The 57671-nt window shown below is 40.5% G+C and carries 53 protein-coding genes (2 of these 53 cut by a window edge); 30 read left to right on the top strand and 23 right to left on the bottom strand.

Annotation, left to right across the window (positions count from 1 at the left end; all coding sequences use genetic code 11):
- Positions 1–1293, top strand: the 3' portion of a protein-coding gene (locus tag ABDW02_RS13640; protein ID WP_343635318.1) for a C45 family peptidase. It extends 381 nt beyond the left edge of the window; only the last 1293 of its 1674 coding nucleotides appear in the window; its start codon lies beyond the left edge, outside the window; it ends in the stop codon at positions 1291–1293.
- Positions 1283–2515, top strand: a complete 1233-nt coding sequence (locus ABDW02_RS13635) for an AMP-binding protein (RefSeq protein ID WP_343635316.1) — start codon at positions 1283–1285, stop codon at positions 2513–2515. The genes ABDW02_RS13640 and ABDW02_RS13635 overlap by 11 nt, the downstream gene beginning before the upstream one ends.
- Positions 2516–2583: 68 nt before the next feature.
- On the opposite strand, the gene ABDW02_RS13630 is transcribed toward ABDW02_RS13635, so the two are convergent.
- The 4 genes from ABDW02_RS13630 to ABDW02_RS13615 form a co-directional block, all read right to left on the bottom strand.
- The gene (locus ABDW02_RS13630) at positions 2584–3804 is read right to left on the bottom strand and encodes an NAD(P)/FAD-dependent oxidoreductase (RefSeq protein WP_343635314.1); all 1221 of its coding nucleotides are present in this window, start codon (positions 3802–3804) and stop codon (positions 2584–2586) included.
- Positions 3797–5320 (bottom strand): NAD(P)/FAD-dependent oxidoreductase, encoded by a 1524-nt coding sequence (locus ABDW02_RS13625; RefSeq protein ID WP_343635312.1) that lies wholly within the window; start codon positions 5318–5320, stop codon positions 3797–3799. Before ABDW02_RS13625 ends, ABDW02_RS13630 begins: the two co-directional genes overlap by 8 nt.
- A gap of 1 nt (position 5321) precedes the next feature.
- Positions 5322–9047, bottom strand: coding sequence for a 1-acyl-sn-glycerol-3-phosphate acyltransferase (locus ABDW02_RS13620; RefSeq protein WP_343635310.1), 3726 nt, complete (start codon positions 9045–9047; stop codon positions 5322–5324).
- A 135-nt stretch (positions 9048–9182) separates the two neighbouring features.
- A complete protein-coding gene (locus ABDW02_RS13615) occupies positions 9183–10787 on the bottom strand; it encodes an NAD(P)/FAD-dependent oxidoreductase (RefSeq protein ID WP_343635308.1) in 1605 nt (534 codons plus the stop codon).
- A gap of 188 nt (positions 10788–10975) precedes the next feature.
- Between ABDW02_RS13615 and ABDW02_RS13610 the strand changes: the two genes are divergently transcribed.
- Genes ABDW02_RS13610 through ABDW02_RS13535 form a run of 16 tightly spaced genes read left to right on the top strand, consistent with a single transcriptional unit; the run spans position 10976 to position 23250 of the window.
- Positions 10976–12025 (top strand): methyltransferase, encoded by a 1050-nt coding sequence (locus tag ABDW02_RS13610; RefSeq protein ID WP_343635306.1) that lies wholly within the window; start codon positions 10976–10978, stop codon positions 12023–12025.
- Between the two features lie 23 nt (positions 12026–12048).
- Positions 12049–13578, top strand: a complete 1530-nt coding sequence (locus ABDW02_RS13605; protein WP_343635304.1) for an aromatic amino acid ammonia-lyase — start codon at positions 12049–12051, stop codon at positions 13576–13578.
- Positions 13575–14306, top strand: coding sequence for a 3-oxoacyl-ACP reductase FabG (gene fabG / locus ABDW02_RS13600; protein WP_343635302.1), 732 nt, complete (start codon positions 13575–13577; stop codon positions 14304–14306). Before ABDW02_RS13605 ends, fabG begins: the two co-directional genes overlap by 4 nt.
- A gap of 1 nt (position 14307) precedes the next feature.
- Positions 14308–15531 (top strand): beta-ketoacyl-[acyl-carrier-protein] synthase family protein, encoded by a 1224-nt coding sequence (locus ABDW02_RS13595; protein ID WP_343635300.1) that lies wholly within the window; start codon positions 14308–14310, stop codon positions 15529–15531.
- Positions 15532–15543: 12 nt separating this feature from the next.
- Positions 15544–15789 (top strand): acyl carrier protein, encoded by a 246-nt coding sequence (locus ABDW02_RS13590; RefSeq protein WP_294670832.1) that lies wholly within the window; start codon positions 15544–15546, stop codon positions 15787–15789.
- Between the two features lie 6 nt (positions 15790–15795).
- Positions 15796–16668 (top strand): lipid A biosynthesis acyltransferase, encoded by an 873-nt coding sequence (locus tag ABDW02_RS13585; RefSeq protein ID WP_343635297.1) that lies wholly within the window; start codon positions 15796–15798, stop codon positions 16666–16668.
- Positions 16658–17077, top strand: a complete 420-nt coding sequence (locus tag ABDW02_RS13580) for a hypothetical protein (RefSeq protein WP_343635295.1) — start codon at positions 16658–16660, stop codon at positions 17075–17077. Before ABDW02_RS13585 ends, ABDW02_RS13580 begins: the two co-directional genes overlap by 11 nt.
- Complete coding sequence (locus tag ABDW02_RS13575; RefSeq protein ID WP_343635292.1) at positions 17074–17502, top strand: thioesterase family protein; 429 nt, start codon at positions 17074–17076, stop codon at positions 17500–17502. Before ABDW02_RS13580 ends, ABDW02_RS13575 begins: the two co-directional genes overlap by 4 nt.
- On the top strand, positions 17495–18565 hold the full coding sequence (locus tag ABDW02_RS13570; protein WP_343635290.1) for a beta-ketoacyl synthase N-terminal-like domain-containing protein: 1071 nt from the start codon (positions 17495–17497) through the stop codon (positions 18563–18565). The genes ABDW02_RS13575 and ABDW02_RS13570 overlap by 8 nt, the downstream gene beginning before the upstream one ends.
- Entirely contained in the window at positions 18562–19170 is a 609-nt protein-coding gene (locus tag ABDW02_RS13565; RefSeq protein ID WP_343635288.1) for a 3-oxoacyl-ACP synthase, read from the top strand. Before ABDW02_RS13570 ends, ABDW02_RS13565 begins: the two co-directional genes overlap by 4 nt.
- On the top strand, positions 19163–19417 hold the full coding sequence (locus ABDW02_RS13560) for a phosphopantetheine-binding protein (RefSeq protein WP_343635286.1): 255 nt from the start codon (positions 19163–19165) through the stop codon (positions 19415–19417). The genes ABDW02_RS13565 and ABDW02_RS13560 overlap by 8 nt, the downstream gene beginning before the upstream one ends.
- Positions 19418–20593: a beta-ketoacyl-[acyl-carrier-protein] synthase family protein gene (locus ABDW02_RS13555; RefSeq protein WP_343635284.1), complete on the top strand. Its 1176-nt coding sequence runs from the start codon at positions 19418–19420 to the stop codon at positions 20591–20593.
- Between the two features lies 1 nt (position 20594).
- Positions 20595–21521 (top strand): beta-ketoacyl synthase chain length factor, encoded by a 927-nt coding sequence (locus tag ABDW02_RS13550; protein ID WP_343635282.1) that lies wholly within the window; start codon positions 20595–20597, stop codon positions 21519–21521.
- On the top strand, positions 21505–22275 hold the full coding sequence (locus ABDW02_RS13545) for a polysaccharide deacetylase family protein (protein ID WP_343635280.1): 771 nt from the start codon (positions 21505–21507) through the stop codon (positions 22273–22275). The genes ABDW02_RS13550 and ABDW02_RS13545 overlap by 17 nt, the downstream gene beginning before the upstream one ends.
- Positions 22259–22885 carry an outer membrane lipoprotein carrier protein LolA gene (locus ABDW02_RS13540; protein WP_343635278.1) on the top strand — a complete coding sequence of 209 codons (627 nt, stop codon included), beginning with the start codon at positions 22259–22261 and terminating at the stop codon, positions 22883–22885. Before ABDW02_RS13545 ends, ABDW02_RS13540 begins: the two co-directional genes overlap by 17 nt.
- On the top strand, positions 22885–23250 hold the full coding sequence (locus ABDW02_RS13535; protein ID WP_343635276.1) for a hypothetical protein: 366 nt from the start codon (positions 22885–22887) through the stop codon (positions 23248–23250). Before ABDW02_RS13540 ends, ABDW02_RS13535 begins: the two co-directional genes overlap by 1 nt.
- Before the next feature lie 316 nt (positions 23251–23566).
- On the opposite strand, the gene ABDW02_RS13530 is transcribed toward ABDW02_RS13535, so the two are convergent.
- Positions 23567–24733 carry a DUF2062 domain-containing protein gene (locus tag ABDW02_RS13530; protein ID WP_343635274.1) on the bottom strand — a complete coding sequence of 389 codons (1167 nt, stop codon included), beginning with the start codon at positions 24731–24733 and terminating at the stop codon, positions 23567–23569.
- Between the two features lie 154 nt (positions 24734–24887).
- On the opposite strand from ABDW02_RS13530, the gene ABDW02_RS13525 reads away from it, so the two are divergent.
- From ABDW02_RS13525 to ABDW02_RS13485, 9 genes are read left to right on the top strand one after another with little or no spacing between them, the layout of a single operon-like run.
- Positions 24888–25799 (top strand): hypothetical protein, encoded by a 912-nt coding sequence (locus tag ABDW02_RS13525; RefSeq protein ID WP_343635272.1) that lies wholly within the window; start codon positions 24888–24890, stop codon positions 25797–25799.
- Between the two features lie 2 nt (positions 25800–25801).
- Entirely contained in the window at positions 25802–26950 is a 1149-nt protein-coding gene (locus ABDW02_RS13520) for a beta-ketoacyl-ACP synthase III (protein WP_343635270.1), read from the top strand.
- Positions 26951–27349: a hypothetical protein gene (locus ABDW02_RS13515; RefSeq protein ID WP_343635268.1), complete on the top strand. Its 399-nt coding sequence runs from the start codon at positions 26951–26953 to the stop codon at positions 27347–27349.
- On the top strand, positions 27349–28356 hold the full coding sequence (locus ABDW02_RS13510; RefSeq protein ID WP_343635266.1) for a BtrH N-terminal domain-containing protein: 1008 nt from the start codon (positions 27349–27351) through the stop codon (positions 28354–28356). Before ABDW02_RS13515 ends, ABDW02_RS13510 begins: the two co-directional genes overlap by 1 nt.
- A gap of 4 nt (positions 28357–28360) precedes the next feature.
- Positions 28361–29104: an ABC transporter ATP-binding protein gene (locus tag ABDW02_RS13505; RefSeq protein WP_343635264.1), complete on the top strand. Its 744-nt coding sequence runs from the start codon at positions 28361–28363 to the stop codon at positions 29102–29104.
- Positions 29104–30381 (top strand): ABC-2 transporter permease, encoded by a 1278-nt coding sequence (locus ABDW02_RS13500; protein ID WP_343635262.1) that lies wholly within the window; start codon positions 29104–29106, stop codon positions 30379–30381. Before ABDW02_RS13505 ends, ABDW02_RS13500 begins: the two co-directional genes overlap by 1 nt.
- Positions 30382–30384: 3 nt before the next feature.
- Positions 30385–30654, top strand: coding sequence for a phosphopantetheine-binding protein (locus ABDW02_RS13495; RefSeq protein ID WP_343635260.1), 270 nt, complete (start codon positions 30385–30387; stop codon positions 30652–30654).
- Between the two features lie 5 nt (positions 30655–30659).
- Positions 30660–31859 carry a beta-ketoacyl-[acyl-carrier-protein] synthase family protein gene (locus tag ABDW02_RS13490; protein ID WP_343635258.1) on the top strand — a complete coding sequence of 400 codons (1200 nt, stop codon included), beginning with the start codon at positions 30660–30662 and terminating at the stop codon, positions 31857–31859.
- Entirely contained in the window at positions 31850–32887 is a 1038-nt protein-coding gene (locus tag ABDW02_RS13485; protein WP_343635256.1) for a beta-ketoacyl synthase chain length factor, read from the top strand. The genes ABDW02_RS13490 and ABDW02_RS13485 overlap by 10 nt, the downstream gene beginning before the upstream one ends.
- A gap of 125 nt (positions 32888–33012) precedes the next feature.
- On the opposite strand, the gene ABDW02_RS13480 is transcribed toward ABDW02_RS13485, so the two are convergent.
- The 4 genes from ABDW02_RS13480 to hemA all read right to left on the bottom strand — a co-directional run bounded on the left by ABDW02_RS13480 (position 33013) and on the right by hemA (position 36629).
- Positions 33013–33672, bottom strand: a complete 660-nt coding sequence (locus tag ABDW02_RS13480) for a sterol desaturase family protein (protein WP_343635254.1) — start codon at positions 33670–33672, stop codon at positions 33013–33015.
- A 145-nt stretch (positions 33673–33817) separates the two neighbouring features.
- Positions 33818–34375, bottom strand: a complete 558-nt coding sequence (locus ABDW02_RS13475; protein WP_343635252.1) for a uroporphyrinogen-III synthase — start codon at positions 34373–34375, stop codon at positions 33818–33820.
- 103 nt (positions 34376–34478) lie between these two features.
- Positions 34479–35393, bottom strand: coding sequence for a hydroxymethylbilane synthase (gene hemC / locus ABDW02_RS13470; RefSeq protein ID WP_343635250.1), 915 nt, complete (start codon positions 35391–35393; stop codon positions 34479–34481).
- Between the two features lie 9 nt (positions 35394–35402).
- The gene (hemA, locus tag ABDW02_RS13465; RefSeq protein WP_343635249.1) at positions 35403–36629 is read right to left on the bottom strand and encodes a glutamyl-tRNA reductase; all 1227 of its coding nucleotides are present in this window, start codon (positions 36627–36629) and stop codon (positions 35403–35405) included.
- A 386-nt stretch (positions 36630–37015) separates the two neighbouring features.
- Between hemA and ABDW02_RS13460 the strand changes: the two genes are divergently transcribed.
- The gene (locus tag ABDW02_RS13460; RefSeq protein WP_343635247.1) at positions 37016–38323 is read left to right on the top strand and encodes a hypothetical protein; all 1308 of its coding nucleotides are present in this window, start codon (positions 37016–37018) and stop codon (positions 38321–38323) included.
- A 47-nt stretch (positions 38324–38370) separates the two neighbouring features.
- Here the strand turns inward: ABDW02_RS13460 and ABDW02_RS13455 are convergent, their stop codons facing one another.
- From ABDW02_RS13455 to ABDW02_RS13440, 4 genes are all read right to left on the bottom strand, one after another.
- Positions 38371–38706 carry a helix-turn-helix domain-containing protein gene (locus ABDW02_RS13455; RefSeq protein ID WP_343635245.1) on the bottom strand — a complete coding sequence of 112 codons (336 nt, stop codon included), beginning with the start codon at positions 38704–38706 and terminating at the stop codon, positions 38371–38373.
- Between the two features lie 181 nt (positions 38707–38887).
- Positions 38888–39283, bottom strand: coding sequence for a hypothetical protein (locus ABDW02_RS13450; protein WP_343635243.1), 396 nt, complete (start codon positions 39281–39283; stop codon positions 38888–38890).
- A 47-nt stretch (positions 39284–39330) separates the two neighbouring features.
- On the bottom strand, positions 39331–39621 hold the full coding sequence (locus tag ABDW02_RS13445) for a hypothetical protein (protein WP_343635241.1): 291 nt from the start codon (positions 39619–39621) through the stop codon (positions 39331–39333).
- 6 nt (positions 39622–39627) lie between these two features.
- Entirely contained in the window at positions 39628–40293 is a 666-nt protein-coding gene (locus ABDW02_RS13440) for a hypothetical protein (RefSeq protein ID WP_343635239.1), read from the bottom strand.
- Positions 40294–40583: 290 nt separating this feature from the next.
- Here ABDW02_RS13440 and ABDW02_RS13435 point away from each other — a divergent pair, with 290 nt between their 5' ends.
- The gene (locus ABDW02_RS13435; RefSeq protein ID WP_343635237.1) at positions 40584–41567 is read left to right on the top strand and encodes a hypothetical protein; all 984 of its coding nucleotides are present in this window, start codon (positions 40584–40586) and stop codon (positions 41565–41567) included.
- Positions 41560–42108, top strand: coding sequence for a hypothetical protein (locus ABDW02_RS13430; RefSeq protein WP_343635235.1), 549 nt, complete (start codon positions 41560–41562; stop codon positions 42106–42108). The genes ABDW02_RS13435 and ABDW02_RS13430 overlap by 8 nt, the downstream gene beginning before the upstream one ends.
- Positions 42109–42129: 21 nt before the next feature.
- Here ABDW02_RS13430 and ABDW02_RS13425 read toward each other — a convergent pair whose 3' ends face one another.
- From ABDW02_RS13425 to ABDW02_RS13380, 10 genes are all read right to left on the bottom strand, one after another.
- Positions 42130–44970, bottom strand: coding sequence for a type I restriction endonuclease subunit R (locus tag ABDW02_RS13425; RefSeq protein WP_343635233.1), 2841 nt, complete (start codon positions 44968–44970; stop codon positions 42130–42132).
- 1 nt (position 44971) lies between these two features.
- Positions 44972–45592, bottom strand: a complete 621-nt coding sequence (locus tag ABDW02_RS13420; protein ID WP_343635231.1) for a hypothetical protein — start codon at positions 45590–45592, stop codon at positions 44972–44974.
- A complete protein-coding gene (locus ABDW02_RS13415; protein ID WP_343635229.1) occupies positions 45592–46842 on the bottom strand; it encodes a restriction endonuclease subunit S in 1251 nt (416 codons plus the stop codon). The genes ABDW02_RS13420 and ABDW02_RS13415 overlap by 1 nt, the downstream gene beginning before the upstream one ends.
- A gap of 2 nt (positions 46843–46844) precedes the next feature.
- Entirely contained in the window at positions 46845–48437 is a 1593-nt protein-coding gene (locus tag ABDW02_RS13410; protein WP_343635227.1) for a type I restriction-modification system subunit M, read from the bottom strand.
- Positions 48438–48608: 171 nt separating this feature from the next.
- Positions 48609–49892 carry a restriction endonuclease gene (locus ABDW02_RS13405; RefSeq protein ID WP_343635225.1) on the bottom strand — a complete coding sequence of 428 codons (1284 nt, stop codon included), beginning with the start codon at positions 49890–49892 and terminating at the stop codon, positions 48609–48611.
- Complete coding sequence (locus tag ABDW02_RS13400; protein ID WP_343635223.1) at positions 49889–51751, bottom strand: AAA family ATPase; 1863 nt, start codon at positions 51749–51751, stop codon at positions 49889–49891. Before ABDW02_RS13400 ends, ABDW02_RS13405 begins: the two co-directional genes overlap by 4 nt.
- A 12-nt stretch (positions 51752–51763) precedes the next feature.
- Positions 51764–52315, bottom strand: a complete 552-nt coding sequence (locus ABDW02_RS13395) for a hypothetical protein (RefSeq protein ID WP_343635221.1) — start codon at positions 52313–52315, stop codon at positions 51764–51766.
- Positions 52308–53774 carry a DNA recombination protein RmuC gene (rmuC, locus tag ABDW02_RS13390; RefSeq protein ID WP_343635219.1) on the bottom strand — a complete coding sequence of 489 codons (1467 nt, stop codon included), beginning with the start codon at positions 53772–53774 and terminating at the stop codon, positions 52308–52310. The genes ABDW02_RS13395 and rmuC overlap by 8 nt, the downstream gene beginning before the upstream one ends.
- A gap of 2 nt (positions 53775–53776) precedes the next feature.
- On the bottom strand, positions 53777–55702 hold the full coding sequence (locus tag ABDW02_RS13385) for a UvrD-helicase domain-containing protein (RefSeq protein ID WP_343635217.1): 1926 nt from the start codon (positions 55700–55702) through the stop codon (positions 53777–53779).
- Positions 55684–57671, bottom strand: the 3' portion of a protein-coding gene (locus ABDW02_RS13380) for an ATP-dependent endonuclease (RefSeq protein WP_343635215.1). It continues 106 nt past the right edge of the window; 1988 of the gene's 2094 nt are visible here — the last part of the coding sequence; its start codon lies off the right edge, out of view; the stop codon is at positions 55684–55686. The genes ABDW02_RS13385 and ABDW02_RS13380 overlap by 19 nt, the downstream gene beginning before the upstream one ends.

The raw sequence follows: 57671 nt of genomic DNA, 5'->3' as shown, positions 1-57671 counted from the left end.
AACAGCGATTTACCGGAAAATATTCCGCTGGAGAACCAGCAGGAGATTTACGGAATTTCACTGGCTTTTTCGGACCGTTACGATTACATTTCTTCTAAATACACACGCATCCTGAATTATCATGCTGCACACGATATTGGGCACGCATTGAATGATTACAGCGTTGTGGGTTGTACTTCTTTCGTGGTAAAAGGCCAAAAAAGTGCGAATCGGGAATTACTGGTGGGCCGGAATTTCGATTTCTATGTAGGTGATGATTTTGCGAAGAACAAACTGGTGATTTTTGTCAATCCGAGCAAAGGATATAAGTTTACTTCCTATTCCTGGGCAGGATTTACGGGAGTAGCTTCCGGGATGAATGAAAAAGGACTGACGGTTACGATCAATGCTTCCAAATCCGATTTGCCAACGAGCTCCAAAATGCCGATTTCCCTGCTTGCACGCGAGATTCTTCAGTATGCGAAAAATACCGACGAAGCAGTAGCCATCGCTAAAAAGCGGCATACGTTTGTATCCGAAACACTCATGGTTTCTTCTGCAGAAGACGGAAAGGCTATTTTGATTGAAAAATCTCCCAAAAAACTGGGCGTTTACGAAAGTAAAACCGATGTTTTGGTGTGCGCAAACCATTACCAGTCGGATGTTTTCAAAAAAGACCAGGCAAACGTAAAGAATCTTGCCAACAGCGATTCCAAATACCGGTTTGAACGCATGCAGCAATTGCTGAGTAAGCCGTCTGCATTAAATAAGAACACCGCTGCCACAATCCTTAGAGATCAGTATAGTTTTGGAAGCGATACGCTCGGAATGGGAAATCCTAGAGCGATCAATCAGTTGCAAGCGCACCACGCTGTAGTGATGCAGCCGGAAAGCAGGATGTACTATATTTCCAGTTCGGATTACCAATTGGGGCCGTTCCTGGGGTATGACCTGAAAAAGACATTCCAAACCAAACATATTCAACTGACAGACACCATTGCCCCGGATCCGTTCCTGACTTCCGGTGCGTACCGTAAATTCAAAGCATTCAAGACCGTTAAACAGGATATTTCCGCTTACCTGATGTTTGATAAACCGCTGGATCTTTCTCCGAAAGAAATCGATCAGTTCATTGCAAACAATTCGGAGTCTTATGTCACGTATGAGCAATTAGGAAAGTACTTCCAGAAGAAAAAACAGTACCAAAAAGCCATAAATTCGTACCAAATTGCGTTGACAAAACACGTTGCTGCACCGCAGATTGAAGAAGAATTGCGAAGTTTGATCAAAGAATGCCGGAAAAATGGAAAATAGCAAGATCTCAGAGCAAGTAGTTAACACAATTCGTTATGCAGTCAATCATGCTCCGTTTTATCAAAGGCATTTTTCGAACAGTGCATTGAATTGGGAAGATTTCCGGTCACTTCCATTCACCACCAAAGAAGATTTATCGCAAAACAACCGCGATTTCCTGTGTGTTCCTGCAAGCCAGGTGGCAGAATATGTAACTACTTCCGGCACTTCCGGGAAACCGGTTACGATCTACCTCACCAAAAAAGATTTGGTACGCCTGGCAAAAAATGAAAAGGAATCCTTTGAACTGACCGGTGCGAAAGCAGGAGATCTCTTTCAGCTGATGACCACGATCGACAAGCAATTCATGGCCGGACTCGCATATTATTTAGGCGTTCAGGAACTGAATGCAGGAATGATCCGCATTGGTCCGGGAGTGCCGGCGTTGCAATGGAATTCCATCCTGGAAAACAAACCTACGATCCTGATTGCCGTTCCCAGTTTTTTGATAAACCTCATCGACTATGCGAAGCAAAACGGCATTGACATGAATCAAACTTCTGTGCGTGCCGCCATTTGTATCGGAGAACCGATCCGCGAGGACGATTTATCGGAAAACGTATTGGCCAGACGCATTCACGCTGACTGGAATATCGAACTGTTTTCTACGTATGCATCTACGGAAATGGGCGCTGCTTTTACCGAATGTACTTCCCACCAGGGCGGACATTTGAATGAAGACCTGATTTACCTGGAAGTACTGGACGAAGAAGGACAGGAAGTTCCAAGCGGTGAAAAAGGGGAAATTGTGATTACGACCCTGGGAACTGAGGGAACTCCGCTTATCCGCTACAAAACCGGCGATGTTGCCCGTGTATACCGGGAAACGTGCAGCTGCGGCAGAACGTCTCCGCGTATCGGACCTATTTTAGGTCGTAAGAACCAAATGATCAAATTCAAGGGAACAACTATTTTCCCTCCTTCCATATACGAGATTTTCGACAGTAGATCGGAAGTGAGCTGCTACAAAATTGAAGTCGCAAAAGACTACCTGGGTCACGATACGATTACCATTCTGTTGGAAAACCGGATCGAACATCATCCGGTGATGAACCAGATTATAGAAGATTGCAAGGCGAAATTGCGCGTGGTTCCTCATTTTGTGTTCCTGGAAACAGATTACCTGAGAAGCCAAGTGTTTAAGAACCACATGCGGAAACCTGAAAAAATCGTTTTCAAATAACTAATAAATCTGTGGGAAATAAAAAGGGACGCGATGTAGCGCGTCCCTGCCGATATTTACATCGTTGATTACATTTTCACAATGTGTGCTACTGCATTTACCAGCGTAGCGTGCTTTTTCACGAACGGATTGGTTTCATCCCAAACGTAGCCCGCCAATACGGAACAGATTTGTTTCCGGATCGTTTCGTCTATTTTCTCGCTGAAGAAAATTTCTCCCAATGTTCCTTCGTACCACGCCAATACATACGTACGGAATACATCGATTCCCTTCTTCAACACGACGCTGTAGTCATTCTCCCAGTCCACTTGTCCGCCGTTCAATTGCTTCGCAACAAGCGTAGCGGCTTTGTACCCGGAAGAAATCGCCAATGTTACTCCTGAACTGAAGATCGGGTCCAGGAATTCGGTACTGTTTCCGCACAGTACATATCCTTCTCCGTAAACCTGTTTCACAGAAACTGCATAGTTCACGATCAGGCGTGGCTCGAACATGAATTCAACACCGTCGTAACGACCGTTCAAACCAGGAAATTCAGCTACTTTTTGCTTGAACAGCTTTCCGCCATCTGCATAACATTCCTCGATAAACTCTTTGTTTCCTACAATTCCAACAGATGCTGTTCCATCCGAAAAAGGAATGGACCAGATCCATGCAGTATTGTCATTGAATGCGTGAACGAAGATATTTCTACCGTCTTCAGGAGTTCTTCTGGTATCGTCCAAATGCGCGAAAACTGCTCCACGCGGCGGAGTTGCAACCGGAACTTCGAGGTCGAACATTTGAGGAAGTACGCGGCCATAGCCACTGGCATCCATTACAAAACGACAATGAACTTCATGGATATCGCCATTTTTATCGCGGTAAGTAACTACTTGTTTCGTTGCAGATGTTTTCACATCCGTAACTTCGGCCTGGAATTCCACTTCCGCACCTTGTTTTTCCACTTCTTTGATCAATGCGTGGTCAAAATCAGCGCGTTTTACCTGGAATGTATACGACCATCCTTTCGAAAACTGGTTTTCAAACAGGAAATCACAACGTTCTCCATCGTGGTAGAAGCACGCTCCTGTTTTCACCTGAAATTTCAACGCTTCAACCGCAGGAAGAAGATTCAGCTCGTCCAGGTAATCCATACTGTGAGGCAATAAGCTTTCACCGATTACAAATCTCGGGAATTGCATTTTTTCCAAAACCAAAACCTTTAAACCCTCTTTGATTAATTTAGAGGAAGCCACAGAACCCGCTGGACCTGCGCCAATTACAACAACATCAACTTCTTTAGTCATACATTTTGATTTTTTCTATTACTTGCTTATTGTTTACAAAATTAAAAGATGTTACAAGAGCGCCAATGGTCGCGCCCAAAATTCCGTGAAAAATAATGTTCTGGCCTGTCAGGAACAAATTGGGAATGTGCGTTTTAGTATTGATCTGCGTCTTGTGGGTATGTTTGAAATCCTTCTGGATTCCGTACATGGAACCATCCGGGGTGGAAACATAATCCCGGTACGTAACCGGTGTGGAGGAATAAGTATTTTTTACTTTCTCACGAATTCCCGGGAAACGTTCCTCCAGGCGCTTCAACACACGTTCTTCACACATTTTTTTAAAGGCTTCGTACGTTTCTTCGCGCGTTCCTTCCTTTACAACGGTGCGAACAGAGTTCTCCCAGGCTTTAAACTCGTTAAAATCGAGGTAACACATCACCGAAATGGATTCTGCATAGTCTTTCGTGTTTTTCGAAACCTGCGCGGACGTAAAAGTCATTTGTGGCCAGGATTCCGAAAAGTGGAATTCTTCGTTCCAGATATTATCGGTGTAATAATCGTAATAATTCGAGTTGAAATACGGCAGCGTATTTTCGTGCAGCGACAAATAGATCATGAACGAAGCAATCGTATTCGGCAGCGCATTTACGCGGTTCGCATAAGCCGTTTTGAAGCGTTCTCTGCCTAAAAGATGAATCGTTTCTTTCGGATGCAGGTTGGAAATGACAAAATCACAGGGAAACTGACTTCCATCGGAACAAACCAGTGATTCGATCGTTCCTGATTCGCTGAAATTTGCTCCTGTCACTTCCTTTCGTCTCAGCACTTCGCCCCCGTGCTCCGCAATCTTCTTCATCAGCAATTTCGCGATCTGTGAGCCGCCGTTCACAAAGCGGTAACTTCCTTTGATGAAACTGTTCAGGATGAGCGCAACGACGTAAAACGGGGTCACTCCTTTCAAACCGGCATACAAAGGACCGGAGCCCAGAATGATTTTGATCAGGTCTTCGTTATCCGTAAAAGAAGCCAGGTGCTCCCACGCTCCTACTTCCAGTACTTCCGTATGTTCCACGTAGTTGATCTCTGATTCCAGTTCGATGTTGTAAAGCGGGAAATACGTACAATAAAGCTGTATTTCTGCTACAATCCGGTCAATATCTGCTGCATTTTCCGGAAACGTATTTTTTAGTTGCTGAGAGAAAGTTGTGTAGCCCATCCCGTGCTTCGCAGTAACTCCGTTCGATAACCGGACAATATCGAAAGCATCTTCATCCAGGCGTTTCATGTCGAGGTCGTCATAGATCTCCAGATACTTGAAAATTTTATAGAGATTCTCGCCTTTATCCAGTCCTCCCACGTAATGGACTCCGGTATCAAAAACTTTCTTATCGCGGCTGAAAACCTGCAATGAACCACCAACCTGGTGATTTTTCTCCAGAACCTGGACTTTATAGCCGTGTTTAGCCAATACCAATGCGCTTACCAAACCGCCGATACCACTACCGATCACTACTATTTTTTGTTCCGGGTTCAACTTAAAGTCTTTTAAGGATCATCAATACATTAGACGTCTTGGAAGAATGCTCGATCAATTCGAATCCGAATCCGTTCTCCTGAGCAAAACGTTCAATCTCTTTCGCAGACAGGAATGACAAATCATTCGTTGTCTTATTAAAATTAAACCATTTTGTGGAAAGCGTCTCTGTTAATTTGGTGTTTTTCAATCTATCCTGGAATTCGATGATTCCGTCACGAATGATAATCATTCCGTTTTCACCGAGTCTGGCAGTTACTTTCTGCAACAATTCCAGTTGTTCTTCCGGACGCAGGTAATGAATCACGTCATTGAAGAAATAAACGTCTGCTTCCGGCAAGTCCCATTGGCGAATATCTGCAGCCTGGAAACTCAATCCGTTTGACCGCTTGACACAATTATCGGCCACTGCAACCTTGTCTTCGTCGTAGTCCATCCCGATAATCTCGCGCGAAGGATCAAAATAATTCAGGAAAACAGACAGATAACCATAACCACAGCCCACATCCACAATGCGTTTGCGGTCGCCGATCAAGCGGTTGTAGAAATCAAAGTTCTTGCGCTCCATCATCCATTTTACACGAACGTACCATTCCAAAACCGGGCCTTTCAGCAAATAATTCTCGAGTACTTTTCGGGTATAGAAAGACGTATCCGCATATTCCCGGCGAAATTCCACCATTTCGGCACGCATCACCCGCATTGCCCGTTTGGAAAATTCACTGTAGGATTCTCTTTCCAGTGCGCGCATACGTCGCAGTGGTTTTATCAGGATCTTCCCCTGGTTGATGATCAGGTCATTCTTCGGGTTCACTTCGTGATTCCCTAAAATCAGCAAAGGCTGAACCGGAATATTCAGTTCTTTGGAAATATAAAATGCCCCTTTGTGGAAACGTTTGATCTCACCATCCGGACTTCGCGTTCCTTCCGGGAAAATGACAATGGAATATCCTTCGCTGATCCTCTTTTTGATCTCTCCCAAATTCCCGTCTGCACCTTCTTCAGCAAATAAATATCCTCCGTAGCGAATAAAAGGAGCAAAAATAGGCGAATTGTATACCCATTTCTTAACCATAATAATCGTTTTGGGATTAAGCATCAGCACCACCAGAATATCCAAAAACGAAGTGTGATTTGCGATGATGATACTTGGGTTCCTGTAATTCAAACGTTGCTTGTCTATAATTCTCTTCTCCACGTGCAGGCCGGCATACAAGGTGGATTTAGCCAATTTGGAAATGGAGAAGTTCAGGATCTCCTGTTTTTTTATGCGGCTGATCGGGGTTGGGATCAACACGAAGATCAGTAAGATATTCAGGATCAAACTTCCGAGGAAGAAGTAGAAGAACAGCAGCAAACTGTAAATGAAGTAGAAAAAGGTGATCGGCCCGCGGCCTTTTTTCTTGCGGTTCAATACAAAGAAATTGTAAATGCGTGGCTGAACATACAAGGTAATCAGCATGATCGACCCAATCCCGATAACACTGATTGCACCGATGGAATGAATTGCAGGATGCTTCGCGAAGATCAGTACACCCGTTCCGATCATCGTTGCGATCCCGGAAAGAATAATTCCCGACTGCGTGGATTTCAGCGAATTTACACCGGTCCGTGCCTGCTGGATCAATCCGTCGGTGGTGAAAATACTGAAGTCATCTCCCAAACCGAAGATGAAGGTCGCCACAATGATATTGATGAAGTTGAACGGAATATCAAACAGGCTGGCGATTCCCAGGATCCAGATCCAGCCCAGCACCATCGGGAAGAAAGCAAACAAGGTTAGTTCGATCCTTCCGTAAATGACCAAAATGGAAAAGAATACCAGTAAGGAGGAGAATAAGAACAGGTAATCGAAGTCTTGTTTCACCACATTCAGCATCGATTTTGCCATTTCTGAAATATCGAGGACAAAAATACCGTCGATCCGGTTCAATTGCTCCTTCACGAGTTCCTGCTTGTCTTTCTTCACCGTAATGGAAGTCACATAGGTATGTCTTCCCCGGTCTTCCGAAACAAATTTATTCAACCCTATTTCTGCTACCAATTCTTCTCCTTCAGCCCGATCAAAAGTCACTGATTTTGTGGCATTGAAAAAAGGCTGGAAACCGGCCGCATTCAAACCGTACTGCGGTGCAAGTTCATTGATTTGCGCTTCTACCTGCTGATTTTTCTTCCAGAACTGAAGCCAGCGTTCTTCGGTTTCTTTCAAGGTTCTTTCCGAAGGCAAATAAGGAGCCAAGGAAACAAATTCCGAAATACCATAGTGTTCCTTCGTAGACACAAATTTTTGATAGACCGCATCGTTTTGAGAACGCGCGGCCTCCATGGTTGGAGCAGATGAAAATACAAACAGTTTCTTGTCCGTATTCGGGTTGATGCCTGTGTAGAATTTTTCTTTCTGTTTTAACCCGGAAGTATGGAATGAAAGGTTGTTCATGTCCGAATCAAAATTCACATTGGTTGAGTGATACAAAAACACCAAAGAAACCAAAGTGATCAGCAAAAACGAGACTCTTACAAATGTTTTATTTAGTTTGAAATTAAATTTATAGTTTTCCTTGTCTTTGATCCGGATATTCAGACTTTCGATGAGGACCGGCAGGAAAAGCAAGGTAAAGAGTACCGAACCGGAAAGCGTGCAAAGTGCAATCAGACCAAAATTCTGAAGAACCACCGAATTGGTAAAGAGCAGGGCTCCCAGGGCTGCAATGGTGGTAAAACTTCCCAACATCATCGGTGAACTGATTTCTTTCACTGTTTTTACCACACTTCCCAAGTGCTTCAAATGTGTAAAGAAATGGAAGGAATAATCCAACACAATTCCAAGTAGCACTGAAGATGTTGCCAATGAGATTGCCGATATTTCCGGATGCAGATAACCGACCAATCCGGCACCGCTCAGGATTCCGAAGAACCCGGGAAGCAGGAAATAGAATGGAGCCAGAATGCTTCTGTAATAAAGGATCAACAACAATAAAATCGCCGAAACACTGATGATGGAAGTCAGGAATGAATCAGACTTCACTTGTTTGGCGTTTGCAACAGCAATCTGGAACGTTCCGAAGTAGTCAAAATTCAGTCCTTTCTCCTTTGCCTTTGTTTGCTTGAATTTCTCCAGGCGATCTGCGAATTTCTCCAGTTTTTTCGTGTCTTTCTGGTTCAGGTCAATGGTTCCGAAGAAAAAAGCATACTGCTCGTCCCGGGAATACACCACGCCGTCTTTCACCACATAGTTGCTGGAGTCGGTATTCGGGTTCAGTTGTTTCAATTGCCCGTAGAACAATCCCAACGGATCATTCGCTGCCAGTTTGCTGACGAAAAATGCATTGGGTCCGGTCAGTAAATGAGCTGTTCGCTGAAGGCCCCTTTTGATCGAATCTTTTTCGAGTTTTCCCTGGATTTCGTTGTAATCAGCGCTTGTAAGATTGCGTACCGAACTTTTTTGAAGAAAGGCAATCAATGCACCTTCATCCACGCTCTTTACAACTTCAATATCTTTTAATTCATCGGGGAATTGCTTTTCGAGATCCGCCTTCAGGTTTTCCAGTTTCTCCAGGGTGACTTCCTCGTCTTCCTGCGCTTTGATGGAAAAAACAACCTGTTTATTGAGCTTGTTCTTTTGAACGATGTCATTGAATTTCTTAAACTCCTTTCCTTGCGGGAAAATGGCATACAAATCTTCGTTAATCTTCAGTTTGGAAACACCAACACCCAAAAACGCAAGCACGAGTACAAAACTTCCCCAGAAAGCAAGTCTTTTTTTAAGAAAAAATTCAACAATTCGAGCGCAAATTTGACCGATCATTCGTGTTAGTTTCGGAGATTAGGAGAAATAATTAGGCGGCAAAGCTACAAAAATATCTCATGATGTGAGTTTTATACCCTTTTTGTATGCATTCAGTAATTTTTTGAATTTCGGTTTGTCCCACTTTTTCAAAACAATCAAAGAGGCATTGAAAGCGGTTTTCACAGCAATCGGAACACCACCGCCCAATTCTGCCCATTGTCCGCCGATGATCAGGTTTTTTACCGGTGTGCGGTAATGTGCAATTTTGCTTTGCATGTTCTTTTTTCCCGGTCGCGTTCCCATCATGGAACCATTCTTATTGCCTGTATAGCGGTAGTAAGTAACCGGAGTAGCTACTTCGTAGAATAAAATGTGCTTCCGCAGATCCGGACACATTTTGGCTTCCACCCGTTCGAAAATAATCTGAGCAAAATCATCTTTCAGCTTTTTGTAAGCTTCCGTACGTACAAAATCGCCTTTTGCATTCTTTTCGGTTTGCCAATTATTCATGTAATCCATCCACGCCGGAACATAAAGCGTAATCGTTCCCTTTCCTTCCGGAGCAAGTGTGTGATCGCGAACCGTTGGTGCCAAAACAGAAATGGCCGATTTATGCGGATCTCCGGAACTGTGTTCGTCGCGTGTGCTTGATTCCTCGCAAACGAGTGTCAACTCATGCCCGAAACCTAAACTTTCTGCTGTGCAATCCAGGGCAACGGAGATCGTTACGGACGAACTGTACATTTCGGAATCATTCAGGGTTTCGAAGAATTTAGGCGGAACCAGGTTTTCCGGGACCAATTTGCGGTACAGGAAATCCACATCACAAGCCGCAATGACGTATTTCGTTTTGACCGTATATTCTTTCGCCCGGTTTTTATAGCGAACCGCTGTTATTAATTCGTTCTCGAAATCAAATCCAACGACCTCGGAACTCAGGCGCACTTCACATTTTTCCGGAACCACTTGTTTTTCCAACCACGCAGGAATCACCTGGCTTCCACCGATCGGCGGATTCTGGTAATCGGAATTATACGCCCAGGCAATCGGGAAAATACAGGAAAGCAAATCGCGCTCGGTGCAGAAAAGCTCCTGAAGCGCCGGATCCCTGAAAAACTTGCTCAATCCTTTTTTCACACCTTCGTCTCCACCGCCACTGATGGCATAAGGAATCAACGGGTAAATAATGCTGAGCTGCTTCATGCGGAAGAACGGGATTTCCAGCGGAGATTTGGTTTCAATGGATTGGAAAAACTCGTCAAATCGCAAAGAAACCTTCGCAATGCGCTTTGCCACCTTGAAAAACCGCACTATTCCTTCTTTTTCATGCGGGAAATCGAGTATCAGCTGATCGCGCAACTTATCCGGGTTGTTTGTCAGCAAGTAATCGTGGTTGGTAGAAATATGGCGCTGAATGCGCTCCATCAACTGCGGTTTCGGATAATCTTCTCCCAGCATTTTAAAAACGCGGGTAACCGTACCCCGTTCGTTGTATTGGTTCAACCAGTGAATTGCCGTATCAAATACAAAGTCTTTGCGCTCAAATCCCTGTAAATAACCACCGATCAGGTAATGTTTTTCCAGTACCAGTACTTTCATTCCCGACCTGGAAAGCAAAGCCGCGGAAAGTAACCCACTTACTCCCGAACCGATGATGGTGACGTCAAATTCTTCGTTCATTCGGCTTCAAAATTAATGAAATACCTCTTCCGGTACTTCAAACTCCCTGATTTTAGCAATTTACATCGGATGAAGAATTCACATAAAAGCCAGAAACTATTTTTTTTTCCTAACTTTGACGCCACATTTTAAATTAACCCTGATCGAACGGCAAGTAACTAAACTCAAATTCGGTATAGATTGAACCCATGAAAGCATTAAACTCTTTGTACGAGGCTCAGAAAATTGCCTTTAGTCCGTTTGTATTCCAAACAGTGTATACCATGTACAGCCTTGGTATTCTGGATGAATTGTATGAAGAAAGAGACGGGTTGACAATCGAAGAAATTGCCAAACGCAAAAACATCAGCGAGTACGGTGTCCGTGTGTTGGTGGAAATGGCCAAAGCAGCAGACGTACTTGAATTGACCGACGACAGATACACCCTTTCCAAAATTGGTTACTTTCTGACCAGGGATGAGATGACCAAAGTGAACATGATGTTTACCCAGGATATTTGTTACAAAGGGCTTTTTCACCTGAAAGATTCCATTTTGAACGGGAAACCGGAAGGTTTGAAAGAAATCGGTCCGTGGAACACCATTTACGAAGGGTTATCGCTTCTTCCGGAGCCGTTGAAGACTTCCTGGTTCGAGTTCGATCATCATTATTCAGACAATTCCTTCGGGGAAGCGTTGAAGATTATCTTCCGTCACGATCCGAAACACATTTTTGATATCGGTGGAAACACTGGGAAATGGGCCATTGCAAGCACGAAACACGACCCGAATGTACGCGTAAGTATTTTCGATTTGGGTGTACAGTTAAAAGTGGCAAAGGCAAACATCGATGCTATTCCGGAAATCAAAGACCGCGTGGATTACAACGAGCGCAACATGCTCGATCCGGAATCTGAAATCCCTGCCGGAGCAGACGTTTACTGGATGAGCCAGTTCCTGGACTGTTTCAGTGAAAAAGAAATTGAAGCGATCCTGCTGAAGATCAAAAAGAACATGAAGCCGGACGCTACGATCTTCATCATGGAAACATTCATCGATGATCAGCGTTTTCCTGCTGCTGAATTCAGCCTGATTGCTACTTCACTTTATTTCACGGCTATGGCAAACGGAAACAGTAAAATGTATTCCTCTTCCGCTTTGAAATACATCATTGAAAAAGCAGGTTTCGAAACTGTTAAAGAACATCCTCTTCACGAGGACCGTTTCCACACTATTCTTGAAGTTAAATTACCGAAATAAGTCACTCTCCTCTTACAAATTACATGAACAAACTGGATCTCAAACAGATTGAAGCTTTTAGCCTTGAAAAAAAGGAATACGTTATTTCCGACGATGTTCGCAAGGAACTGGAACGCTCGTTCTCTTTCCTGCAGGATTTTTCAAGCGATAAGATTATCTACGGTATCAATACCGGGTTCGGGCCAATGGCTCAGTTCAAGATCGATGAAGACAAGTTAAACCAGCTTCAGTATAATTTGATCCGCAGTCACTCTTCCGGAACAGGAAATGTGCTGGATGCGGAATCTGCAAGAGCAGTGGTGCTTTCCCGCCTGACCAATTTCATGCAGGGAAATTCAGGGGTGAGCTACGGAGTGATCGAAAAACTGGTGCAATTCCTGAATCACGATATTATTCCGGAAATCTACGAACACGGTGGTGTCGGTGCAAGCGGCGATTTGGTTCAATTGGCACATTTGGCGCTAAACCTGATCGGTGAAGGATATGTATACGTGGATGGTGTTCGCAGAAAAACTTCCGAAGTATTGGCTGAAAAGAACATTACTCCGCTGAAAGTGAAATTGCGTGACGGATTGGGATTGATGAACGGAACTTCCTGCATGTCGGGAATCGGTTCTGTGAATTTGATCTACTCCTACCGTTTATTGGATTGGGCGATTGCAGCTTCTACCATGATCAACGAGATCGTGGAAGCTTATGACGATTCTTTCTCCGTAGGTTTGAACGAGGTAAAATTACACGCGGGTCAGCAGTCCGTTGCCAAATCCATGCGTGAATTCCTGAAAGACAGCACCCTGATCAAAAAACGGGAAGAGCTTTTCACAGACGACAAAGTGGCTGAAACCACTGAATTCAAGAAAAAAATCCAGGAATATTATTCCATTCGATGCATCCCGCAAATCCTTGGTCCTGTAAAAGACACCCTGGATTATGCAAAAACAATCATTGAAAACGAGATCAATTCCACGAATGACAACCCGGTAGTGAGCCTGGAGCGTGAAAACGTATTCCACGGAGGTAACTTCCACGGGGATTACATTTCACTGGAAATGGATAAGATCAAATTGGTAATCACGAAATTGACCATGCTGGCGGAAAGACAATTGAACTTCCTGCTGAACAGCAAGATCAACGGCGTGTTCCCTCCGTTCCTGAACACTCAGACTTTAGGGTTGAATTTCGGGATCCAGGGAATGCAGTTTACGGCAACTTCAACAACTGCTGAAAACCAAATGCTTTCCAATCCGATGTACGTGCACAGTATTTCCAACAACAACGACAACCAGGATATCGTGAGTATGGGAACCAACAGTGCGGTGATTACCAAAAAAGTGATCGAAAACGGATTCCAGGTAATGGCCATTCACATGATGTCTGTTTGCCAGGCTATCGATTTACTCGATGAAACCAAAAGAAACAAACTTTCTTCGAAAACAACAGAAATTTATAATCAAATTCGTGCGGTGTCTCCTACGATTAACGAGGACATTCCGCAATTTGAAGCTATTCGAAACGTAACAAACACCCTTAAGAAAACAACTCTTGCCCTATGAAATGTGCTCTAATCACAGGTGCATCCCGAGGAATTGGACGTGCGATTGCATTGCAGCTATCCCAGGACCTGAACCTGCATATCTTAATCAATTACGCTGCCAATCAAGCTGCAGCCGAAGAAACACTGAACCTGATCCAGCAAGCAGGCGGAACAGGTGAATTGATGCATTTTGACGTAAAAGACGGCGCTGCTGTAAAAGCTGCTGTTGAGAATTGGTATGCCAACAATCCGGAAGGAATTATTCATGTATTGGTAAACAATGCAGGGATCACCAAAGACAACCTGTTCCCTTGGGTTACGGAAGACGATTGGGATGCTGTATTGAACACTTCCTTGAAAGGAATGTATAACTGCACACAAGCAATTATACAACGTATGTTGAGACAACGAAGCGGACGCATCATCAATATTGCTTCTTTGAGCGGATTGAAAGGTGTTCCGGGACAAACGAATTATTCTGCCGCAAAAGGTGGCATGATTGCTGCTACGAAGGCACTTTCGCAAGAGATCGCGAAACGGAACATTACCGTAAATGCAATCGCTCCGGGGTTCATTGAGTCGGACATGACTAGCGACCTGGATATGAATGAATTAAAACGAATGGTTCCTGCAAACCGCTTTGGAAAAGTGGAAGAAGTAGCGTATCTTGCGAGTTTTTTGGCGTCTGAAAAAGCAGCCTATATAACTGGAGAAGTAATTAATATTAACGGAGGAATTTACGCTTAAGATGGAACATCGTGTAGTAATTACCGGAATTGGTGCCTACTCGTGTTTGGGTGAGAACCTGGACACAGTTCTGGAATCCCTGCGCCTTGGCCGTAGTGGAGTTATTTACGATGAGCAGCGTAAAGACTTCGGTTACCGTTCCTGCTTTACGGGAATGGTGGCAGAACCGGATTTGAACCCGTTTTTGTCGCGCCGCCAGCGTATTGGAATGCACCAGCCAGCCCGTTATGCCTTCATGTCAACGAAAGAAGCCATGGAAGGTTCCGGACTGGATGCAGACTTTTTGGATAAAACGGAAACCGGAATCATTTTCGGGAACGATTCAACGGCAGGTGCTGTGATTGAGACCGTTGATAAAGTACGTACGAAAAAGAATACCACGCTGATCGGAAGCGGGGATATTTTTCAGAATATGAATTCAACGGTGAATATGAACCTTTCAACGATCTATAAACTGAAAGGTATGAACTTCACCATTTCCGCAGCTTGTGCTTCCGGTTCTCATTCCATCGGGATGGGATATTTGCTGATCAAGCAAGGATTGCAGGAACGCGTAGTTTGTGGAGGTGCACAGGAAATCAACGTGTATGCTATGGCCAGCTTTGATGGTTTGGGCGCATTTTCGGTAAGAGATGCTGCTCCGTCCATGGCTAGCCGTCCGTTCGACAGAGACCGCGACGGATTGGTTCCTTCAGGTGGTGCGGCTACCGTGATCATCGAGTCATTGGAATCTGCTTTGAAAAGAAATGCCCCGATTTACGGGGAAATCGTTGGATTCGGTTTCTCTTCAAACGGTGACCATATCTCCAACCCGAATTTCGACGGCCAGTTCCGTTCTCTGAACATGGCTTTGAAACAAGCGAATTTAACACCAAAAGATATCGACTATGTAAATGCGCATGCTACTTCCACTCCGATAGGGGATTCAACGGAAGCAGAAGCCATTTTCGGCGTACTGGGCTCCAAAGTTCCTGTCAGTTCTACCAAGAGTATGACCGGACATGAATGCTGGATGGCCGGGGCAAGTGAAATCGTTTATTCCCTGTTGATGATGAATAATGATTTTATTGCACCCAATATTAATTTTGAAAATCCGGATGAACATTCGGAAAAGATCAATATCATTCCAAGCTACAAAGAACAGAATATTGATTGTTTCCTGTCGAATTCCTTCGGATTTGGAGGAACAAACTCCTCATTGATTATCAAAAAGTTTAAAAAATAGAGTTACCTACACATGAAAAGAGAAGACATCATTCTTACTACAAAACAGTTTTTATCAGACGAATTTGAAGTTGATGCAGCATTGATCCAACCGGAAAACAACTTACAGCAAACGTTAGACCTGGACAGCCTGGACTACGTTGACCTGGTAGTTGTTATTGAGGAAAACCTGGGAATTAAACCAACTGCAGAAGATTTTAAAACCATTGAGACGTTCAACGATTTCTATGATTTAGTTGAACAACGTTTGAACGCTTAAGAGTGGATGGAACAAAAATGGGATGGTAAAACCAAGGGTTCGCTTTGGGGATATAAGTTCTTTATTTACTCTATTCGATTTTTAGGAGTTCGTTTTGCTTACTTCTTTTGCATCGGGGTTTCCGGTTATTTCCTGTTATTTTCCCGCAAACCGCGCAAAGCATTGGTTTCCTTTTATCAAAAAGGATTTCATTACAGCAAAGGAAAAGCAATCCGGGCAACAGCAAAGAATCTGTACCTCTTCGGGCAAACACTGATTGACCGGATAGCACTCAAAACGCCCAGAAAGAAAATCTTTACCTTTCGTTTCAACAACGAAGAAGCCTTGATCAAAATGAATGAAGCCGGGAAAGGCGGATTTCTATTCTCAGCACATGTCGGGAACTGGGAAAATGCCGGGAACATGCTCGGACAGCGGATCACCCTGAAGATCAATATTCTGATGCTCGACGCCGAAGTTCAGAAAATCAAAGCTTTTATCGAAGATTCTGCCGGGAAAGCTCAATACCAGCTTATTCCGATCAAAGACGATCTTTCGCACCTCATCCTGATCCATCAGGCCTTGAAACGCAATGAACTGATTGCTTTGCACGCAGACCGGACAACTCCCGGTCAAAAGAACTTTAAATTGCCTTTTTTGAACGGTTTTGCGGAATTCCCTGCCGGACCATTTATTATGGCGCATAAATTCAAAGTTCCGCTTACCTTTGTATATGCCGTTAAATCAGGAAGTACGCATTACGAATTAAGCGCTACGGATCCGATCACAACGTTCGAGTCCCCTGAGAAAATTGCAGAAATGTATGTCAAACATCTGGAAGAACAAGTGAAAGCAAGTCCTACCCAATGGTTTAACTTTTTTGAATATTATGTTGATTAATCAAGAAAATATTACATCCATCATCCCGCAAAGAGCTCCCTTCGTAATGATTGACAGCTTGTTGTCGGCAAACGAAACGGGCTTCAAAACCGAATTCAGGATTGCATCCGATAATTTGTTTTTGGAAAACCAGGTACTCTCCGAGTCTGCGTTGATTGAGAACATTGCACAAACCTGTGCGGCAGGTTTCGGGTATTTGAACAGCCTGGTAGAAGGCGGCGAACCGAAACTGGGCTTCATCGGCGCAGTGACACAGGTAAAAGTAGAAGACACCGCAAAAGAAAACGACCTGATCGAAACATCCGTGCAGGTGCTTAGTACTTTCGATGCCATTCACCTGGTGGAAGGAACAGCAAAGGCAAACGGAAAAGTGTTGGTAAGCTGTCAAATGAAAATTGTTCTGGCATGAAAATCCTGAAATCATCCATTCTTATTCCCATCCGTTTCAGCGAAACGGACGCTATGGGTGTTGTATGGCATGGAAATTACCTGAAGTTCTTTGAAGATGCGCGTGAGCAATTCGGAAGGGATTTCGGGATCGAATACCTGGATGTGCACGCTCAGGGATATTTCATCCCGATAGTCAAATCGGAGATTTCACACAAAGCTTCCATCTTTTACGGGGAAGGAGCTTTGGTAAACGTTATTTTGGAACAGCACGATTCTGCGAAGATCGTATTCCGTTACGAAGTAATCAACAACACGACCAAACAAGTTGCTGCAACCGGGATGACCATGCAGGTATTTATGTTTACGTCTGATCGGACCCTGGAATTAATCAAGCCTGAATTCTACCGCATTTGGGAAGAAAAACAAGATTGGATTGATGGATAAACCGGTTTACATACAGGCACTTTCATTGGTAACTCCGCTGGGGAATACAGTTGAACAGCATGTGGATGCGTTCACAAACGGGATTTCCGGGATTCAGATCCATGAAAAAGCGGGTTTCCAGGAAACGCCCATCCCACTTGCCAAAAGAGCAGAAATTACGGAAAACCGCTACGATATGTTGCTGCGTGAGGCCCTTGAAAAAGCAAAAGCAGTTTTTTCAGGATCCGGGAAAACAGCAGTTATTGTCAGTTCCACGAAAGGAAACATGGACTTGCTTCCGGAAGACACCTTTGCGGGAACTCCTGGAATTGTTCACGAATTTTTCCCGGGGACAGACGTGTTTATTATCTCAAATGCATGTATTTCCGGAGTAATGGCCATCAATACAGCAGCAGATTACCTGCTTGCAGAAACATACGATCAGGTTCTTGTGATCGGGATCGATGCCGTTTCGGAATTCATTTCCTATGGTTTTCAGAGTTTGTTTGCCCTGAGTAATGAGACCTGCAAACCGTTTGACAAAGACCGTAACGGAACGGTATTGGGGGAAGGATGCGGAATCGTATTGGTATCCAACCAAAAACCGGCCGGTTTTTCCGTTCTCTACAAAGGCGGTTCTTCTTCCAACGACGCCAACCACATTTCAGGCCCGTCCAGAACAGGAGAAGGATTGGTTCGCTCCATTGAAAAAACATTTAAAAGAAGCGGCAAAAAGGCTTCGGATATTGATTTCATTTCGGCCCACGGAACAGCAACCGTTTTCAACGACGAAATGGAAAGCATTGCTTTCGGCCGGACAAACCTGGACCAGGTACCGCTCAACAGTATGAAAGGATATTTCGGCCACACTTTGGGTGCTGCCGGAGTTTTGGAAACCATCATGAGCATTGTTTCCATGGAGAAAAACACCTTGTTCCCAAATCTTGGATTCCGGGAGACAGGAACTTCTGTTCCGTTGAATATTATCCGGCACATGGAATCGAAGGAACTGAATACCGTATTAAAAACCGCTTCCGGTTTCGGGGGAGGAAATGCCACTTTAATCTTAGAAAAACAGCCGTGAACATCTTAGCACATAGTTATGTTAGTCCGAAAGGGACCTTTCTGAACGGAGAGCGGCTTTTCATTACCGAAAACGAAGAAAACCCGTTGAAATCGGCATACCAGCAACTCGGAGCAGAATACCCGAAGTTCTACAAAATGGATGTGCTTTCCAAAATGGCTTTCATCGGAACGGAACTGCTGCTTCCTTTCTTCCCGGAAGATGCGGACCTGGAAAACGACCTGCAATTGATCTTTGCGAACAGTTCTGCCAGTCTGAATACGGACAACCTGTTTGTAGAGAGCTACGAGCAACTGAATAATCCAAGCCCTTCCCTTTTTGTGTACACTTTGCCGAACATTGTTACTGGCGAATTGTGCATTCGTCACAAATGGTACGGCGAAAACTGTTTTTTCGTAGAAGAATCCTTCAACGCGGCACATTTTTCGGAATGGGCACAAATGGCGTTAAATAAAGGTAATAATTGCTGTTTGTGTGCCTGGGTAGAGGCAAAAACGAATGGCGAACAAGAATGTTTCCTATTTTTGCTAACCGGTTCTGAACAGGACAAACATTCCATAGAAACTGAACTTTCAACTCTAATTAAACAATACAGAAATGAGTGATTTAAAAGAAAACCTAAAGGCACAGATTATTGAGCAATTGAACCTGGAAGACCTTACTCCGGCAGACATCAAGGATGATGCTCCGCTTTTCGGGGAAGACGGGCTTGGATTGGATTCAATCGATGCGCTTGAATTTATCGTTTTGCTGGATTCCAACTACGGGATCAAGATCTCGGATCCAAGTGAAGGGAAAGAGATTTTCCACTCGGTGAATACTTTAGCGGATTACATTTCTAAAAACCAATAAATGCGCATCTACGTTACCGGATATGGCATTATTTCTTCCATCGGCGAAAACGCGGAAGAAACCTTGCTTGCTTTACGCTCTGAGAAAACAGGCATCAGGCAAGGCCAAAAACCCTATTCGGAACGTTTCAAAGTGGGCGAGATTTCCTGGACAAATTCCGAATTGACCGAACGCTTCGGGCTGAAGAAAGAAGCTTCCAGAACAGCGATCCTTGGTATGATTGCCGCAAAAGAAGCATTCAAAGGACATCCCTTAAACCCCGAAATACGTACAGGATTGATTTCCGGAACTTCTGTAGGCGGAATGGATGTGAGCGAAGTAGCTTACAAAGATTTCCTGAAAGACGGAAGCGATGATCTAAGCGTTTATAAAAACCATTCCAGCGGAACGACCAGCGAACAAATTGCACACGAACTGGGAATTGACGGATATGTCAATACCATTTCCACGGCTTGTTCATCTGCTGCCAATTCCATCATGCTCGGAGCACGCATGTTGCTGAGCGGACAATTGGACCGCGTGGTGGTGGGCGGAACAGACGGACTTTCCCAGTTTACCATTGCGGGATTCCGTTCCCTGATGATCTTTGACGAGGAATGGTGCAGGCCTTTCGACGAAACACGCAAAGGGATCAACCTGGGCGAAGGTGCCGGATTTTTGGTGCTGGAAACAGAAGAAACTCTTCAAAAATCAGGAAAAAAACCTTTGGCCGTTCTTTCAGGCTGGGGCAATGCTTCCGATGCTTATCACCAGACAGCTTCCTCACCGGAAGGTTATGGTGCAACCTTAGCCATGAAAAGCGCTTTGAAAGTAGCCGGGCTAACTCCGGGCGATATTGATTACATCAATGCACACGGAACGGCAACTCCAAACAACGATTTGTCCGAATCGCACGGCATCAAAACCGTTTTCGGATCAGCTGTACCTCCGTTCAGTTCCACGAAATCCTACACGGGCCACACATTGGCAGCTTCCGGAGGAATCGAAGCAGTTTTCGCCATTTTAGCTTTACATCAGGGGATTTTACTTCCGAATCTGAACTTCGGCCAGGCGATCGAAGAAACCGGGCTCGTTCCTGTTACCAGTTATTCCGAAGGAAATTCCATCAAACACATACTATCCAACTCATTCGGGTTCGGAGGAAATAATTCAACCATCATTTTAAGCGCGGTTTAATATGTATTTCATTCAACATATCGAATCAATTACACACCAGGACTCTTTTCAGAAAGACAATATCTGGAATGAATTGAAACCACTGGAAGCTGAAAATGCGTTGATTTCCCCGGATTACAAAAATTACATTCCTGCTGCGGCACTCAGAAGACTGAGTACCATTTTACGCATGGGAATTGCGGCTTCCAAAGCTTGCCAGGAAAAAGTTCCGAATGAATTTGACGCTATTTCGGTAGGAACTGCATTGGGCTGTTTAACCGATACCGAAAAATTTTTGGTAACGATCAACACTGTAAGCGGTGATGTGCTTTCACCTACGGCATTTATCCAAAGTACGCACAATACCATTTCCGGACAGATTTCCCTGGACCTGAAAAACCACGCTTACAACATGACTCACACGCAAAACGCACTTTCATTCGAGGTAGCGTTGAAAGACGGTCTTTTGTGCGTGGATGAAGGCAAAAACTCGGTACTGGTCGGTGCTGCTGATGAAGCAATCCCGTTTTTGGAAAGACTGCGCGAATCGTTGATCCAAACAGCACTTCCATTTACAACCGGCGCTACATTCCTGGTCGTATCGGGTGAAAAAGGAAATTCCACCGCTGCTATTGAAGCCTGTGAAGTGTATTTCGCTGCTGAAAATCCGAAAGAACTGGTTAACCAATTCCTTGCTGCAAATCCCTGCAGTCTTGATTCCATCGATTTGATTCTTGAAGCCGGATCTGATTTCAAATCGGCCGCAAAAAACCACGTTTCTTTCACAGATTACAGTGGTTTCTACCAAAGTGCTTCCGCTTTTGCCGTTCACATGGCCAATGACTGGCTGCTTCAAAACAGCACTGGAAAGCGTGTTCTGATCATCAATAATTTAGAATCCAATAAACTGGGCTTGACGCTCATCCGTAGCAATGAGGTGGAAGCATAGACTCAATATTGCCGTTGCACTCAGCACGCTCCTGATTGTGTTTTTACTTTTCCGGAACAGTCCGTATTTGTGGCTTTGGGTCGCATTTGTGGTTTCAAACTTTTGCGTTTTCCTGGTTTTCGGGATAATATTCCTGCGTTTTCAATACTTCTATCCTTCCATTTTCCGGAACAGCGGCCCTGAAGTCATTCTCACTTTTGACGATGGCCCGGACCCGGTTCAAACACCACGGATTTTGGATACGCTTCAGAAGCACGGAATTAAAGCCATTTTCTTCATGATCGGCAAGAAAGCCCAGGAACACCCGGAAATTGTGCAACGGATCATTTCGGAAGGACACCGGATCGGCAATCACACTCAGAATCATTCCCTGTTCTTTGCGATGCTTCACAGCGAAAAAGTAGCACAGGAAATCGACTCGTTTACAAAGAATATAGAACCCCTGGTTTCGGAAAAAATCACGATTTTCCGGCCACCGATCGGTTATACGAATCCAAAAATTGCCCGCGCATTGCGAAGAAGAAAATTCAAGATCGTGGCATGGAGCGTTCGTTCCTATGATTCTTTCAAGAACCGGGAAGCTTTGCTGAATCGACTGATGAAAACCAAACCCCGAAGCATTGTATTGCTGCACGATAATCTGGAACAAACTGCAGATATCCTCGATGAGTACATTGTACAGGCACAGGCAAATGGTATTATCTTTGCAAAGCAAGAACATCTGAAAAAATTCATTCATGAAATTAATCAATAGTTTCCTTCTTTTGCTGGTGTTTTCGGCGCACGTATCTGCACAGGAATACTCCAAAATTGCCGATCCGAAAGCCTGTAAAGCAGCTTTGGAAAAGCAGCACAAAGAAACCAAAGCGATCCAGGCAGATTTTATGGAAACCGCTACTTCTCCCCTTTTAACGACTGCTCAAAAGGGTTCGGGGAAAATGTGGTACAAAAAGGAAAATAAGATCCGCTGGGAAAAATCAAAACCGGAAAGCCAGATTATCCTGATCAACGGGAAGACGGTGAAATTGCAGGAAAAAGGGAAAGAAGTGAGCAGCGCTTCTTCCAAAATGGTCGTGAAGAAAATCCAGGGATTGATGGTGCAGATGATGACCGGGGAATTCCTGAATGAAAAAGAATTCAAGATCAGTTATTACGAAAACAAATCGAACTACAAACTGGTGCTTACGCCTAAAAGCGACAAAATGAAGCGTTACGTTTCAGAGATCAACCTTGTTTTTGTTAAGAAAGAACTTACGATCAAAGAACTCGTCATGTTGACTGACAACGATAACAAATTGGTTTACAGCTTTTCCAACATGGAAGTGAACGGCACTATCAATGATTCTAAATTCACGACATTCTAATGATTCTAAAAGATACTTTTTATACGATTGATGCATTGAAGTTTGAGGACAATGTATTGGAAGCAACGATTACGATCGATCCGAAACACCGCATTTACGAAGGACATTTCCCGAACAACCCGGTAACTCCCGGAGTGGTGCAACTGGAATTGGTCAAAGAAATTCTCGGAACGCAATTCAACCGGGCTATCCAGTTAAAAACCCTTGCAACAAGCAAATTTCTGGCAGTTCTAAACCCGGTAAATACCCCTGAGGCGACTTTCAAAATGACGGTTGCACAACAGGAAGACGAAACATTAAAAGTTTCCGGGCAATTGAGCACTGCAGAAGGAGTTTGCCTGAAATTTTCAGGGATCTACCAATAATTTCGGGTTTTTCCAACCACATAGATACATAGCGCACATAGTGAATCTCCTGAATGTTTTGGATAAGGGCTATAAAAACCAATGGCTCAAATAATATGTGGCTTAAGAAAACGGGAATCAGGCGAAATAATCAGCTACAACTGCCCTCCGGAAGTACCGCTACTTAAGTCGTCATTGCATCAAAAGAGCAAAAACTATGTGACCTATATATCTATGTGGTTAAAAGAAAATGAGAGCGGAGCGAAACGACAAATTGCCAGCTTGAATAGCATTAATCAAAAAAAAAGCTCTGTGTTCTATGTACCTATGTGGTTAATTATTTCGGTTCTTTCCGGAAAATCTTCAGCAGGGTGAAACTCACCAAAAAAGAAGCAATAAATGCAATCACTGCAAAAATGCAGGCCCCGATTGCGTATTGATACACATTATTCTGGATTGCTTCCAGGCTCAGATCCGTTAACTGCATCGTATTGGTTGTTCCTGTGAGGAATAATTGTCCGCAAATGAAACTACCGTAAATGATAAACGGGATCATCGGCGGAATAGAAATATTGGCTGCAGCGATGAACAAGACCTTATTCATGCGGAACAAAACCGCCAACGGAATACCAATCAATAATTGAAAACCCCAGAGCGGCACAATTCCCATAAAAAACCCAAATCCGATAGAAAGTGCTTTTTTGAAATTCGATTCCTCGGGTTTGATCGCTTCGTGCTTGATCACATTCCAGGTTTGGATGGAAAAAAGTTTACGAGGGTAATACCAGATCAAAGCCATAAGCACCAAAACAGTGTTCAGAATACTGATACGTGTAAAATCGCGTGCCGGACGGAAATGAGAAACGCGTTCAGCCGGATCGTATTTCACCCGGATCGGGACCGCCACAAAGGGAACAAATCGCCATGCCAGTTTCACGATGACTTCGATTTCCAGTTCGAATTTATTGGTAAAGAGCCAGATTTTCTTCAAAGGCTTCAGCGGATAAATGCGAAAACCGGTTTGCGTATCCGGCAAGGTGATCCAGGTTTCCACCTTGAACCAGAAATTGGAAAATTTATTCCCGAAAGAACTCTTTTGCGGCACACCTTCCTGCTGCATATTCCGTGAGCCCATAATCACAGCCCCCGGATGCAAAATGGCCTGTTCGATCAATACCGGGATATCACTCGGGTAATGCTGTCCGTCGGAATCAATTGTCAATGCGTTTGAATAGCCTTTTTCCAGTGCAAATTTAAAGGCCTTTCTCAGCGAGTATCCTTTTCCTTTGTTTACCTCATTGACAAGAATGGTGATTTCACCCTCAAACGATTTCAAAATTCCGGGAGTGGAGTCTGTTGCTCCATCGTTTACGACGATCACGGAATCAGCAGGCACGTATTGCAACACCTCGCGAATAACCCGTTCCAATGTACGTTCGTTATTGTAGGTGGGAATAATTACGCAACCGTTTATGCTTGTGATTGATGCCAGACTTGAATCCATGAGCGACAAAATTAATCATAACTTTTCAAGAATTCACCCCTAAAATCAACTGAACGGCTTTTCAAAAGAGCATAAAAAAGTAGTTTAGAAACAAAACCTTGTTAAATTTGTAGTGGTAAAAAGTTAAACACTTTTACCGAGAACCCGATTAACTATGGCACAGAACATATTAGTTATACATTACTCGCAATCAGGACAGCTTACCGAAATCCTTCAAAATTTCTGTAAGCCATTTTCCGACAGTACGATAGAATGGGTAAAAGTGGAGCCGGAAAAACCTTTTCCTTTTCCATGGACAACCGCCACTTTCTTCAATGCAATGCCCGAAACGGTATTGGAAAAACCGGTTCCGATCAAACCGCTGCAGTTTGCAAGAGAACAGTATGACCTGATTATTTTCGGTTACCAGCCATGGTTTTTGTCACCTTCACTTCCGGCTTCTGCTATTTTACAGGATGAAACTTTCCGTAAAATCATGAACGGTACGAATATTGTATCGGTGCTGGGCTGCAGAAATATGTGGATCAATGCGCAGGAAGCCGTGAAAACACAAATTGCGTCTGCAGGTGGAAAATTGATCGGAAATGTTCCGTTAATTGATAAAACAAGTAACTTAATCAGTGTGGTTACTATTTTACACTGGATGCTGACAGGACAAAAAACAAAGAAATGGGGGATTTTTCCCAAGCCGGGTGTTTCGGATGAAGACATTCAGAATGTCAGTCAATTCGGGGCTTTGCTGAAGGAGAAATTAAATACGGGCCAGGAAGCTCAATTCCAGCAAGAGCTTGTTGCCAGGGGCGGAGTTGTTATTCCGGTTTCGATTCTTTTCATAGAATCACGGGCAAAAATGCTTTTCAGGATCTGGGCAAACCTGATTACAAAGAAAACGGCGAAGGGAGGGAACCGCAAATTCTGGGTCAACTTCTTTAAGTACTATTTGATTTTCGCTTTATTTATCGTTTCGCCAATTGTTTTAACGATATATCATATCTTTGTACGCCCCTTTAAAGGACAACATATTAAACGCGAATTAGCATATTACAGAGGCACTCAATTGAGATAGGAATGAGTTTGAAGGAAGTATACATTACACGTACGGCATCATTTTTACCGAATGATCCCATTTCAAATGAGGAAATGGAAGATTACCTGGGACTAATTAATGACCGCGCGTCTAAATCGAGAAGAATTGTTTTGCGCAATAACGGGATCAAAAACCGCTATTATGCAATTCGCAAAGACGGGACACCGACGCACACCAATTCCGAAATGGTTTCATTAGCCATTCGCAATTTGTTTAAGAACAATCCCGAAGAGATCAAGGAAGTGGATTTGCTTAGCTGCGGAACGTCATCTCCGGACCAAATGATGCCTTCACATGGCGTAATGGTTCACGGATGGCTTCCTGAAACGCGAAATATCGAAGTAGTTTCTCCGTCGGGAGTTTGCTGTTCGGGTATGCACGCGATGAAATACGCCTACATGGCTATTAAATCAGGGATGAGCCAAAAAGCAATCACTTCAGGATCCGAACGTTTGTCACGCGTTTTAAGTTCCGATAAGTTTGAGTTGGAAATCCAAAAACTGGTAGAACTGGAAGAAAATCCTTATTTGTCATTCGACAAAGATTTCCTTCGCTGGATGCTATCGGACGGTGCCGGTGTTTTCCTGCTGGAAGACAAAAAGAGCACGGAAGGGCTTTCATTGCGCATCGATTGGGTAGAAGGAATTTCTTTTGCTAACGAAATCGAAGCATGTATGTACATGGCTTCCGAAAAAATGGCAGACGGTACGCTGAAAAGCTACATGGATTACGAACCACAGGATATGATCGAAAAATCGATCCTGAGTATCAAACAGGACGTTAAATTACTGGACGAGTACATCGTGAAGCTTGGGTTCAAAAAGTTGAAAAGCGCTCTTGATTCAAAGAATTTGACTGCAGATGATATAACGTGGTACCTTCCGCACATGTCGAGTTATTTCTTTGAAGACAAGATTTACAGAGAGTTGGCTGACAACGGGATGGAAATTCCGAAAGAGCGTTGGTTCTCCAACCTGGCGACTCATGGAAACGTGGGTGCAGGATCAATCTACCTGATGGTAGACGAATTGTTCAACAGCGGGAAATTGAAAGTGGGTGATACAATCATGCTTGCAGTTCCTGAAAGTTCACGTTTTTCTTACGTATTTGCTTACTTAACGGTGTGTTAAATGAAAAAGTCTGAAGTTCCACAGGATAAAAGTGCTCTTGAAAATTTTACAAGAGAGGTTTGTTATGTGAAGAACGAAGACGGTCAGTACGACACGGAATTAAGTACGGGCTGGGAAGCCAAAAAGGTGGCTTTGGACGAAGCATGGAAAGAAATTGAACGAAGAACACAGGATGCGCGCGAACAGATCAAAAAAGGCCTGGCAAGTCCTATTCTTTACTTCATGGAAGAAAAACTGATGGATTTTACCGTCCTTTCCGGTTACACCGGGATCTGGAAATTCCGCATCAAAAGACATTTAAAACCAAACGGGTTCAAAGGATTGAGCGATAGCACCTTAAAACGCTATGCCGATGCATTTGAAATTTCCGTTGACGAACTCAAAAATTTTAAAGCTTAGTGTCCGAATTTATTCATCACCAAACTGCCCATTGTGAAAATGGGGTGACCATGAGTTTATTACAGCATCATGGGGTGGACTTTATGACCGAGCCGCTGGCTTTTGGTATGGGTTCCGGGTTGTTCTACATCCATATTCCGTTTATGAAGGTAAACAACGGACCGGCTATTTCATTCCGAACCATGCCGGGCGCTATCTTCAAACGCACCTGCAAGGCGCTGGATGTCAAAGTAGAACGCAGAAAATTCAAAGACCCGAAGGAAGCAACCCGTTTCCTGGATGAGAAGATCGCCCAGGGAATACAGGTTGGCTGCCAGGTGGGAGTTTTCCACTTACCTTACTTCCCGAAAGAATACCGTTTTCACTTCAATGCACACAACCTGATTGTTTTCGGGAAAGAGGGCGACCGCTATCTGGTGAGTGATCCGGTGATGGAAGTAACCACTTCATTAAGCACAGAAGAATTGGAGCGTGTGCGTTTTGCAAAAGGCGCATTGGCCCCGAAAGGACATATTTATTACCCGGTGGAGATCGGGAACATTACCCAGGAACAGGTTCGAAGAGGAATTGCAAAAGGAATCAAACGCAATTGCCGCGACATGCTGAAAATTCCCGGGGGAATTGCCGGTGTAAAAGGAATTGTTCACACTGCGAATAAGATCCGTACCTGGAGAGACAAATTAGGTCCGCGCCAGGCAGGCCTTCACTTAGGACAGATCGTTCGCATGCAGGAAGAAATCGGTACCGGAGGCGGTGGATTCCGTTTTTTGTATGCAGCATTTCTGGAAGAAGCAGCAGTAATCATGCAAAACGAGCAACTGGCTAAAGTTTCCGAAACGATGACCAAAGCCGGTGATTTGTGGAGAGACAGCGCGCTTCAGATGTCGGGTATCTACAAAGGCCGTATCACCGAACAAAAAGACTTTGATGCCTGTGCCGATCTGTTGGTCGAAATCAGTGCGGTAGAAAAACAAGCTTTCCAGGAACTGGCGAAAATTAAATTCTAATGAGATGCAGGAGACACTTTTGCATGTTTCAAAAGTTTATAAATCCTATGGTAAAAGTGCCGTTCCAAGCTTAGCTGGAATTGATTTTACCGTTGCAAAAGGAGAGATCGTAGGGATTTTCGGGCCCAACGGTGCAGGAAAAACCACGCTTATTTCCATTCTTTGCAGCATTCTCGAACCCACGCTCGGTTCGGTGATCTATCACCTCGACGGAGAAAAAAGTCCGCGGGAAATCCGGAGCAGACTGGGTTTTGTTCCACAAGATTTTTCCTTCTTTCCGGAACTTACCGCAAAGCAGAACCTTTCTTATTTTGGAAATCTCTATGACCTCAAAAAAGAGGAATTGGAGCAAAAAATCGACGAATTATTGCAAAAAGTGGGGCTTTTTCATGTAAAAAACCAAAAAGTGTCTACTTTCTCGGGAGGAATGAAGCGCCGTTTGAATTTAATTATTTCCCTGCTCCATAATCCTTCCATCCTGTTTCTCGACGAACCGACCGTTGGTGTAGATGTTCAGAGCAAGATTGCCATCATGAACCTGCTACAGGAATTGAACCGTCAGGGAACTACGATTATTTACACCTCGCATCACTTGAAAGAAGCAGAAGAATTTTGCAACCAGATTATACTGATCGATCACGGAAAAATCATTTCCAGCGAAACGCTTACGAATTTATTGCATCAACACGAAGTCAAACACCTGGAAGAACTCATTCTTAAACTGACCGGAACCCTATTACGCGACTGATGAAAAAGCTAAAGGCATCTATATGGAAAGAAATACTGCTGGTGCTCCACGATAAAGTGGGGTTACTACTCATGTATCTGATGCCGCTTCTATTGGTTTTTATCATTACGATCGTTCAGAACAGCGCATTCCAGATCGTCAACGAAAACAAACTCACGGTCCTGATCTCTAACCAGGACAAAGGATCTTTGGGCGATTCACTGGTAAAAGCCCTGGTTTATTCCGGGAGTTTCAACATCAAACGGAATAACCAGCTTTCCGAAAGTGCCGTAAAGCGAACGACCATTGACGAAGACGCCATGCTTGGCATTTACATTCCGTCCAATTTCAGTGAGCGGCTGGCCAGCAATGCAGACAATATTTCCAAACTCATGCTGGAACAAATGGGCGTGATCGAAGAAGCTCCCAAAGTAACTCTCCAAAAACAGGAAATTGCCATTTATTTCGATCCGGTTGTGCAGGAAAATTTCCGGATTTCGGTCAATAACGGGATCCAGGCCATTACCAACGGAATTGAAAACGAGGAAATGGTGGGGAAATTATTCCAGGAAATGGGATACGATTCCATTCCTTCCAACATCCGTCAAGCCATTATAAACCGCGAAACCAGATTGAAAGTTGCGAATGCAAGCCTAAGTGATGTGGCCGAACTGATCCCGAATTCCAGTCAGCACAATGTACCGGCCTGGTCCATTTTTGCGATGTTCTTTATGGTCATTTCACTGGGCGGCAATATCGTAAAGGAGCGTTTATCGGGAAGTTTCCTGAGGCTTCAGACTATTCCGAAAGGATTTTCACTGACGCTGATTTCTAAATTCTTAGTTTACCTGTTTGTCGCTTTGTCGCAATTATTATTGCTTTTCCTGATGGGAATTTACATTTTCCCGCATATCGGGCTGCCGCAGCTTTCCATGCCGAATGCATTCTTACCTTTTTTGGTGGTGACACTGCTTTCAGCTGTTTCAGCCATTTCCTATGCAGTTTTGGTAGGTACTTATGCCAAAACGCAGGAACAGGCAAATGGGTTCGGGGCTATTTCCATCATTATCTTCGCCGCAATCGGCGGAATCTGGGTTCCCAATTTCGTGATGCCGGATTACATGCAGGCAATCGGAAATATCTCGCCACTGAAGTGGTGCCTGGAAGGATATTATACGCTTTTCTTGAAAAATGGTGCGTGGAGTGAATTAATTGGTACTATAACTTTCTTATTTTTGTTTACGGTAATTTGTCAACTCTTGATCTTCATCAAGTTGAGAATTCAAAACTATATTTAACATATGACAACAAACAGAGAAGAATTAATCGTTGAGTTCAAAGAACATTTGATCAAGTATTTGAACTTGTTGGATTTAACTCCTGCAGATATTCAAAATGACGTTCCGTTATTCGGGGAAGAGTTGGGTTTAGATTCCATTGATTCGGTGGAATTAATCGTATTGCTTGACCGCGAATATGGGATCAAGATCAAGAACCCGACGGAAGGACGACAAATTTTGGTAGATGTTAACACAATTGTAGATTACATTAGTGCGAATAGAACAAAATAAGATCTATGGCTGAAATTGTGGTAACAGGAATGGGTGCAATCAGTTCAATTGGATTGACAGTTGCTGAAAACCTTCACTCCCTGAAACACGAAATTTCAGGAATCAAAAAATCCAAACATTTCAAATCCCATTATTCCGATTCATTGGTCTTTGGCGAAATCGACCAAAGTGATGAATCTTTGCTGGAAGAACTGGGACTTGAAAAAGGCCGTGGGTTTACGCGCACGACCTTAATTGCCATTAAAGCTTTTCGTGAAGCTGTTGCGCACGCTCAGCTCAGCACGGAAGAGATTGCTTCCACACGCACTGCTTTTATCAGTTCCAGCACGGTTGGCGGCATGTGTTATACAGATGATTTGTACCACGACGCAAACATGCAGGGTTCGCCTTCCGAATATGTGAAGCATTACGAAGGTTCGGACCATGCTTTGCAAATTGTGCGCCTCTACGGAATGAAAGGAATCACCGACGTGGTGAATACAGCATGTTCTTCTTCGGCGAATGCCATTGCTTTGGGAGCACGCTTACTGGAAACCGGTAAAGTAGACCGCGTGATAGCCGGAGGAAGCGACTGCCTGGCAAAATTTACGGTAAACGGATTCAATTCACTCCGCATTTTAAGCGAAGAGCCCTGCAAGCCTTTCGACACCAACCGCGAAGGATTAAGTTTGGGAGAAGCAGCAGCATATGTGGTTTTGGAACGAAAAGAAGCCGTTTCCGATCCCCAAAAGATACAGGCGGTATTCTCAGGTTTCGGGATCTGCAATGATGCCTTCCATCCCTCCGCAACATCAGACGATGCCAGAGGCCCTAGAATGGCAATGGAATTAGCCCTGAAACGCGCTCAATTAACTCCGGAAGATATCCAGTATATCAATGCTCACGGAACCGGAACGCCAAACAACGACATCACGGAATCTTTTGCTTTTTCGAAACTCTTTCAAACGGTTCCATTTTTTAGTTCAACTAAATCTTATGTCGGACATACGCTAGCAGCAGCTGGTGTTTTGGAAGCAATCTACAGTATTCTGTCTATTCAGAACCAGGAAGTTTATCCAAGCTTGCGGGTAGAAGAACCCATCATGGATTTCACGTTCAAACCTACTTTGAAATACACACCGGAAGTCTCCATACAACATGTTCTTTCCAATTCGTTCGGGTTTGGAGGAAACTGTACGTCTCTAATTTTTTCAGCATGTATATAAAGGACCTTTACGCTATTTCTCCTCAAAAAACACACGATCTCTCTTTCGAGAACGGAGACTGGCAGGTACTTAACGAATATATCTACAAAGCGATTGAGCCTTCTTACCAGGATTTAATTCCGAATGCACAGCTGAGAAGAATGGGAAAAGCGGTGCGCATGGGAATCGGTGTTTCACTGCCTTTACTGGGAAGAAATCCGAAACCGGACGGAATTATTTTCGGAACGGCAAACGGCGGGTTGGAGGACTGTATCAAGTTCCTGAACCAGATCGTGGAATACAACGAAGGTACGTTAACACCAACGAATTTTGTACAAAGCACACCCAACGCACTAGCCGGACAAGTAGCACTTCTTTCGGAAAACCAGGGTTATAATATGACGCACGTCAATGGCTCGCTTGCCTTTGAGTCGGCACTGATGGACGCCTCACTGTATTTCGATGAGCATTCCGGAACGGAGAAAAACCTGTTGTTGGGTGCTGTAGAAGAGATTTCGGATTACAATTACAATATTGACCGCCTGGGAGAACGCTTCAAGGAGGAATTGGTTTCCAACGAAGAGCTGTTAAATTCCGGCACCAAAGGTTCCTATTGCGGAGAAGGTTCTACCCAATTTTATTTAAGCAGCAACCCGGAGAACAGCCTGGCAAGATTTAGCGCATTCAAGCAGTCTTCACACCTGTCACCGGACGAAATACAGGCATTTGTAATCGATTTCCTGGAAGAAAACAATCTTCAGCGGAAAGATATTGATTGTTTGCTACTCGGCAAGAGTGGTGACGTTAACACGGATTCGTGGTATGAAGAAGTAGAACCGTTATTCGAAAACACACCGGTCGTTTATTTTAAGAAATCTGTCGGGGAATACCGAACGGTGAGTGCATTTGCCAGTTATCTGGCTGTTCGTTTGCTCAATGGGCAAGCAAAACATTTACTTCAAAACCAAGCAACAGGAATACCGCGTACGATTTTAATCTACAATCACTTTGATGCGGTTCGCCACAGTTTGATCCTCATTCAAAAATAAAAACCACACAGGCACATAGAACACATAGCGGATTTTGTTGGTGATAGACCCAATTTTGTCCTATTTGCATATCCGGATATACAAAACTATGTGACCTATGTCGCTATGTGATTTGATACAACATCCTATTTCTTAAGGATTGTAATTGTCTTGCGGCCTTTTATTGGCATCGTTCTGAACACAATATCCCAAATCGGGGTGGACACTCCAAACGCTTTGTCGTGCTGCTGATAGTGGTGAATGTTGTGATGTTTCCACCAGAAATTAAATCGCGCAGGCGCCGGTTTGCTGTGTACCATCCAATGGATACTGATGTATACGAGGTACCCGATTAAGAAACCTGATCCGAAGGTAAATGCAGCTGTTCCCATCATGAGGTAAAATACCCCCAAAAAGGCGCTCGCAATAGCCAATCCCGGAATCGGAGGCAAAATAATGCGGTCTTCGTCACTTGGATACTGGTGGTGAATTCCGTGGAATACGTATTGCATTCCGGTATCATAAGACGCATCCTTTAACTTATGATACACAAACCGATGGAGCGTATATTCGCCGAAAGTCCATGCAAGAAACCCAAGGAAGAACAATAAAATGGCACTGATTGCTGTTCCGTGAAAATAATACAGGTACATCCAGATCCATACAGCAGCAACTGTGCTATATAAACTAATAATGATCCAAAGCTTTGTTTTTGTTAAAACCTCCAGCAGAGGTGACTTGAATAGTTTAGGCGATTTTTCATCAGGATAAACTCGGAATTCATAATTTCCATTGTTCGCTTCCATAGCATAGAATTTAGTGAGTATTACTTTTTGAATATTTCAATTTGGCACTCAGTTGTTCTATCACAACCTGGAACAAAGTTAAACAACTTTAGAAGCCATCCGTTTTAAAACATAACTAAAAAGTAGGCCTTTTAGTTAAAAAAATCTAATTTTCTGTAAGAATTTTTTGGAGGATTTCCAAAAGCTCGGAATAAGTGGACGTGTCCAGAATAAAATGTACGGGAGCGTCATCGTCCATCATGGTTTCTGCCGTAGAACGGCCCCAGGCGATCACTTTTGCTTCTTCGGGAAGCTTATTCAAAGTCATAAAGCTCTTGTAATTCGACGGACTGGTAAAGACATATACCGAAAAAGAATTCAGGAATGGCACCGGGTCGGAAATCGTTTCGTAAACGATCAAGGAGATTTTTTGAGATCCGGGAATCTCCGACTCAATGGATTTATTGGATTTAGTGGATTGCGGGAAAAGTGCCCTGCGTTCTCCCAGCCAGGTTTTGAATTGAGCAGCTATTTCTTTCGGGTTCCCGGCTTGTTCTCCGTAAAAAGAAACCTGATACCCCAAAGTTTCCAGGTGTTTTTTCGTTTCCGGGCCGATGCAGGCAATTTCCTGGTTTGCTGTGAGGCTGAAATCTTCCGGGATAAAAAAATCAACGGATCGTGGTGAAGCGAAAAAAACCACCTCCCAATTACTTGCAGGAGGCATCTTAAATGGGATTTTACCGAATGAAATGAATGATTTACGGACCAGGAGCAAATCGTTTTCCCGGCAAAAATCAACTATCGGAAGGGAAGAGTCGCTTTCTGAACTAAGAAATATACTCCTGATCTTCATCTTCTTCTTCCTCCAATAAGGCTTCGAGCACTACATCAACCATATCCAGGTCGTGCGGGCCTTCAAACTCAAACCACTGTGCTCCCTGCTCCCATTCATGCGCAAATGCAACGAGCAAACGTCCTTCTTCCGGGCAATATGCTCCAAGCGGAAGCTGGCAACCGCCCTGCAGGCGATTCAGTACCGTTCTTTCCAACGCAATTTGGGATTGAATATCTTCGTGGTTCATGGCTTGCATGAAATTGTTCAATTCGTGATCGTTTTCCCGGATCTGAAGCGCCAAAACACCCTGCGCAGGTGCAGGAATAAATTGTTCCGGATCCAGCACTACTTCGTGCATTCCTTTCAAATCCAGTTTCAGGCGGTCCAAACCGGCTTTCGCCAGTAAAATAGCATCGTACTCGCCGTCGACCAGTTTTTGAAGGCGTGTCGGTACATTTCCGCGAAGGTCTTTGATCTGAACATCAGACCGGAAACCAACCAATTGGGATTTTCTGCGGGCAGAAGATGTTCCTACTACAGCATCCTTTTTCAAACTCCAAAACGCGTTCTCATCAAACGCACTCGGATGAATGAGCAATACATCTGCCGGATTTTCGCGTTCGGAAACAGCAGCGATGATTAAGCCTTCCGGCGGATTTGTTTCGAGGTCTTTGTGAGAATGTACAGCCAGGTCAATGGTATCATTGAGTAAAGCCTGTTCGATTTCCTTGGTGAAAAAACCTTTTCCTTCCAGTTTATCGAAACTCAAATGCTGAATTTCATCGCCCTGGGTTTTGATAATGGTGATGCTGACTTCTGCTCCGAGAGCTTCCAGTTGGTTTTTCACATGATTGGCCTGCCAAAGTGCTAAATCACTTCCGCGCGAACCGATACGAATTTTTCTCATGAAGCAAAATTACGATTTAAACATGATTTCCTTGGCCATAATCATAGGCATGCTCATGTATTTTTTCTCCATGTATCCGACCACTTTTTCCAGGATCTCTTTGGAAGAAGGATCCAACTGGTCCAATTCGTTCTTAAAGATCTCGTTGAAAGCTGTAGCACGGATTTCCTTGACCATTTGCGGAACAGGTCTCATGGCAACTTCGATTGCGCGCATCTTGGCGATGTTGCGGAATTCATTGTTTGCTTCTTCCAGGATTTGCTCCACATGGATTACTTCCTGTGAGCGTTCTTCCAGGTGACTGTCTGAAATGCGCTGAAGCACTTCAATGGAAATATTCCGAGTAGGGAAATTGGCATGTACCTCCGGGGAAATATCGTTTGGCAAAGCCAGGTCCACGGTAATCTTCGGACTTGTTTCACCGTTCAGTAATTTTTTGTAGAGTTTTTCGTCCACGATGACATCTTCGGAGCCCGTACAGGAAACCAGGATATCAAATCCTTTGGAGTGATTTTCCAATTCGGTCAACGGAAATGCCTTTCCACCCAGTTCTTCGGCCAAAACAGCTGCTTTTTCCACTGTTCTGTTGTAGATCACGAAATTATTCATCCCGTGTTTCTTCAAGAAGCGAAGCATGGCTGTATTGGTAACACCCGCCCCGATAGCCAGCACACGTGCATCTTTCGGAACGTCCATTCCAACCAAACGCTGGTAAGCAATGGAAACTACCGAAACCGGTTTCAGGGAAATTTTCGTTTCCGTGTAAACACGTTTTGCTGTTTCAATGGTATGGCGGAATAAAATTCTAAGGGTATCTCCGGAAAGCCCTAAATCACGGGACTGCTCGAAAGACTGGCGAACTTGTGTGATGATCTCACGTTCACCGATCACCAAAGAGTCAATCGAAGTAGCCACACGCATGGCATGATTTACCGCTTCCATTTTCGAGTAAACCACTGCCTTGGAAGCAAAGAAGCTTACTTTTTCTTCGTCGTATTCGGGATAAAGTGCTGAAAAGAAATCGTGTAAAAACTCCGGAGAAAGTATCTCGTTGGTCACTAAAAAGTATTCTACGCGGTTACAGGTTGATAAGAACATGATCTCATCAATGTGCAAACGTTCTTTCACCGTTTGAAAACGTGATTGAACAGCGTCCTGTTCGATGTGTAAAACCCCGATTTTGGAGACTTCCAGGTTTCTATGCGTAAATGCGATTGTATGCAGTTGCTTAATCACGAATGGTAACTTTCTAGCTTTATTACCTGCAAAATTGGGAAACAAGCGGCTGTGAATTGTCACAAAACTGTCAGGGTTATCTATTTAGAACCATTTTAAACAAATTAAAGGGAAAATGTAAAAAGGTAAATGTAAAAAAGTGGGTTTGTTTATTTGATAAAATGATGTTTTTGAGTAACTTAAAAAATAGTTAGATCGTTTTAAAAAATTTAACGGAATTCTAAACACCACGCTATTGCTTCGTTTCAGAAGATTTTGTAACTTATTCGAACAATTTGGAATTTAGCTGAATTTCGTGATAGAAGGGCAATTTTCTACCCCTTTTTCGTATCCGGTTTAAGTTCTGAACCACCTAGATTTGAATCAACGATAAACACAGAATCACCATGAAATTAAAAATTAATTTTGTTTTAAAGACAGGAATTGAAGGAGAAATTCCAATCCTCGCCATTATCAATTTTGGATACAAGGAATTTGACGCACTTAAATCAAAGTACATTTACAAACCCTTGAAGTATTACACCGGAATCAAAGTTGCTCGCCAAGACTGGGATGACACCTTAAAACAACCTATTCCTAAAAATAAATTACATGAATTACTGAAAACGCAAAGGACCATTGAAGAAGCGTTTCAGTATCTTCAGATGAGAAATGAGGTTTCCAACGATGCAATAAAGAATCACCTGGATATTAAATTGAAAGGAAAATCAGATGACGTCGTCACCAAGGTACGTTTGGTCGATTTCATTCAGAAGGAGTTCATTTCACGGGAAGCATATTCGGATAAAACGAAAATTCGCTTTTCATCCTTTGTTCGAAGAATTGAAGCGTTTGAATTACTGATCCGAAAACCACTTTATAGTAATGACGTGAACGAACAATTGTATGCACAGTTTATGGAGGAAAGCCGTAACACACTAAAAAAGCAAAATAGCATTTGGTTATTGTTTGCGGACTTCCGAACCGTCATGCGAAGAATTGCCAAGACATATAAAATCAGCGTCTTTGTCCCGACCCATGAAATATCTTCTAATGATAAAGTGCGCTTCAAATTCGAAGAGAAGATCTATTTGAATTTTGAGCAGATTCAGAAGATACTCAATTATGAACCACCATCGGAACGAATGCTGGATACCAAACTGATTTTAATGAAACTTCTCTTCACAGGATGTCGCTACTCTGATGTCTTTAAAGTGAAACCGGAATTCTCATACGACAAGGATGGAGTATCTTTTGAATACACCCGATTTATTACTCAAAAGCGTGATGTCGAAGTAATCATTCCTATTTTAAAGCCTTTACGTGAGATGCTGGAACAAAACGTGGAGCGGGCTCATCATCGGTATTCGGAAGCGGGCTTTAATCTAAACGTAAAGGAACTAGCTCGTCAATGTGGTATGGATGAACCAATCACATTGAGTTATACAGACAGTCGAGGTAAAAAACAGTTTGAAACGAAACCTTTTTATCAGTTTGTGAGTTCCCATACAGGTAGAAGATCTTTCATTACGAACCTCATCAATTATGTTCCTGTTACAATCCTTACAAAGATCACTTCTCATCAATTGAAGGATGCCAGTATCATTTTTGGGTACAATAAGATTACGCTGCTTGAAAATGCAGTTTTGTTTGTCAAAGAATTATGCAGACTACAGGAAACGAATAAGGATCATTTTAGGTTTCAGTTAATCTAAAAACCCCATAATGAATAAGCCCCGCAAATGCGGGGCTTATTCTATTTTTAGTTTTCACGATGCTTAATGAAATTCATTAAATCATGTTTTGAATACCTGAGAGTTCGAAGATTGAATTTGATAGGTTTGAAGGTTCCATCATTCACCATCCGAATAAAACCACTTCGCGATATTTTCAGTAATGCAATCGCTGATTTAAGTGTCAGCAATTCATCTTCCTGTTTACTTTCCACTTGAGTATGAGCTACTGATTCAGCTGGTCTCATATCAATTTGTCGTCTTAATTCTTTGACTTCATTTTTAAGCGATTGATTCTCTCTCATGACATCATCAACTCGTTTCGATAGTCCTTCAATGGCCATCATCAATAATTTAATTTCCATAGCTGTTTAATTAATTTTTGGTGTTATTACTTGCAATGCACGGAGAATCTCATCTTGTTTGTAATAGATCCTTCCTCCTAACCCATATGCGGTCAATAATCCTAACTTAGTCCATTTTCGTAAAGTGGGTTGCGTTATGTGCAAAAGTTCTTTAGTCTGCTCCCTTGTGAGCAATACCGTTTCATGCTTTTTCTTTGCTTTCATTATTTAAGTGTTGATTGATTAAATTCCGAACTGCTACAATTAGTTCGGGGTGTTCTGCAAGCATCAGGGTAGTTCCAATCAGAGTTTGAAAAGTCATTTCTCCTATTTTCAGTCGGTATTCTTCGAGAATAGCTGCTAATTGATCGGTTGAATAACCGTGGAGTTGGTTTGATCCTGTCGATTCTACTTCTTTTGCTGTTTGTTGTGTTTGATCCTGGGAAAGTAATACACCTTCAAAAAGTGGTGATTTTCCCAAGCTGGAGATCAGGTTTGCTACCTGACCAGATGAATCGTTTTGATTCGTTTGCAATGCTACTTTAAGTGATTTAATTGTTTTCTTTTGTCGCTTGATTTTTTGTCTGAGTTCAGACATTTCCAAACCCTGGGCAAAATCGCGTTTGGTTCGCGCGATGAGTGCTTCTACTTGCGCCTGAGTATATCCGCCTCGCTTACTTCCTCCTTTAGAATAAAGATGTATTTATCAGCTACACGCGATGCGCCTTTGTATAACCAGATTGAGACTTCTTTGGTCCATTCGTCGATACATGCTTCATAATTGAAAAAAGATCCGGGAAGGTTGGTTCTTGGAACAACGGTAAATTGATCCAACCGAATTTCATAATCCCTACTTTGACCTTGTTTCTCCAAAAAGCACAATTGCTCAAAGATGCGTTGAATGATTTCAGGTTTGTATGGCTGGCGACTTTCCATGAGGTGTTACATTAGGGATAAATCTGGGAGGTCATCATCGCGGAGTTCAATTCTCTTTCGTTCCGGTTCATCATGATGAAACTCATCACTATCTTCTTCCTGGAATTCTTCTTCGGGATCATCCCGTTCTATTCCTTCTACACCGGTTTCTTCCACGCCTGATTCTGAGGCCGAATCTATTACTTTTGCAGCAGTTGATTTTTGCTCCTCCTGGTACTTCTTAAATAGGATCGCATACAGCCAACCGTCTTTGACATCTTTCAATCGTTCTGAGATGCTCATATTCGATTTCTCACGGTACTCTTTGGCTTTGGCTACACTATGGGAAAGGGTACTTGCCCCAACAACCCGAAGCAATCCGGATTCATCGCCCATGTAATGTCCCGCACCCAAGAGTGCAACGCCGACTGCCGGAGCAGCCTTTCCAGCGGAAGCACTAAGTACCGTTCCCATCCCCACTCCGGCAATATCAGCCAAAAGTTTTAGCAAGGTGTTCGGAACGCTGCTTTTTGCTTCCCGTTTGTTGAACCCTGCTAAAACTCCTTTGATAGTCCCTGAGCCGAGATTTGCCTTTTGCTTCTTTTTCTTTTTGTCTTTTCGGGGAATCTCGGATAGCGGAAGATCATCGTCATCCAATAACTCCAAACGTTTTATTTTCTCTTTGCTTTTCATTTTTACTCATTTCTGTTGTACATATTACTAGTTAACAGAAGTAAGTTCTGAAAATGAAATCAATTCCCTTGCGCATTTGTACGCTTCAGTACACTTTTTAAGAGTTTTTAAGAAATCATGAGATAATGTTTTCCTTATTTTCTTAAAACTCTATTCAACAGTAGTGTAATTATCTGTATTTAATTGTTTTTATCTTTTCACAGTAATCAGAACTCTTGTCAAAATCCTATAAAAAGTTGATTTATAATTAAAAAATAAGTTTAATTTTACTAATAACCTAATTACATAGCATGGCAAGAGACATAAAATTAGATTGCTACCATTTCACTTTTAGAAAGCAATTACATAACGGGGATTATTTCTTCAGAGATTTTTTAAATTCTTTCAATCCCGATGGACAAACACTAACTCTTCAAAATCAATACAATTCTTTTTACACCGATTTAGTCAATTATTTTGGTTCAGAATTTAGAATTAACGTTAATGAAACAAAAGGAATTACTATTAGTTCTGAAGACACTTATTTAATTCAGTCTAATTTTAATATTGTTAGTGGGGTACTAAGAGGTGGCGATACAGGTATTGGTAAGAAAATACAAGAAAGACGTAATTCACTTGGTGGAAACCAAGTTGATCAAACTAAAATACATGCGATTCCGCATTACTTTCAAATATGGATGCCAATTGATCTGAATTTTTGTATTGTAGTGGTTCAATCATATACCGGAGAGTCTTTATCTGGAATGTTCCTACAACAGCTTGGAAACTATTTTAAAGCTAAGAACATAATCACTTATAACAGGCAAAAATTCCTTCCACAAAGAATGATTGATGACTTTCGGAATAATGCAATTGTGAAAAGCGTAACTTTTAAATCATCAAGATTAGAACGTCAAAAAAGACAGGCAATCAATCCGGTTCTTGTTGAAAAAGACATGTTAAACGTGGAGTTGACATTAAAAGGTTTTGGAAGAAATTCTTCTTGGGCACAATTTAGGGAGTGGTTGACTGGTAGCAATCAAAATTTACTCGGAATTGATATGTCAGACGTGAACTTAGATAATCCAGTCGATAGAATCGTTGAATACAACTACAAGGGAAAAACGACCAAAGGAAAGCTTACAAAAGAATATCAAATTATACCATCCATCGTAATCAGCGATGAAATTCAGTTAAATGAAGAGAAACATCCTGATTTCAACTCTATTCATGCTTACGTGTGTGAATTTATGAATGAATTAATTGTAGAATCCGGATACGATAGAAATGATTAATACAATTAAGGATACTGTATGCCATGTAGCAAAAGAAAAGTCCCGAGGACATGTTATCATATTTTTTGTGTTAATCCCCTTGGTAATTTCTACCCTTCCACTATATCTTACTTTTTCGCTTGCAGATGACGGAATAAGTGGAAATATTATATCTGGCTTATCATTGTTTATTGGTTTCTTTTTCTCGTTGATTTTTGTAATCTCTGATAGAGTGCAATTTAAGAAAGATGAAATTCTCAATAGAGAATCAGATGGTACACCAGATCGATCTAGAATAGCGAAACTGAATGCATATATTGATTTTGGAAAGCAGCTGGTCGGAACAATTTCATCAACAGTATATATCTCATTAGGACTTATAATCCTGATCCTTCTAAGCGAATTAAGATTGGAGTCCACTTTCTTGCCTGATTTTAACAAGTGGTATTTGTTGATTATTCAGACAGTTGGATTATATCTTGGTTCAATCTTGTTGTATTTAATTGTAACCATTCTAAAGGAAATGTATGATTTCTTTTACGGACAAATAAGTGAAAAGTGATTGCAATAGTCACTACAGTATTTATTCTTTAAAAAATGTATCTATAAAGTTCAAAAACTTAAATAGAATCATATCACCGATGGTTGCACGTTGAAGAATAGAAGGTTGTTCCTCCAATATCTGAATCACTTCCTCTTTCTTCGGTATTCTTTGCGTAAAAAGATAATTTTCTGTAAGTTTTCTCAGCCTCTCGGGATTCACTTTTTCTTCTAACGTAAATTTTTCGAAGGCTTTTAACTTCTCTGCATCCATGTAAGCTTCATATTCTTCTTCGATATTTCCATCATGGATCAATGGTAGATTCTCAATAATGAATTTTTCAATTAATTCGCGTTTCGAGCGCAGCTTTGTTTCTCCAGCTACTATGTCTAAAATTTCTTTTTGTTTCTTCGCTTTTTCATCAGCGTTGGTTGCTTTCAATTTCGCCAATAACCCTAGAATATAAGCCACTGTTATATCATCCCGATGAATCAATTCTAGTTCAAAATCGACTTCTTCCAATATGGATGTCTTTTCTTTTTTCTGAATGGTTTTATCATACAGATCCAAATACTTTGATTTGTAGTTTTCAAAGCTCTGTTCTTCCATTTCAATGTCCTCAAAAGAGAAATCAACATAGGATGCGATGATATTTTTTAAGCGAATGATTTCGCGGAATGCTTTGATAAAATCTAATTCGTCGTGTTCACTTTCCAGGGTATCAACTGCTTCAAAAGTTGGTACAATCTCTAATAGCTTATCGTATGCTTCATCGATTTGCTGTACGTACTTTTCATACGGCTGCATGATGATGATTTCCTTCGCATCTTTATTCGAAAATAGGGCTATGGCATCGTCTGTGGCTTTTTTGAGGTTGCGAAACACCACTATATTTCCTTGCGACTTCTTTTCCCCGAAAATGCGATTTGTCCGCGAATAAGCTTGAATTAATCCGTGGTATTTTAAGTTTTTATCTACAAATAAAGTGTTTAGGGATTTGCTGTCGAACCCTGTAAGAAACATGTTTACGACGACTAGTAAATCGACTTGTTTGTTTCGTACACGCTGAGCGATGTCTTTGTAGTAATTGTAAAATGACAAACTGTCTTTGGTCGTATAATTTGTTCCGAATGTCTTGTTATAATTCGTGATGTATTCTTCGAGTTTATCCCGTTTGTGTGTCGCCTTGTAGTCTTCTAGTGGATCTGCTACCTGGTTGAAATCCCTATCGTCGTAATCGGAGTCAATTTCCATCATATCATCATTGGCACCGTAACTGAAAATCGTCGCAACGTTGAGTTTGTTTTTACCGTCTGCTTTCCAACGATTGAAAATTTCCATGTAACGGATGAGACTTTCTACATTACTCACACAGAACATGGCTGTAAACTCACGATTGTGGGTTTTAACCGGGTGTTGCTGAATGATATAATTCGCAATTTTCTCAAGACGTTTTTCGCTTTCCATGAGTTCCTGGGTATCAATTGCTTCTACTTCAATATCAACTTCGTTTTTAGAACCTTTTTCGTGGTAGCGACCAACATATTCGACGGAGAAATTTAATACGTTTTGGTCTTTGATTGCATCAGTAATGACATACTTGTGCAATTGCTCCCCAAACAAACTTGCTGTAGTTTGGTTTTGCTTCTTTTTGGAAAGAGCATTTTCAACAAAAATGGGCGTTCCGGTAAACCCGAAAAGCTGGTAATTGGTGAAGTAGCTTATTATTTTCTTATGCGTATCTCCAAACTGACTGCGATGGCACTCATCAAAGATGAAAACAATCTTTTGATCCTTCAAGGCATCCATCGTACGCAAATGGCGTTCTTTGGTAATGGCGTTGTAGAGTTTCTGAATCGTCGTAACGATCAATTTGTTATTGACATCATTGAATTGGTTAACTAGTGTTTTGGTGTTATTTGTCATATCCACGCAATCAGGTTTGAATGCATTGAACTCTTTTGCTGTTTGATAATCCAAATCTTGACGATCAACACAAAAAACCACTTTATCTACTTTGGGTAACTGTGATAAAATTTGACTGGCTTTAAACGAAGTCAATGTTTTTCCTGAACCAGTTGTATGCCAGATATAACCGTTTTTATTTGAATTCTTAACCCGATCAATGATTCTTTCCACTGCGTTGAATTGATAGGGACGAAGGATCATTAGCTGCTTATCTGTATCGTGCAACACGATGTATTTGGTAATCATCTTGGATAAATGACATCGTTCCAAGAAGGTATTTGCGAAATCTTCTAATTTGGAAATACGAACATTGTTTTCATCGGTCCAAAAGAATGTTTGTTTGAAATCGGGCTTTTTGTTCCCGAAGTTGCTGTAATATTTGGTGTTGACCCCGTTTGAAATAACGAATAATTGTACAAAGTTAAACAGACCTGAATTGGCACTAAACGAATGCTTTTGGTAGCGGATGATCTGATTGTAGGCTTCTTTCAGTTCCAGTCCTGTTTTCTTCAATTCAATTTGGATCAATGGCAAACCATTGATTAATATGGTAACATCGTAACGGTTTTTATAGGTTCCTTCATTAGAAATTTGATGTGTGACTTGATATTCATTCTGACACCAAAAATCCATGTTAATGAACTCAATGTACACCAACTCATTTTTATCGTTACGGAACGAAAATTTATCACGTAATAAAAGTGCTTTTTCAAAAACGTTATTTGTCTTTGTCAGGTGATTCAGGATTTGCTTAAAGTCATTATCTGAAAACGCTTTGTTGTTATGCTTTTCCAACTGCGTTTTCAAATTGGCCAACAACGCCGCCTCATCTTTGATGATTACTTTTTCATAGCCATTGGAGGATAGCTGTTGGATTAGTTGCTCTTCTAGTATTTGTTCGGATTGGGTTGTCATTTTATTCTAAATCAGGATAGTATTTAAGCAATTCTTGTTCGTAACGAATATAATCTGTTTGATATAAAGCCAAACTGTAACTCTTGAAAAAACCTACTTGATCTTGTTCATCTAACCATTCATTAAATTCCGGATAATTATCATACTGATAATCTTTTTGAGTTTCGAATTTCAAATTAAAAAATATTTGTAAAAGATAAGTTACAAAGTTAAAAGTTGTATTGGCAACCATTATCGCGTATCCGCTGTCACTTTCAATTACTTTGGGGGATGGACGACCGTGAGATATATCTCCACGCAAGCTTCTAATAGTTGCTATTTCCTTTACAAATACTGTTATAAAATTCAAATCTTCGATCTCTCCATATTTTCCTAATTCATCAACTGCAGACCTAACTAATTTTTGAGCACTCAAAGTTTCCAATTCTTTAATTGAAATATTAGGGTTTAAACTTAGAATAATTGTTTTCGAAATACCTTCAAAAAGGGATTTACATGATTCTATTGAAATATCAGGATGTGATTCAAGATTTAACTCAATAATTTCAACTATTTTGAAGTAATACTCAAAGTTTTCGAATTCATCTAGATGTTTGGAAATTATTTCTTTAACTGAATTCATTATACAAGCATCTGTTGCAATAGGCTTTTTTTATATTGTGTAGTTTCATCTATCTGTTTTGAAACCAAATCGATTTTTTCATCGATAGTAGATAGAAAAGAAGCAATTTTGGTTTGTTCTTTAATATCGACTGGAAATAATATTTCATCTCCTAAGAGAAATTTTTGATTCCCAATATTTATGGTGTTTTTAGCCCCTTTTTGAACAATTGGATCAAGGTAATTATATGTGTTTTTCCAATCTTCAAAATAAGCGTGAAGTAAAGCACCAACATATTTATTTTTTGGAGTATAAACACCATATAAAACAGAAACAACACCTGTGCGGTTTAATTTATTTTGCTTAATTATACCGTACGGGAAATCGGATGTTGGACTTTTGGTGTAAACTAGGTCGTTTGGGTAAACTACTTTATAATTACTTATATTATCCGACGCATAGGAGCGCCCCAAATGTTCTACTTGGTTAATCACGCCTTTTAATTTAGCTATAGAAAAAACTTCGTTATAAGAATTATCATTATTACGCCGTTTGTTCTCGACTAACAAATCATTTAAGCGTAATTCCTGCCATGGATCGAATTCCTCCCCATTCTCGTTTTTAATTCGAATTTCTTGTGAGAAAATTTTCTGGATCATACCTTTTTTGTAATCCCCTAATGTTGTTTTTTTTTCTTTGAGCAAATTGATTTTTTCATCTATAGTTGAAAGGAGTGTCGCTATTTTGATTTGTTCTGGGAGAGGAGGAAGTAATACATCTAAAGATTTCAAGTCTGAATTATACACATTGCTAATACTTACTCCTTTCGCTAATGCGGCAATTCGCTTTTTCAATTTATGATTAATGTAATATGCTACATATACCTGTGAATACACACCATATTTCAAGGGTTTTAAGATGTTAATTGTTCTACCGATGGCAACGTTTTTTACTGTTAAAGCCGATGCCGATCCAATATCCAAAGGATCTTCACCTGCTGATGGAAGTATTATTTCATCACCTTCACTGAAGTGCAATTCGGATTTGTCAATATTTGTCCTATTAATAACCTTTCTAATAACCTCATTATACATATGATACAATTCACCATAACGAACACAAGGAGTTTCAAATTCAGGGGAAGCCTCTTTTTGTTTAATGTTTTTTCCAGTTGAAAATTTAAAAATCTCGCTAAATGAGTACCTTACGTACGCACTATTATTAAATTTTTCAAATTCAGGAAACCTTAGTTTTGGCTGTGGTTCTTCCATTCTTAAAAAGGAGTTTTGATGTTTAGTTCTTTACAAAAGCCAGTCAATAAATCATCTACTTCTTTCATTTTGCGGTTAATGTCATATATTCTATCTACGACAGCATTCAAATCAATAGACTCAGCTTCTTCAAAAGTGTTTACATAGCGTGCAATGTTTAGGTTGCAATCTGATGCTTTTACTTCTTGTAATGTTGCCGTATTAGAGTACTTATCAATGATCGTGCGTGAATTGTAAGTATTTATAATTTTTTCGATGTGATTATCTAACAATACGTTTTGATTTTTCTCTTTGATAAAACCACTACTCGCATCAATGAACAGAATATTTTCCGGATTTTCACGGCAGATTTTGAAAACTAAAATACAGGTTGGAATGCTTGTTCCGTAAAATAAATTTGCAGGCAAACCAATTACAGCATCCAAGTAATTTCGGTCTTCTATTAGGAACTTACGAATGTGACCTTCAGCTGCACCACGAAATAAGACACCATGCGGTGCGATACAGGCCATAATTCCATTTTCATCTAAATGATGAATCATGTGTTGAATAAAGGCAAAGTCCGCTTTTGTTGCCGGTGCTAAACGACCAAATTTAGAAAACCGATCATCATTATTAAATAAAGGATTTGCAGACCATTTAGCAGAAAACGGTGGATTCGCCACGATAGCTTCAAACTTCAAGTCTAGATGTTGAGGGCGTTCAAGTGTATCTTCGTGTTTAATATTGAATTTATGATAATTGACATCGTGCAAAATCATATTCATTCGCGCCAGGTTGTAGGTTGTACGATTCATTTCTTGACCGTAGAAATAACCAACTTCTTCTACCTCTTTGGCAACTCGCAATAATAAGGAACCGGAACCACAAGTTGGGTCATAAACAGATTTCAATTTGTTTTTACGTGAGGTAACAATTTTTGCCAAAACAGTGGAAACTTGTTGGGGTGTATAAAACTCCCCTGCTTTTTGTCCAGCACCTTCCGCGAACTTTGCAATGAGGTATTCATAGGCATCACCTAAAACATCTCCGTCGGTATTGTCCAAATCAAAGTCAATTTCGTTGAGTGAGTTCAGAATTTTCACAATTACATCGTTGCGGTCTTTCGCAGTACGACCAATTTTTGTAGAGTTCAAATCCATGTCGTAAAACAGATTATCAAAATCGTCCTGACTATCCGAACCCATGGTGCTTTTTTCAATGCTTTTCAATACATTGTCTAGGTCTTCGAGTATAAAGGTACTCTGGATCTGTTCTTCATCCGCGTCATTGATCACTTTGGCGTTTCCTTTTTTAGCCAGGTTCCCGAACAATTCGGAAGGTTTTAAGAAATAACCCAATGAATCAACCGTTGCTTCTTTCAAAGCTGATAAAATTTCAATACCCTCTTTGGAATGTTCATCGATTTCAGCAAACAAAATACCGTCAGTTTTCAAAAACTCGTTTGCTTTCTTTTCAAGCTTTTCAGAAAGGTATTTGTAAAAGATGAAACCCAGAATGTAATCCTGGAATTGGTTCGCGCTAATTTTCCCCCTTAATATATCTGCAATAGCCCACAGTTTTTGTTCGAGCTGTTTTTTTTGTTCTTCTGACATGTGTTATTTATCCGTAAGACTGTATTTTCTCAGTAATATTAATCAATTAAAGCGGCCATAAATTTGCTTCCATTAAAACTTTTCCATTTTAGTTTCTTAATAATACCTTGGATTGGAATTAGGTTATTAATCATTTGATGAATTTCAGGAAATCAACACGCCTGTCTTAAATTAGATCAAAGATGGAAGCCTAACTCCAATTTTGTACAAACTAACATAACTTTTTTCAGGAAAGGATCTGAAATCTCTTTTATCCAACTCATCCAATGAATTTTGATCTGAGAAAATAATTAGGCATTCAATTACTTTAGACATATCACTTTCTTGCAGAAGCTCATAAACCATTTTCAGCCTTGCATAACCTGATATTTGCCTAGCATCGTCAACAGTAATAGTATTGTCTACGTATTGTGGTTTATATTTGGCATCGACCACCATTACAAAATGACCATCTTTTGATCTAATGAGAAAGTCAGGTTCCAATCGATTGACGGAAGGATGATATATGACTTCTCCAGGCAATGGAAACTGTAGTTTCAATTTCGAATAAACATACAACTCAAACAACTTACTCATATCAATCCAGAAAGGAGGTGTGAGTATTTTTTGATTACTGATTCTTGAAATTGAATAGCCATATTTTTTGAGGATAATTTTTGCCAGCTTTAAGGATTGTTCGTATTCCGGATAGAGTGGATTCGGTTTTATATGACGCAGATCTAAAATGTTTACTTCTTCATCGACTTGCTCCAAGGCTGGCTGAATAAAATTTGCATAATCACTTACTAATTTGTCTCCATCGAAATTTGAATTTGAAAGAATTGCCCGACAAAAATTGAAGGCTTTTTTTAGTATTTTGTTCTCCAGGGAGTTTATCCCAAATTCCTCAAAGTGACAAACAGTACTAGTGTTTTTACTTTTAATCAGATTCTTTGTAATTGTCTGATTGATCAAAACTTTCCCTTTTACCCGTGAATTCAAATTCCGATCCACCTTGTAATACGATTTACGAAGCCCTTTGCGAACAATTCTTTTTAAAAGTTGGAAATATTGTATTACCAATAAAGGAGTCAATAAATCTTGTTGCTGCTCTATTTCTATTGTAGGCTTATCAAAATCGACCTCGAATAATTCTTCCAAATGTTTTAAGTCTGAATTTTCGTTGAATGCATCAAGAAGCATTTTCAGATAATTAATCTGGATCTCTCCATCATTTTGTTTTGGTTCGACGTAAATTGCTTTTTTGCCTTCTATCAGCCAATCTACACCCACGTAATATGATGTCTGAAAGACATATCCATTTTGATCCTTATCTTTCCAAAATTTGTAGCAAAGGCCTTCACCCTTCCGTTTTGAGAAAGCGCGGTTGCCAAATGGTGGGACATCAAGGAAATCAGATAAATCTATTAATTCATTTACATCCTTATATCCGTATTGTTCGGGAAGAGTGATCATTTTGAAAGTTCTTTAATTACTTCCCAGGTTTTATCGAGGTCTTTGAGAATTCCATCTTTGATGTATTCTTTTAAAATCGGAACTATTTCATACTTTCTTCTGATCTTGAATTCTTCATCACTAGCAATAAAATAACTGTGACCTAACCAGACATCCTCCGGTCTAAACTCTTCATTCAGTAAAGCAGATGGTTTTAACTCCGTATTTTTATTCTTCTCGTATTCATTGTAGTTGGAAATAAACAAATCTGAAACTTTTTCAAAAGCAGATTTTTGGAAGTTTTCTATCTGCAGGATCTCCGGTAGTATTTCTACAAAAGCAAAACGTCTGCGGATAGCATAATCAATATGACCAACGCTTCGGTCCGAAGTATTCATTGTTCCAATAATGAAAAGGTTTTTAGGAAGAATTAATGTGTTTTCACCATCGATAGCATACATACTATTGACTTTCTTATTTCTGTATTCAAGGGCATAAATCAATTCGCCAAGAACAGATGGCAAATTGGCTCTATTGATCTCATCAATTATCAATACATAATTATTTAATTCTTCTTTTTTAGTTAATTCTCCTGGAATCTGATCGATTTCTGGGAATTTAGTTCTTATTTTGTCTAAAATGCTCACATAATAGGGTATTCTTCTATAAACTGTTTTTACAAAACCCGGAGTATCCCTAATATCAGAACTAGTTCTTAAACCGAGAAGAAACATTCTCCTTATTTGATCAAACTTTAATCTGTCATACCAACTAGTTCCATGAAATTTGAATGCATTGTCCTCAATTTCAGTAATTCGTATTGCTTTTGTTAATTGAGGCTCTTCGCTATCTTCATCATCCAATAATTCACTTAAATACTCAACATACTCATTGATCTTTCCTTCAATATATTTTTCAATAGAGTAATCTTTCAAATTTTTTGAAGAATTGACTTGGTTCGCGTACGCTTCAGTCGCAAATTCGGCTAATATTCTGTTTTGTGTTTCATAAGAAATTCTATCTCCTTCACTCTTAACCGTAATTCCACGGACCAAATCTTCATATGAATAAGCTGGGTGAAATTGTATAATCTTTACTTTATCTGATTCGTAATTTTCATAGATATACTTAGCAAAAGCAGCACTATAAGGTCCACTACCACCACTAATCTCCGAGCTTTCCCATTTTCTGGAGGAATATGCTTTAATTATGTCGGAAAAATTTAATCTCCCATTATTCCCAGTGGAATCTCTCTGATAGTCAAGATGATTATTGCTCATCGCAACCACTTCGTACTTCACCTTACCATTTGTAGATTTAATCGTTAATCCTAAAGAAACAATTCTCAAAATATCTTCTTCAGAAATGTTATTAGGAGAGGTAAGCTGTTTTGCAATGCTTTCAGCCATTCTAGTCTTACCTGTTCCTGGAGGTCCTTGAAGAATTATTTGATTTTTTTGTCTTAAAATTTTAATGATTTCTTCCGAGGTTTGCATGCTTAATATTTTTAAATAGTTTGAATTGATTAATTGTACATAATCCCCATGGGATTGAGTGAATTGTCTACCGCGCCCACCATATTCTCCAAAATCAATATTGGTATAATCGTCTTTCAGAAATAAGTCCGTTAGCATCACAGCTGTTACAGAATTATACTTCTTGATGAAAAAAGGATCGATCTGATCCAACTTCTTTAAACTCCCAGCTTTTCCAATTGCAACGATTTCCTGACCTTTTGTGATACAGATCAAATCTCCAGGTTTGATATTTTTAAATGTGTTAGCAATTTCTTTTCCTGCAAAAGCAATTTTATATTTTTTAAAAAGAGGCAATACATCTTGTCCTCCCCAATTAGTTCCGATACGCCAAACCCTATTCATATTCGATTCGGATTATGAAATAACGGCTCTTAACTGATTCAATTCTAAATCAATTTGATCGATCCTATTTTGCACGGTTTCTAATTTTGTTGCGAAGTACGAAGCATCTTTATTACCAGCAACAATTTTGTACGAGAATTCTTTCAAATGTTCAAATAAAAATTGCTTAACCGAGAATAATTTAAATGTGCAAAACAAATAAGCTAGATTGATGATTCCGAAAACAATAGAATTAAATGTCAAAACATTTTCGATGTCAATAGACCTCATAATCAAAAAACAGAGTGCATTGGAAAACAAAAGTAATATGATTAAAATTCTAATTAATTTCCTCCATAACTTTTCACTTTGCGCCTTTATTTGTTTTTCTAAATCAATTGCTTTATTTCGATCATCAATCAATAACTGTTTCTCATTTTCAAGATCAGTTATACGTCTTAAACGCTCTGCTTCTTTATCAGAATGATCTTGATTTCTAGAACGTTTTGAAAAATGCCAAAATATGATTGCAACTACAATGAGTATTACAATGTAGAGCCCCCAGTTATAATTTTTTTTATTCACCTTCAACAGTATTTTGTAAAGCTTGATTTTCGATTTCCTTTGGTAGCTGCTTTTTAGGTTTCAACCCAAGATTCTTAAGCTTTGTAGCTTGAACGACCAAATTATCATTGCCTGTAGACAACTGTTTAAATGCTTCTTCATATTTATTTTGAGCCTTACCAATGTGAGAGCCTATATCCTCCATATTTGAAATAAATCCAACAAATTTATCATACAGTTTAGCACCCCTTTCTGCGATTTCGATCGCATTTTGATTTTGATATTCTCTCTTCCAAAGATCAACTATCAGCTTTAATGAGGTAATAAGGTTCGTTGGATTGAGTAATAAAATTCGTTTGTCATAAGCGAAGTTCCAGAGATTGGGATCTCCTTGCATTGCTGCAATGTATGCTGATTCGCTAGGTATAAACATCATCACAAAATCCAATGCTTTGTCGTAATCATCGTAACCCTTTGAACTAAGCGCATTTATATGCATTTTCATAGATCCAACGTGTGCTGCTAATTCCCTTTGTTGCTCTTCTGGATCAACCGCATCCATATATCTAGTAAACGCTAAAAGTGAAACTTTTGAATCAATAATTACGCTTCTTTTATCCGGGTATTTTATTACAACATCGGGACGCATCTTTTTACCCTCTGATTCTGAAAGAATTGCGTTACCTTCATCATCAGTTAACTGATGTTCTATGAAATATTCTCTGTCTTTGACAAGACCCGATTTTTCCAAGATGCTTTCCAAGATCATTTCTCCCCAAAGCCCTCGAGTCTTTGATTCTCCTTTTAATGCACGGGTCAAATTTTTAGCTTCATCACTAATCACCTGGTTCAATTCGGCAAGTTCTTTCACTTTTTCACCAAGTGAGAAACGCTCTTTTGACTCTTTATCATAAACTTCTTCTACTTTCGCTTTGAATTTGTCTAAATTATCTCCCAACGGCTTTAAAAGCATTTCTATATTGCTTTTATTTGTTTTAGTGAATTTATCAGTTTTTTCTTCCAATATCCGATTTGCAATATTCTCGAATTCTGTAGTAAATTTTTCATTGAGCTTTTCGATTTCCTGTTTTTGAGAGTCATGTTTTTCAATAAGTGACTTGTTATTCGCGTTAGCTGTTGCGAGTTGTGTATTGACATTGTTGAAGTCAGAAGTTTTCTGATCCAGTTCCTCAACAACTTTATTTAGTCTTTCATTTGCACTGGATAGTTCCTGCTTAACAGATGCTTCCCTCAATTCAAATTCTAAAGCCTTTCGTTCTACATCTCCTTTTAATTTTTTTTCATTTTCCAACTCTTGTTTCAAATTTTCCAATTCTGTGTTTGTCTCAGATATTTTGGTATTTGAGTTTTGCAATTCACTTTGTAATGTTGCAATAACGGCTGCACTTTTTTGATTTACAAAAAGCCAAGCTATTACTGCTCCAATGATTAATCCTACTATGATAAATAACACTTCCATTCTTATATTTTTTTTACATTGTTTTTGCCAAACCAACTTTCTGCTGTTGATATTACTTCGGGTTTTGGATCAAAATAGAAAACAGCTAACTTCTCTTTTGATCGGGTGCAGCAGACATAAAACAATTTTTTAGTTCTATTTAAAACACTCTCTTTATCGGTGCGATTTGTAAACAAATATTCAAAATTGTAATCATTCCAGTTACCATTATCCAAGATGACAAGCACGTTATCAAACTCCGCTCCTTTAGTTTTATGTTGTGTAGAAAATGGTGTACGACCTTCCAGGTATTCATAGAGTTTTTGAAATTCACGGAATTTAACCGCTTTTACACGTCCGTATAAATATTCATTATGTTCCTTGAATTTCTCCAGTCTGTCATCAATTAAGCAAATTCCTTTTTCATTTGCTTCGGTTATAACCTCTTCTATTGTTTTCTCACCTACTACTATTAAACTTTCAATATTTTTCTTCAACGCTTTTTTATCAGCAACACTTTTTATTTTGAACCTGTAATCAGTAACTCGAAGAAATTCATTGTAATTGCCATTTGAATAAAGTGAAATATTGGTTTGGATATTGAATAAGTGTTTTATCAAATTATCCCTCTTCGAACCTTTTCTATTTTCATCATCTTCATCCTGCTTTTTGTCATCAATCAATGCATCTTTATCCAAATACATTTTCCTCACTTCCGAAAACAATTTGTCCTTTAACTGATTATAAAGGTGCGCCTGATCAGGATCTTCTAATATCAAATCTTTCTTTAGTTGCCGACTCCTGTTTTTTGGTTTGTACTTGTCAACAACTATGTCAAAAGTATCATCTTCATTAACTACTATCTCAGGATTTCGGTTTGCCTTGATTTTTTCCCATATATCTTTCTTTAGGGCCATGATCGGATCTTTATCATATATATCCATCAAGGTTCTAAAACCCACTTTATCTGCAATTAAATTATGAGTTAAATTAAGTTCTTTAGTCGTTTTTGCATTTTCAAAATCCCATCCATATTCAGTGGACAAGAATTTTCTTACTTCAGTAAGATCCTGATTAGTGGAATGTAAGAATATAATTTCTCCTTGTTTAACAGCTCCGTTGAACATATTTGGCGCATTTTTGTCAGAGGAAGGTTCCTGGACAATTCCATCTGTGCGAAGCCTGTTTGCAAGTGTGATCACTTTTTGAGGACTTCTCCGATTTTGAACCTTCTTAATCTCAAATACTTCATCCGCTGCCCCACCATTTTTGTATTCATCTAAATTTCCAATTCCTTCATCATATATAGATTGCATAGCATCACCAAAAAAGCCAATAACATTTTGTTTTTTGCTCCCCTTTAAATGAGTCAAAAATATTTCCACTACAGATTTACTGGTATCTTGATATTCATCAATAAAAATGTATTTGTATCTGTCTTTTACGATGTCATTCAATCTGACATATTTTTTAAAGAGGTATTCAGCAACAATTAATAATTCATCGTGAGAAATTATGCCCTCTGCGACTCTTAAATATTCTTTATACTGAATTCCTTTTTCCAACCCGTCAAAATAATCATCCGGTACCGGAGAAATTCCTTGAATTGAAATTTTAGAGATGTTTTCATCATTTGCTAAATTGACAAGTGCTGCTCTAAGTTCTTTTTGAAAGTGCTTGATATTGTCCCATAAAAAATCGTGAATTGTAGTTACATTCAAATGTTTATGATTTACACGCTCCTCAATTTCTTTAACTGCGGCATTTGTGTAGGTCATACAAGCTACCATCGAAGTAGGATTCTCTTCAATCACTTGCCGGATAACCTGGACCAATGAATATGTTTTACCGCTTCCGGCTCCTCCACTCAAAAGAAAGTTACTTTTCTTATCAATACATTCAAGTATTTGCTTAACTTCTGGTTCCAGTCCTAATCTTGCTTCAGCCATAATAAACCTTCTTTAATGTATTGCGGAGTTTTCCAATTACTTAATTTACTGTTACTGTGATAAACTATATCTAATGCGAAGTGTGTTTTCTTTTTAATACAATTATCAGCTAAGAAATATGATTTTTTAGTTGGATCATCAAAATATTCTCGGTTCTTTAGTCCTCGAAAATCATCTTTTTTATTCTTTACAAAATCATGATTGATATGTATAAATGCATCTTCAAAACTTCTTGCATTGTACCCTTGCTCTGCAACCTGATAAACGACACACAATTTTCCTTTCGCATCTTTTTTCCATTTATCCTTAACCTTACTAAACAATTTTTGCGATAAATTATAACCTTTCAAATCATTCAAGTTTGCATCATTGAAGAAGAAGCTGATGGCTCCATTAGAGTATCCCACACCTGCAGACACTTCGCATTTTTCACCACTGTTGTCTATTGCATCCAAGTCGGTGACGATTATTGACTTAATTCCTATAAAATCAATGAATCTTTCAAAAATCTGTGAATAGGCTCCTACTTCAATGATGGAAATATTCTGTGAAAGAAGTGGTAGCAACGGATCTTTTTCTCCAAGATCAGAAAAACGTTTTTCCTCCTCAAGATCAATCTGCTTCATCATTGTAGGAATAAGAATTCTTTCTGTATCTCCTTCAATCAATATTGCTTTATCTGCAAAGAAAATCTCAGCTCTGCTTATTGTGAGATATTGCTTCAGAAACTGATATTGCTTCGGGTCTTTAGCATAACCATCTTTTAAATCCTTTAAGTTTTTGGCTAACACATTATTGTTATCTTCCTTCTTCAGGTATTTAATATCATCAAAATCGCTATCAGCAACTATACATGCTGAATGGGTACTTATAATATATTGCAGATCACGGTGCTCCTTATCAATTCGATTGATCCCTTCTCCAAGAAGTTTTTTAATATTTTTGATAAAAACATATTGCATCTGAGGATGGGTATGAGCTTCAGGTTCCTCAATAAACAACAGATTAATATCTGCCAACTTTTCTCCTTGTTTTCTTTTGAAATCCTGAAGCAGTATTTCGATTTCGAAAATCATACTGATCAGATTCATATAGCCTAAACCGTTATAATGTTCAGGAAGTTTATGATCTTCATCATGACTGTAAACTACAGTAGTATTTCCTTCCAGTAATTCTCTGTGTTGCAAAGTAGAAACAATTTTAATTTCTGACTCGTTGAGTTTTATCCCTCCAAATGATCTGACCTTTTCCACCACATCGTTGAATAACGTCGAATAGATCGTTGTAAGACTATCATCTGTTACCGTCAATGTGTCCTGAAATATATCTACTTCTTTTCTTTGCTCTTCATTTACTTCAGTGCGTTTGTAAATTCTTGAAGTTTGTCTGGACAATGTTTTGTCAATGTCCTTATTTGTGACATCTCTCTTGGCACTAATAAATTTGAAATTAATAATATCGTCAATCTTTATTTTCCCGTCAATCAAATCAATATAATTCGATTCATTAATTCGTTTTGAACGACGATTGTATTCAAAAGACTTCTTTTGAAGTTTGAAATAGCTTAACTGATGTCTTTGTAAAAAATCATATAATTTTTTTGGTGTATATGCCTTTTGCTTAGCCCTTTTTTTCACTTCTTCCTTACTAAATTCGGAATAGTCTTTTCGAATCTTGACATAATCATTGAAATGCAGAGTATATTCAAATCCTAGCACAACGATATTATTAGCTGGATCCAGATCCATCATTACACGACTAATATTGGAAAGATCATCATGCTCATTATATTCAATGTACACCTTCAATTTAATTCCACTTGGTGCATAATTGTTCTCTGAAATTGGTTTAGCACCAGTAATTATCTTTTTCAGATGTTTTTTAAACTCTATGCTAAAATCGTCAAACGAAAATTTGTTTTTATCTGATGATCCTAAGAACTTTTCCATTACGGAAAGTATAGACGTTT

Origin of the sequence: Fluviicola sp. (assembly GCF_039596395.1) — a bacterium.
Classification (GTDB): Bacteria; Bacteroidota; Bacteroidia; order Flavobacteriales_D; family Crocinitomicaceae; genus Fluviicola.
Note: the sequence above shows the minus strand (reverse complement) of the source record. Positions and strands in the feature narration are given on the sequence as shown.

Excerpts from the sequence above, each read along its gene's own strand:
- ABDW02_RS13550 (WP_343635282.1), top strand. The coding sequence starts at position 20,595 with ATGTATTTCATTCAACATATCGAATCAATTACACACCAGGACTCTTTT.
- ABDW02_RS13450 (WP_343635243.1), bottom strand. The coding sequence starts at position 39,283 with ATGTCTGAACTCAGACAAAAAATCAAGCGACAAAAGAAAACAATTAAA.
- ABDW02_RS13430 (WP_343635235.1), top strand. The coding sequence starts at position 41,560 with ATGATTAATACAATTAAGGATACTGTATGCCATGTAGCAAAAGAAAAG.
- ABDW02_RS13405 (WP_343635225.1), bottom strand. The coding sequence starts at position 49,892 with ATGATCACTCTTCCCGAACAATACGGATATAAGGATGTAAATGAATTA.
- ABDW02_RS13530 (WP_343635274.1), bottom strand. The coding sequence starts at position 24,733 with ATGGATTCAAGTCTGGCATCAATCACAAGCATAAACGGTTGCGTAATT.
- ABDW02_RS13575 (WP_343635292.1), top strand. The coding sequence starts at position 17,074 with ATGAAAATCCTGAAATCATCCATTCTTATTCCCATCCGTTTCAGCGAA.
- ABDW02_RS13540 (WP_343635278.1), top strand. The coding sequence starts at position 22,259 with ATGAAATTAATCAATAGTTTCCTTCTTTTGCTGGTGTTTTCGGCGCAC.
- ABDW02_RS13505 (WP_343635264.1), top strand. The coding sequence starts at position 28,361 with ATGCAGGAGACACTTTTGCATGTTTCAAAAGTTTATAAATCCTATGGT.
- ABDW02_RS13415 (WP_343635229.1), bottom strand. The coding sequence starts at position 46,842 with ATGGAAGAACCACAGCCAAAACTAAGGTTTCCTGAATTTGAAAAATTT.
- ABDW02_RS13635 (WP_343635316.1), top strand. The coding sequence starts at position 1,283 with ATGGAAAATAGCAAGATCTCAGAGCAAGTAGTTAACACAATTCGTTAT.
- ABDW02_RS13445 (WP_343635241.1), bottom strand. The coding sequence starts at position 39,621 with ATGGAAAGTCGCCAGCCATACAAACCTGAAATCATTCAACGCATCTTT.
- rmuC (WP_343635219.1), bottom strand. The coding sequence starts at position 53,774 with ATGGAAGTGTTATTTATCATAGTAGGATTAATCATTGGAGCAGTAATA.
- ABDW02_RS13615 (WP_343635308.1), bottom strand. The coding sequence starts at position 10,787 with ATGAACGAAGAATTTGACGTCACCATCATCGGTTCGGGAGTAAGTGGG.
- ABDW02_RS13585 (WP_343635297.1), top strand. The coding sequence starts at position 15,796 with ATGGAACAAAAATGGGATGGTAAAACCAAGGGTTCGCTTTGGGGATAT.
- ABDW02_RS13435 (WP_343635237.1), top strand. The coding sequence starts at position 40,584 with ATGGCAAGAGACATAAAATTAGATTGCTACCATTTCACTTTTAGAAAG.
- ABDW02_RS13400 (WP_343635223.1), bottom strand. The coding sequence starts at position 51,751 with ATGAATAGGGTTTGGCGTATCGGAACTAATTGGGGAGGACAAGATGTA.
- ABDW02_RS13410 (WP_343635227.1), bottom strand. The coding sequence starts at position 48,437 with ATGTCAGAAGAACAAAAAAAACAGCTCGAACAAAAACTGTGGGCTATT.
- ABDW02_RS13485 (WP_343635256.1), top strand. The coding sequence starts at position 31,850 with ATGTATATAAAGGACCTTTACGCTATTTCTCCTCAAAAAACACACGAT.
- ABDW02_RS13595 (WP_343635300.1), top strand. The coding sequence starts at position 14,308 with ATGGAACATCGTGTAGTAATTACCGGAATTGGTGCCTACTCGTGTTTG.
- ABDW02_RS13475 (WP_343635252.1), bottom strand. The coding sequence starts at position 34,375 with ATGCCTCCTGCAAGTAATTGGGAGGTGGTTTTTTTCGCTTCACCACGA.
- ABDW02_RS13385 (WP_343635217.1), bottom strand. The coding sequence starts at position 55,702 with ATGGCTGAAGCAAGATTAGGACTGGAACCAGAAGTTAAGCAAATACTT.
- ABDW02_RS13455 (WP_343635245.1), bottom strand. The coding sequence starts at position 38,706 with ATGGAAATTAAATTATTGATGATGGCCATTGAAGGACTATCGAAACGA.
- ABDW02_RS13460 (WP_343635247.1), top strand. The coding sequence starts at position 37,016 with ATGAAATTAAAAATTAATTTTGTTTTAAAGACAGGAATTGAAGGAGAA.
- ABDW02_RS13580 (WP_343635295.1), top strand. The coding sequence starts at position 16,658 with ATGTTGATTAATCAAGAAAATATTACATCCATCATCCCGCAAAGAGCT.
- ABDW02_RS13545 (WP_343635280.1), top strand. The coding sequence starts at position 21,505 with ATGAGGTGGAAGCATAGACTCAATATTGCCGTTGCACTCAGCACGCTC.
- ABDW02_RS13425 (WP_343635233.1), bottom strand. The coding sequence starts at position 44,970 with ATGACAACCCAATCCGAACAAATACTAGAAGAGCAACTAATCCAACAG.
- ABDW02_RS13490 (WP_343635258.1), top strand. The coding sequence starts at position 30,660 with ATGGCTGAAATTGTGGTAACAGGAATGGGTGCAATCAGTTCAATTGGA.
- ABDW02_RS13420 (WP_343635231.1), bottom strand. The coding sequence starts at position 45,592 with ATGAATTCAGTTAAAGAAATAATTTCCAAACATCTAGATGAATTCGAA.
- ABDW02_RS13590 (WP_294670832.1), top strand. The coding sequence starts at position 15,544 with ATGAAAAGAGAAGACATCATTCTTACTACAAAACAGTTTTTATCAGAC.
- ABDW02_RS13500 (WP_343635262.1), top strand. The coding sequence starts at position 29,104 with ATGAAAAAGCTAAAGGCATCTATATGGAAAGAAATACTGCTGGTGCTC.
- ABDW02_RS13515 (WP_343635268.1), top strand. The coding sequence starts at position 26,951 with ATGAAAAAGTCTGAAGTTCCACAGGATAAAAGTGCTCTTGAAAATTTT.
- ABDW02_RS13520 (WP_343635270.1), top strand. The coding sequence starts at position 25,802 with ATGAGTTTGAAGGAAGTATACATTACACGTACGGCATCATTTTTACCG.
- ABDW02_RS13535 (WP_343635276.1), top strand. The coding sequence starts at position 22,885 with ATGATTCTAAAAGATACTTTTTATACGATTGATGCATTGAAGTTTGAG.
- ABDW02_RS13555 (WP_343635284.1), top strand. The coding sequence starts at position 19,418 with ATGCGCATCTACGTTACCGGATATGGCATTATTTCTTCCATCGGCGAA.
- hemC (WP_343635250.1), bottom strand. The coding sequence starts at position 35,393 with ATGAGAAAAATTCGTATCGGTTCGCGCGGAAGTGATTTAGCACTTTGG.
- ABDW02_RS13440 (WP_343635239.1), bottom strand. The coding sequence starts at position 40,293 with ATGAAAAGCAAAGAGAAAATAAAACGTTTGGAGTTATTGGATGACGAT.
- ABDW02_RS13560 (WP_343635286.1), top strand. The coding sequence starts at position 19,163 with ATGAGTGATTTAAAAGAAAACCTAAAGGCACAGATTATTGAGCAATTG.
- ABDW02_RS13570 (WP_343635290.1), top strand. The coding sequence starts at position 17,495 with ATGGATAAACCGGTTTACATACAGGCACTTTCATTGGTAACTCCGCTG.
- ABDW02_RS13525 (WP_343635272.1), top strand. The coding sequence starts at position 24,888 with ATGGCACAGAACATATTAGTTATACATTACTCGCAATCAGGACAGCTT.
- ABDW02_RS13605 (WP_343635304.1), top strand. The coding sequence starts at position 12,049 with ATGAACAAACTGGATCTCAAACAGATTGAAGCTTTTAGCCTTGAAAAA.
- ABDW02_RS13610 (WP_343635306.1), top strand. The coding sequence starts at position 10,976 with ATGAAAGCATTAAACTCTTTGTACGAGGCTCAGAAAATTGCCTTTAGT.
- fabG (WP_343635302.1), top strand. The coding sequence starts at position 13,575 with ATGAAATGTGCTCTAATCACAGGTGCATCCCGAGGAATTGGACGTGCG.
- ABDW02_RS13495 (WP_343635260.1), top strand. The coding sequence starts at position 30,385 with ATGACAACAAACAGAGAAGAATTAATCGTTGAGTTCAAAGAACATTTG.
- ABDW02_RS13480 (WP_343635254.1), bottom strand. The coding sequence starts at position 33,672 with ATGGAAGCGAACAATGGAAATTATGAATTCCGAGTTTATCCTGATGAA.
- ABDW02_RS13630 (WP_343635314.1), bottom strand. The coding sequence starts at position 3,804 with ATGACTAAAGAAGTTGATGTTGTTGTAATTGGCGCAGGTCCAGCGGGT.